The organism is Comamonas sp. Z1, assembly GCF_008121555.1.
Lineage (GTDB): Bacteria > Pseudomonadota > Gammaproteobacteria > Burkholderiales > Burkholderiaceae_C > Comamonas > Comamonas thiooxydans.
Map to the genome: position 1 here is coordinate 1 of NZ_VOQT01000014.1, position 56,577 is coordinate 56,577.

50 protein-coding genes, 1 pseudogene and 1 riboswitch (1 of these 52 only partly in view) are annotated in these 56,577 nt (G+C 63.2%); of the genes and pseudogenes, 28 read left to right on the forward strand and 23 right to left on the reverse strand.

Features of this window, described 5'->3' with window-relative positions:
* The 3 genes and pseudogenes from FSY45_RS20555 to FSY45_RS20565 form a co-directional block, all read right to left on the reverse strand.
* A pseudogene (locus FSY45_RS20555) lies at positions 1–187 on the reverse strand (electron transfer flavoprotein subunit beta/FixA family protein); the annotation flags it as partial.
* Between the two features lie 401 nt (positions 188–588).
* Entirely contained in the window at positions 589–1,365 is a 777-nt protein-coding gene (locus FSY45_RS20560; RefSeq protein WP_046460869.1) for an enoyl-CoA hydratase, read from the reverse strand.
* A 21-nt stretch (positions 1,366–1,386) separates the two neighbouring features.
* Complete coding sequence (locus FSY45_RS20565) at positions 1,387–2,346, reverse strand: histone deacetylase family protein (RefSeq protein ID WP_046460870.1); 960 nt, start codon at positions 2,344–2,346, stop codon at positions 1,387–1,389.
* A 36-nt stretch (positions 2,347–2,382) separates the two neighbouring features.
* Between FSY45_RS20565 and FSY45_RS20570 the strand changes: the two genes are divergently transcribed.
* The 4 genes from FSY45_RS20570 to mltB are packed head-to-tail and all read left to right on the forward strand — an operon-like array spanning position 2,383 to position 7,643.
* Positions 2,383–3,303, forward strand: coding sequence for a MoxR family ATPase (locus FSY45_RS20570; RefSeq protein WP_148748369.1), 921 nt, complete (start codon positions 2,383–2,385; stop codon positions 3,301–3,303).
* A gap of 34 nt (positions 3,304–3,337) precedes the next feature.
* Positions 3,338–4,399, forward strand: a complete 1,062-nt coding sequence (locus FSY45_RS20575; RefSeq protein WP_046460872.1) for a DUF58 domain-containing protein — start codon at positions 3,338–3,340, stop codon at positions 4,397–4,399.
* Entirely contained in the window at positions 4,396–6,504 is a 2,109-nt protein-coding gene (locus FSY45_RS20580; protein ID WP_052951061.1) for a DUF3488 and transglutaminase-like domain-containing protein, read from the forward strand. Before FSY45_RS20575 ends, FSY45_RS20580 begins: the two co-directional genes overlap by 4 nt.
* Entirely contained in the window at positions 6,501–7,643 is a 1,143-nt protein-coding gene (gene mltB / locus FSY45_RS20585; protein ID WP_046460874.1) for a lytic murein transglycosylase B, read from the forward strand. Before FSY45_RS20580 ends, mltB begins: the two co-directional genes overlap by 4 nt.
* Before the next feature lie 68 nt (positions 7,644–7,711).
* Here the strand turns inward: mltB and FSY45_RS20590 are convergent, their stop codons facing one another.
* Entirely contained in the window at positions 7,712–9,004 is a 1,293-nt protein-coding gene (locus FSY45_RS20590) for a branched-chain amino acid ABC transporter substrate-binding protein (protein WP_003069437.1), read from the reverse strand.
* A 91-nt stretch (positions 9,005–9,095) separates the two neighbouring features.
* Here FSY45_RS20590 and FSY45_RS20595 point away from each other — a divergent pair, with 91 nt between their 5' ends.
* Together FSY45_RS20595 and wrbA are read left to right on the forward strand one after the other, a co-directional pair.
* On the forward strand, positions 9,096–9,479 hold the full coding sequence (locus FSY45_RS20595; protein WP_003069435.1) for an Hsp20/alpha crystallin family protein: 384 nt from the start codon (positions 9,096–9,098) through the stop codon (positions 9,477–9,479).
* 277 nt (positions 9,480–9,756) lie between these two features.
* Entirely contained in the window at positions 9,757–10,359 is a 603-nt protein-coding gene (wrbA, locus tag FSY45_RS20600; RefSeq protein ID WP_003069434.1) for an NAD(P)H:quinone oxidoreductase, read from the forward strand.
* Between the two features lie 55 nt (positions 10,360–10,414).
* On the opposite strand, the gene tsaD is transcribed toward wrbA, so the two are convergent.
* The 3 genes from tsaD to FSY45_RS20615 form a co-directional block, all read right to left on the reverse strand.
* Positions 10,415–11,455, reverse strand: a complete 1,041-nt coding sequence (gene tsaD / locus FSY45_RS20605; protein ID WP_046460875.1) for a tRNA (adenosine(37)-N6)-threonylcarbamoyltransferase complex transferase subunit TsaD — start codon at positions 11,453–11,455, stop codon at positions 10,415–10,417.
* An 86-nt stretch (positions 11,456–11,541) separates the two neighbouring features.
* Positions 11,542–11,997 carry a CBS domain-containing protein gene (locus FSY45_RS20610; RefSeq protein ID WP_003079039.1) on the reverse strand — a complete coding sequence of 152 codons (456 nt, stop codon included), beginning with the start codon at positions 11,995–11,997 and terminating at the stop codon, positions 11,542–11,544.
* Positions 11,998–12,150: 153 nt separating this feature from the next.
* Entirely contained in the window at positions 12,151–12,861 is a 711-nt protein-coding gene (locus FSY45_RS20615; protein WP_046460876.1) for a DUF937 domain-containing protein, read from the reverse strand.
* Positions 12,862–12,994: 133 nt separating this feature from the next.
* Here FSY45_RS20615 and FSY45_RS20620 point away from each other — a divergent pair, with 133 nt between their 5' ends.
* From FSY45_RS20620 to cobA, 3 genes are read left to right on the forward strand one after another with little or no spacing between them, the layout of a single operon-like run.
* Positions 12,995–13,402 (forward strand): LysR substrate-binding domain-containing protein, encoded by a 408-nt coding sequence (locus FSY45_RS20620; RefSeq protein ID WP_223305647.1) that lies wholly within the window; start codon positions 12,995–12,997, stop codon positions 13,400–13,402.
* A gap of 58 nt (positions 13,403–13,460) precedes the next feature.
* Positions 13,461–14,480 (forward strand): DNA-binding protein YbiB, encoded by a 1,020-nt coding sequence (gene ybiB / locus FSY45_RS20625; protein WP_046460878.1) that lies wholly within the window; start codon positions 13,461–13,463, stop codon positions 14,478–14,480.
* A gap of 9 nt (positions 14,481–14,489) precedes the next feature.
* Positions 14,490–15,290 carry a uroporphyrinogen-III C-methyltransferase gene (cobA, locus tag FSY45_RS20630; RefSeq protein WP_046460879.1) on the forward strand — a complete coding sequence of 267 codons (801 nt, stop codon included), beginning with the start codon at positions 14,490–14,492 and terminating at the stop codon, positions 15,288–15,290.
* Positions 15,291–15,348: 58 nt separating this feature from the next.
* On the opposite strand, the gene FSY45_RS20635 is transcribed toward cobA, so the two are convergent.
* Complete coding sequence (locus FSY45_RS20635; protein ID WP_003053005.1) at positions 15,349–15,828, reverse strand: acyl-CoA thioesterase; 480 nt, start codon at positions 15,826–15,828, stop codon at positions 15,349–15,351.
* Positions 15,829–15,953: 125 nt separating this feature from the next.
* Here FSY45_RS20635 and FSY45_RS20640 point away from each other — a divergent pair, with 125 nt between their 5' ends.
* Together FSY45_RS20640 and FSY45_RS20645 are read left to right on the forward strand one after the other, a co-directional pair.
* Positions 15,954–16,556, forward strand: a complete 603-nt coding sequence (locus tag FSY45_RS20640) for an SMI1/KNR4 family protein (protein WP_046460880.1) — start codon at positions 15,954–15,956, stop codon at positions 16,554–16,556.
* Positions 16,557–16,606: 50 nt separating this feature from the next.
* Positions 16,607–17,881 carry an NAD(P)/FAD-dependent oxidoreductase gene (locus FSY45_RS20645; protein ID WP_046460881.1) on the forward strand — a complete coding sequence of 425 codons (1,275 nt, stop codon included), beginning with the start codon at positions 16,607–16,609 and terminating at the stop codon, positions 17,879–17,881.
* 89 nt (positions 17,882–17,970) lie between these two features.
* Here FSY45_RS20645 and FSY45_RS20650 read toward each other — a convergent pair whose 3' ends face one another.
* The gene (locus tag FSY45_RS20650; RefSeq protein ID WP_223305644.1) at positions 17,971–19,020 is read right to left on the reverse strand and encodes a BMP family protein; all 1,050 of its coding nucleotides are present in this window, start codon (positions 19,018–19,020) and stop codon (positions 17,971–17,973) included.
* A 500-nt stretch (positions 19,021–19,520) separates the two neighbouring features.
* Here FSY45_RS20650 and rpsU point away from each other — a divergent pair, with 500 nt between their 5' ends.
* On the forward strand, positions 19,521–19,733 hold the full coding sequence (rpsU, locus tag FSY45_RS20655) for a 30S ribosomal protein S21 (protein WP_003052999.1): 213 nt from the start codon (positions 19,521–19,523) through the stop codon (positions 19,731–19,733).
* A 164-nt stretch (positions 19,734–19,897) separates the two neighbouring features.
* Positions 19,898–20,344 (forward strand): GatB/YqeY domain-containing protein, encoded by a 447-nt coding sequence (locus FSY45_RS20660; RefSeq protein WP_012839308.1) that lies wholly within the window; start codon positions 19,898–19,900, stop codon positions 20,342–20,344.
* 107 nt (positions 20,345–20,451) lie between these two features.
* Here the strand turns inward: FSY45_RS20660 and FSY45_RS20665 are convergent, their stop codons facing one another.
* Positions 20,452–21,387 (reverse strand): LysR substrate-binding domain-containing protein, encoded by a 936-nt coding sequence (locus FSY45_RS20665; protein WP_046460928.1) that lies wholly within the window; start codon positions 21,385–21,387, stop codon positions 20,452–20,454.
* Positions 21,388–21,515: 128 nt separating this feature from the next.
* Here FSY45_RS20665 and FSY45_RS20670 point away from each other — a divergent pair, with 128 nt between their 5' ends.
* Entirely contained in the window at positions 21,516–22,604 is a 1,089-nt protein-coding gene (locus FSY45_RS20670) for a tartrate dehydrogenase (protein WP_046460883.1), read from the forward strand.
* Between the two features lie 111 nt (positions 22,605–22,715).
* On the opposite strand, the gene FSY45_RS20675 is transcribed toward FSY45_RS20670, so the two are convergent.
* On the reverse strand, positions 22,716–23,183 hold the full coding sequence (locus FSY45_RS20675; RefSeq protein ID WP_046460884.1) for a DUF1801 domain-containing protein: 468 nt from the start codon (positions 23,181–23,183) through the stop codon (positions 22,716–22,718).
* A 139-nt stretch (positions 23,184–23,322) separates the two neighbouring features.
* Positions 23,323–24,258: a LysR substrate-binding domain-containing protein gene (locus FSY45_RS20680; protein ID WP_148748370.1), complete on the reverse strand. Its 936-nt coding sequence runs from the start codon at positions 24,256–24,258 to the stop codon at positions 23,323–23,325.
* Positions 24,259–24,369: 111 nt separating this feature from the next.
* On the opposite strand from FSY45_RS20680, the gene FSY45_RS20685 reads away from it, so the two are divergent.
* The 4 genes from FSY45_RS20685 (at position 24,370) to hpaI (ending at position 29,422) form a co-directional block, all read left to right on the forward strand.
* Entirely contained in the window at positions 24,370–25,353 is a 984-nt protein-coding gene (locus FSY45_RS20685; RefSeq protein ID WP_046460886.1) for a tripartite tricarboxylate transporter substrate binding protein, read from the forward strand.
* Between the two features lie 58 nt (positions 25,354–25,411).
* On the forward strand, positions 25,412–26,941 hold the full coding sequence (locus tag FSY45_RS20690; RefSeq protein WP_003069384.1) for a UxaA family hydrolase: 1,530 nt from the start codon (positions 25,412–25,414) through the stop codon (positions 26,939–26,941).
* A 62-nt stretch (positions 26,942–27,003) separates the two neighbouring features.
* Positions 27,004–28,485, forward strand: a complete 1,482-nt coding sequence (locus FSY45_RS20695) for an NAD-dependent succinate-semialdehyde dehydrogenase (RefSeq protein WP_046460887.1) — start codon at positions 27,004–27,006, stop codon at positions 28,483–28,485.
* Between the two features lie 133 nt (positions 28,486–28,618).
* Positions 28,619–29,422, forward strand: a complete 804-nt coding sequence (gene hpaI, locus FSY45_RS20700; RefSeq protein ID WP_046460888.1) for a 4-hydroxy-2-oxoheptanedioate aldolase — start codon at positions 28,619–28,621, stop codon at positions 29,420–29,422.
* Positions 29,423–29,592: 170 nt separating this feature from the next.
* Here the strand turns inward: hpaI and FSY45_RS20705 are convergent, their stop codons facing one another.
* The 3 genes from FSY45_RS20705 to FSY45_RS20715 form a co-directional block, all read right to left on the reverse strand.
* A complete protein-coding gene (locus FSY45_RS20705; RefSeq protein WP_046460929.1) occupies positions 29,593–32,199 on the reverse strand; it encodes an EAL domain-containing protein in 2,607 nt (868 codons plus the stop codon).
* A gap of 259 nt (positions 32,200–32,458) precedes the next feature.
* On the reverse strand, positions 32,459–33,373 hold the full coding sequence (locus FSY45_RS20710; protein ID WP_046460889.1) for an EamA family transporter: 915 nt from the start codon (positions 33,371–33,373) through the stop codon (positions 32,459–32,461).
* Between the two features lie 112 nt (positions 33,374–33,485).
* Positions 33,486–34,040, reverse strand: a complete 555-nt coding sequence (locus tag FSY45_RS20715; RefSeq protein ID WP_003069368.1) for a hypothetical protein — start codon at positions 34,038–34,040, stop codon at positions 33,486–33,488.
* A gap of 94 nt (positions 34,041–34,134) precedes the next feature.
* Here FSY45_RS20715 and FSY45_RS20720 point away from each other — a divergent pair, with 94 nt between their 5' ends.
* Positions 34,135–34,488, forward strand: coding sequence for a hypothetical protein (locus FSY45_RS20720; protein ID WP_003069365.1), 354 nt, complete (start codon positions 34,135–34,137; stop codon positions 34,486–34,488).
* A gap of 58 nt (positions 34,489–34,546) precedes the next feature.
* Here FSY45_RS20720 and pmbA read toward each other — a convergent pair whose 3' ends face one another.
* A complete protein-coding gene (gene pmbA, locus FSY45_RS20725) occupies positions 34,547–35,968 on the reverse strand; it encodes a metalloprotease PmbA (protein WP_046460890.1) in 1,422 nt (473 codons plus the stop codon).
* 65 nt (positions 35,969–36,033) lie between these two features.
* On the opposite strand from pmbA, the gene yjgA reads away from it, so the two are divergent.
* The 3 genes from yjgA to FSY45_RS20740 all read left to right on the forward strand — a co-directional run bounded on the left by yjgA (position 36,034) and on the right by FSY45_RS20740 (position 38,898).
* Entirely contained in the window at positions 36,034–36,717 is a 684-nt protein-coding gene (yjgA, locus tag FSY45_RS20730; RefSeq protein ID WP_034409367.1) for a ribosome biogenesis factor YjgA, read from the forward strand.
* Positions 36,710–37,327 (forward strand): molybdopterin adenylyltransferase, encoded by a 618-nt coding sequence (gene mog, locus FSY45_RS20735; RefSeq protein ID WP_046460930.1) that lies wholly within the window; start codon positions 36,710–36,712, stop codon positions 37,325–37,327. The genes yjgA and mog overlap by 8 nt, the downstream gene beginning before the upstream one ends.
* A 362-nt stretch (positions 37,328–37,689) precedes the next feature.
* Positions 37,690–38,898, forward strand: coding sequence for an ABC transporter substrate-binding protein (locus FSY45_RS20740; protein WP_046460891.1), 1,209 nt, complete (start codon positions 37,690–37,692; stop codon positions 38,896–38,898).
* Positions 38,899–39,202: 304 nt separating this feature from the next.
* Here FSY45_RS20740 and thiC read toward each other — a convergent pair whose 3' ends face one another.
* Both thiC and FSY45_RS20750 read right to left on the reverse strand, forming a co-directional pair.
* A complete protein-coding gene (thiC, locus tag FSY45_RS20745) occupies positions 39,203–41,146 on the reverse strand; it encodes a phosphomethylpyrimidine synthase ThiC (RefSeq protein WP_046460892.1) in 1,944 nt (647 codons plus the stop codon).
* Between the two features lie 258 nt (positions 41,147–41,404).
* Positions 41,405–41,522: riboswitch (TPP riboswitch) on the reverse strand.
* An 81-nt stretch (positions 41,523–41,603) separates the two neighbouring features.
* Entirely contained in the window at positions 41,604–42,263 is a 660-nt protein-coding gene (locus tag FSY45_RS20750; protein WP_046460893.1) for a nitroreductase, read from the reverse strand.
* A 184-nt stretch (positions 42,264–42,447) separates the two neighbouring features.
* Here FSY45_RS20750 and FSY45_RS20755 point away from each other — a divergent pair, with 184 nt between their 5' ends.
* Positions 42,448–43,668: an ABC transporter substrate-binding protein gene (locus FSY45_RS20755; RefSeq protein WP_034363015.1), complete on the forward strand. Its 1,221-nt coding sequence runs from the start codon at positions 42,448–42,450 to the stop codon at positions 43,666–43,668.
* Between the two features lie 131 nt (positions 43,669–43,799).
* Here the strand turns inward: FSY45_RS20755 and FSY45_RS20760 are convergent, their stop codons facing one another.
* The 3 genes from FSY45_RS20760 to FSY45_RS20770 all read right to left on the reverse strand — a co-directional run bounded on the left by FSY45_RS20760 (position 43,800) and on the right by FSY45_RS20770 (position 46,300).
* Positions 43,800–44,459, reverse strand: coding sequence for a nitroreductase (locus FSY45_RS20760; RefSeq protein WP_046460931.1), 660 nt, complete (start codon positions 44,457–44,459; stop codon positions 43,800–43,802).
* 167 nt (positions 44,460–44,626) lie between these two features.
* A complete protein-coding gene (cysE, locus tag FSY45_RS20765) occupies positions 44,627–45,463 on the reverse strand; it encodes a serine O-acetyltransferase (protein WP_012839329.1) in 837 nt (278 codons plus the stop codon).
* Positions 45,464–45,499: 36 nt separating this feature from the next.
* Positions 45,500–46,300 (reverse strand): RNA methyltransferase, encoded by an 801-nt coding sequence (locus FSY45_RS20770; RefSeq protein WP_046460894.1) that lies wholly within the window; start codon positions 46,298–46,300, stop codon positions 45,500–45,502.
* 257 nt (positions 46,301–46,557) lie between these two features.
* Between FSY45_RS20770 and FSY45_RS20775 the strand changes: the two genes are divergently transcribed.
* The 3 genes from FSY45_RS20775 (at position 46,558) to mutS (ending at position 51,531) form a co-directional block, all read left to right on the forward strand.
* Positions 46,558–47,478 carry an inositol monophosphatase family protein gene (locus FSY45_RS20775; protein WP_003069344.1) on the forward strand — a complete coding sequence of 307 codons (921 nt, stop codon included), beginning with the start codon at positions 46,558–46,560 and terminating at the stop codon, positions 47,476–47,478.
* Between the two features lie 206 nt (positions 47,479–47,684).
* Positions 47,685–48,758 carry a sterol desaturase family protein gene (locus FSY45_RS20780; protein ID WP_080944416.1) on the forward strand — a complete coding sequence of 358 codons (1,074 nt, stop codon included), beginning with the start codon at positions 47,685–47,687 and terminating at the stop codon, positions 48,756–48,758.
* Between the two features lie 154 nt (positions 48,759–48,912).
* Positions 48,913–51,531 (forward strand): DNA mismatch repair protein MutS, encoded by a 2,619-nt coding sequence (gene mutS, locus FSY45_RS20785; RefSeq protein WP_370512845.1) that lies wholly within the window; start codon positions 48,913–48,915, stop codon positions 51,529–51,531.
* Between the two features lie 60 nt (positions 51,532–51,591).
* Here mutS and FSY45_RS20790 read toward each other — a convergent pair whose 3' ends face one another.
* Positions 51,592–53,523: a methyl-accepting chemotaxis protein gene (locus FSY45_RS20790; RefSeq protein WP_046460896.1), complete on the reverse strand. Its 1,932-nt coding sequence runs from the start codon at positions 53,521–53,523 to the stop codon at positions 51,592–51,594.
* A gap of 273 nt (positions 53,524–53,796) precedes the next feature.
* Between FSY45_RS20790 and FSY45_RS20795 the strand changes: the two genes are divergently transcribed.
* The gene (locus FSY45_RS20795; protein WP_046460897.1) at positions 53,797–54,780 is read left to right on the forward strand and encodes a proteasome-type protease; all 984 of its coding nucleotides are present in this window, start codon (positions 53,797–53,799) and stop codon (positions 54,778–54,780) included.
* Between the two features lie 57 nt (positions 54,781–54,837).
* Positions 54,838–55,713, forward strand: a complete 876-nt coding sequence (locus FSY45_RS20800; RefSeq protein ID WP_046460898.1) for an alpha/beta hydrolase — start codon at positions 54,838–54,840, stop codon at positions 55,711–55,713.
* A 135-nt stretch (positions 55,714–55,848) separates the two neighbouring features.
* Here FSY45_RS20800 and FSY45_RS20805 read toward each other — a convergent pair whose 3' ends face one another.
* Positions 55,849–56,577, reverse strand: the 3' portion of a protein-coding gene (locus FSY45_RS20805; RefSeq protein WP_034409450.1) for an undecaprenyl-diphosphate phosphatase. The gene runs 96 nt beyond the window's last position; 729 of the gene's 825 nt are visible here — the last part of the coding sequence; the start codon falls outside the window, past its right edge; its stop codon occupies positions 55,849–55,851.

The following is a 56,577-nucleotide window of genomic DNA, read 5'->3' on the forward strand; positions in this document are numbered from 1 at the left end:
AGGAGACGGCGATGACTTCGGTCACCACGCCTTTTTCCTTCAGGCGCACGGCTTCTTCGACGGCGATTTCGTCAAAGGGGTTCATGCTCATCTTGACGTTGGCGATGTCCACACCCGTGCCGTCCGATTTCACGCGGACCTTGACGTTGTAGTCCACCACGCGCTTGACAGGGACCAATACCTTCATTGCTGCGGCTCCTTAATGATTACTGCATTGACGTTTACGTAAACTGGATTCATTTTATGCGGCACCGCAACACTCTCTGCACAATTTTCCGGACAATCTGCCCGGAGATCTGTGCAGCAGCCTTCGCAGGTGGAATGGCATAAAAAAGAACGACCGTTCAATTTTATGCACAAGCCTTGCGAAATCATGGGTCTCAGATGGGTCAAATCAGGGTAAAACCTAGGAATTGAGTCCATCAGTGCCATGCCTGCATCCAGATAGGCCTCACGGTAACACTGCCAGAAAGCGGCCTCGTCGTTCAAATGGACGGGCCGAAAACACAAGACTCCGCGCTGCGAACGACGCCATCCACGCAGCTCTGCCTGCCCAACAACGAAGGCCGGGGAGTGCAAATCCAGGGTTTAGCGCCAGCGAGGCCTGCGCTTTTGCGCAAAAGCCTGAGCGCCTTCCTGCGCGTCGGCATCCAGCATATTGGTAGCCATGGTCTGACCCGCCAGCTGATAAGCCGACTCCAGGCCCATTTCACGCTGGCGATAGACCAGCTCCTTGCCCATTGTGATGGCCACCCGAGGCTTGCTCACGATGGCAGACACCAGCTCTTCCACGGCAGCATCGAGTCGCTCCGGCTCGACCACGCGATTGAGCAGACCGTAGTGCAGAGCCGTCTGCGCATCGATGAACTCCCCCGTCAGCAGCATTTCCATGGACTGTTTGATCGGCATGTTGCGCACCAGGGGCACGCTGGGCGTGGAGCAGAACAAGCCGTATTGAATGCCGCTGGTGGCAAAGCGAGCCTCGCTGCTGGCCACGGCCAGATCACACTGCGCCACCAACTGGCAACCTGCCGCTGTTGCGATGCCCTGTACTCTTGCAATGACCGGAACGGGCAGCTTCTGAATCGAGAGCATCATGCGGCTGCACTGGGCAAACAGCTGCTGGTAATAAGCCAGCTCCGTATGGGCCGCCATGTCCTTGAGGTTATGCCCGGCGCAAAAGGCCTTGCCTTGGGCGGCCAGCACCACTACCCGCGCCTGCTCATTCTCGGCCACGGCATCCAGCGCCGACTGCAGGGCCATGAGCATTTCACTGCTCAAGGCGTTGAAACGCTGCGCGTCGCTCAGCGTGATGCGTGCCACGCCGCGCTCGTCCTGACTCAGTTGCACCAAGGAATCGCTCATTGCTGTCACCCTGCTTTCGGACTAGATATCGGCCAATACGCGCAGATGTGCTTCCACGCTGCGCGCCAGCGGGTCCATCACGTAACCGCCTTCGAGACAGGAAACAATGCGGCTCTTGGAAAAACGCCGTGCGATGTCCTTGATGCGAGCAGTGATCCAGGCAAAGTCGTTTTCAGTCATGCCGAGCTGGCCCATATCGTCTTCGCGATGCGCATCAAAGCCGGCGCTGATGAAGATCATCTCGGGCTTGAATGCTTCGAGGCGCGGAATCCACATCATCTCGATGATCTCTCGAATGTCCATGCCTTTTGTATAAGCAGCCACGGGCACGTTGAGCATATTGGAGGCCGGGTCCTTGTCGCCGCTGAACGGGTAGAAGGGATGCTGAAAGATGCCGCACATCAGCACGCGCGGATCACCGGCCAGGATGTCTTCCGTGCCGTTGCCGTGATGTACATCAAAGTCGATCACGGCCACGCGCTTGAGATGGTGGCGCTCCAGCGCATACTTGACGCCCACGGCCACATTGTTGAAAAAGCAAAAACCCATGGCCTGGTTGCGCGTGGCATGGTGACCGGGCGGGCGCACGTTGCAAAAGGCGTTTTCCAGTTCGCCGGCCAGCACGGCATCGGTAGCCGCCAGTGTGGCCCCCGCAGCGCGCAGTGCGGCCTTGAAGGTGTGGCGGTTGATGGAGGTATCGGTATCGAGCTGCTTGTACTCGGGCCCGCCGGCAGCCAGCTCCTGCTCCAGCCTGTCGGTCAGCCCCTGCAGGGCGGCAATATGCATGGGATCGTGCGCCAGCTCGATCTCGGCCAATGATGCCAGCGGCACATTGCAGCGCTCCAGCGCATCGCCCACGCCGCTGACCAGCAGCCTGTCTTCTATCGCGTCCAGCCGCGCCGGGCATTCAGGGTGGCCCGGCCCCATCTCATGCAACCAGCAATCCCGGTGGGTGAAATAACCTGTCTTGCCCACAGTCATGTCTCCGCTATCGCTTATTTAGGATATGTTTCTGCCATGCATGCACAGAACACAATTAATGCGCTTTTGAGTCAGCTTAACACGGTGATGGAGGGCAAGCCGGATCAGGTCAGAGACGGTGTCGCCTGTTTGCTGGCAGGCGGTCACTTGCTGATCGAAGACGTTCCCGGTGTAGGCAAGACCACCCTGGCCCATGCGTTGGCACGCAGTTTCGGCCTGCAGTTCTCACGTGTGCAGTTCACCGCCGACCTCATGCCCAGCGACCTCACGGGGGTCTCCATCTACGATCGCGGCCAAGAGGCTTTTGTGTTCCACCCCGGGCCGGTGTTTGCCCAGGTATTGCTGGCCGACGAAATCAACCGTGCCAGCCCCAAGACCCAGAGTGCGCTGCTCGAAGCCATGGAGGAGCGCCAGGTCACGACCGAAGGCAAGACCCACAGCCTGCCCACCCCCTTCTTTGTGATTGCCACCCAGAACCCTCTGGAGCAGCTGGGCACCTTCCCGTTGCCCGAAAGCCAGCTGGACCGTTTTCTCATGCGCATCAGCCTGGGCTATCCCTCGCGCGATGCCGAGCGCAAGCTGCTCGCGGGCAACGGCCGCCGCGCCGCTGCCGATGCACTGCTGCCCGTCATCTCCCAGCAGCAGCTGCAGCAACTGCAGGCCGCTGCCCTGGCCGTGCATGCCAGCGACGCCCTGCTCGACTATGTGCAGGACCTGATTGCCGCCACACGCAACGGCCAGTGGTTTGCCCAGGGCCTGTCACCACGCGCAGGCATCGCGCTGCTGCGTGCGGCCAAGACCATCGCACTGATGGAAGGCCGCGACTATGTGGCGCCCGACGATGTGCAAGCCATACTGCCCCAGGTGATTGCCCACCGCCTGGTTCCCGTGGGCCATGCAGGCCGTGGTGCCGTGGAGCAGGTGCGCGCCATGATGCAAGCCGTACCGCTATCTTGATGCTGCCGATGTATTTCGTCATGAATTTCATAGCATGAAGCGCTCGGCATCAAAGGGCGAGCAGCCAGAGACTTCCAATATCTTCCAGCGGCTCTCACCCCGCGCCAGGGTGCGCGAGTGGATGTTTGCACGTCTGCCGCGCAGCGACCAGCTCACGCTGACTCAGGGCAATGTCTACATCCTGCCCTCGCGCGCGGGCTGGGCCATGCTGGCCACGCTGATCGTGCTGTTGATTGCTGCCATCAACTACCAGCTCAACCTGGGCTACCTGCTCACGTTCCTGCTGGCAGGCAGCGCGGCCGCCAGCATGGTTGTAGGCCATGGCAATCTGCGCGGTCTGCAGCTGAGTCTCGGTGGCGCAGGTACGCAAGGCAGCACATCGGGCGGCTGCTTTGCCCATGCGCCCTGCCCCATGCATATCAGCCTGCACAATGCCCGCCGCTCGCGCCGCTGGGGCATAGGCCTCGCATTCCACAAGACCCGGCACAACACCGATCACTCTGATGCCTGGACCTGGGTCGATATCCCCGAGCAGGGCAGCACCTCCGTGCAGCTGAGCTTCATGCCCACGCGCCGCGGCCGGCAGGAGCTGCCCGCCATCTCCATACTCACGCGCTACCCGCTGGGCGCATTTCGCGTCTGGGCTCTGTGGCGGCCCCAAACCCTGGTCTGGGTCTATCCCGCACCTGAAATCCATGCCCCGCCGCTGCCAGCCGCCAGCCCCGAAGCCGGCGGCCGCAGCAGCGCCCAAGTACGCAGCGGTGAAGAATTCGATGGCGTGCGCAGCTATCAGACTGGCGACCCGCTCAAGCTGGTGGTGTGGAAGAAAGCGGCTCAGTCCTTTGCCGCAGGCAGCCACCACCTGGTCAGCCGCGACCGGCCCATGGCCCACCATCACCGTCTCTGGCTCGATGCGCGCCATACCGGCCTGGCCGACCATGAGGCGCGGTTGTCGCGCCTTGCCGCCTGGGTGCTGATGGCTCAGCAGCAAGGCCGTACCTGGGGCCTGCGCCTGCCCGGAGGCCAGGAAATCGCACCGGCCAGCGGTGTACAGCACACCACGCGCTGCCTCGAAGCATTGGCCGCCTGTCCATGAAAGCAACCGCCTCTTCCCCCGGCGGCAACTGGCTGCAGCGCCTGACTGCCCTGCCGCGCGATGCACGGGACACGCTGTTTCTGCTCGCCGTCATCGCCTGGATCATGCTGCCTCAGGTTCAGCACACACCTTGGTGGACCAGCGCCTTTGCCGCAGCCCTGTTGCTGTGGCGCGCACGCCTGGCACTGACCGGCGCCCCCCTGCCCGGCCGCTGGGTGCTGGCTGGCGTACTGGCCATCGCCATTGGAGCAACCTGGGCCACGCACAAAACGATTGTGGGCCGCGATGCCGGCGTGACCCTGGTCGTCATGCTTCTGGCGCTCAAAACACTGGAGCTGCGCGCGCGGCGCGATGCCATGGTGGTGTTCTTTCTGGGTTTTTTTGTACTGCTCAGCAACTTTTTCTATTCGCAGTCCCTTCCCACAGCCATGGCCATGGTGCTCGGGCTGATGGGCCTGCTCACCGCCCTGGTCAACGCCCATATGACGGCCGGAAAGCCTCCATTGACACAGGCTCTGCGCACTGCGGGCTGGCTCGCGCTCTGGGGCGCGCCCGTGATGGTGTCGCTGTTTCTGTTCTTTCCGCGCATGGCACCGCTGTGGGGCGTGCCATCCGACGATATGGCCGGCCGCTCGGGCCTGTCCGAGAACATGCGCGTGGGCGAAGTCGCCGCACTGGCACTCGACGATAGCGTGGCCCTGCGGATCCGCTTCGATACTTCCGGGGGCCAGGAGCCACCCGCCAACACCCTGTACTTTCGCGGCCCCGTGCTCAGCCAGTTCGATGGCCGCAACTGGCAAGCCGACCCTGTGCTTGACGCTATGGCCGTGCCTCAGCTGCGCGTGAGCGGTGAACCCATTCGCTACCAGATGCTGATCGAACCCAGCAAGCGCCGCTGGCTGACCCTGCTGGATGCCGCCAAGACCGAACCGCAGATTCCGCCGGGCGCCTCGGTAGGCAGACTGCGCATGAGCTCCAGCCTCCAGTGGCTGAGCTGGCGCCCGATTACCGATGTGCTGCGTGTCGATGCCCAAAGCCATCTCGACTTCAGTCATGGACCGCTGCAGCTCACTCCAGAGCTCAAGCGCTATCTGCAGCTGCCGGCCGGCAGCAACCCGCGCACACGGGCTTTGGGCGAACATTTGCAGGCCGAATTGCGCGCCCAGCCGGGCGCCGGCGCGGATACGGACAGGCTGATCGCCTCCGCCCTGCAGCACCTGAAAACCGGCGGCTACACCTACACACTGGAGCCCGGCGTGGTGGACAGCGTCCACACCGCCGATGACTTCTGGTTTGACAGCAAGCAAGGCTTTTGCGAGCACATCGCCTCCGCCTTTGCCGTGCTCATGCGCAGCATGGGAGTGCCCGCGCGCATCGTGACCGGCTACCAGGGCGGCGACCGCAACAGCGTGGACAATTACTGGACCGTGCGCAACAGCGATGCCCATGCCTGGACCGAGGTCTGGATTGCCGGCCGGGGCTGGGTCCGTGTGGACCCCACGGGCGCTGTCGCACCCAGCCGGGTCGGCCAGTTCCAGCGCCTGAGTGCTCCCCCCGGCGCCTTTGCCAGCGCCGTTGGCAACTTCGTCGATACCGGCACGCTGGAGAAGCTGCGCGCTGTCTGGGAGGCCGTCAACAACCGCTGGAACCAGTGGGTGATCAACTACACGCAAAGCCGTCAGCTCAATCTGCTGCAGAGCCTGGGCTTCGAATCGCCAAGCTGGACGGATCTGCTGCGCCTGCTGGCGTGCAGCTTGAGCGCTCTGGCGCTGCTGTGGCTGATCTGGGCCCGCGCCACACGTCCGCAGCGCGACGGCTGGAGCCAGCTCATGCACGCTGCCAGACTGCGGCTGCAGCGCGCAGGCATAGCGAGCGGTGCCAGCGACTCCACGCGCAGCCTGTCGCGCCTCGTGCAGGAGAGCTGGGCCAAGGAGTATGCATCCGCGCCCCTGGCTGCGGCCTTATCCGACTGGCTGCTGGACATGGAAAGGCTACGCTATGCGCCATCCTCCAATACCGAAGCCACCGAATTGAAGTCCTTGCGCCGACGCTGGCTGTCCATCCGGAAGCAACGCTGGCCCTATCCCTCAAGAAATAAAACATGAGCATCACCCTCAATAACAGCAAGCACCTCAAAGCTAAAGCACTGAGTACTCTGGCCCTGTGCCTGCTGACTGCGAGCGTCATCGCCGCACCGGCCAAAAAAGCCGTCCGCAAGGCAGCACCGGCTGCCGTAGCCACGGCTGCAGCCGCCACGGCCGTGGCCTATGCCGGTCGGGGCGACGCCATGCAACTGGCCGAAGAAATCGCAGTCCGCCGCGACCTGCCTGTCGACTGGGTGCGTACGCAGTTGAGCGAAGCGCGCAACCTGCCTGTGGTCACACGCCTGATGACGCCGGCCGGCAAGACCTTTGTGAAGAACTGGACCGTGTACCGCAGCCGCTTTATCGACCCCGTGCGCATACGCGCCGGCGTGAAGTTCTGGCAGGCCAACCACCAGGCGCTCGCGCGTGCCGAGCAGCAGTTCGGCGTGCCCGCAGAGATCATCGTCGGCATCATCGGCGTGGAAACCATTTACGGCCGCAACATGGGCAACTTTCGCGTGATGGATGCTCTGGCCACGCTGGCACTGGACTTTCCGCAATCCCACCCCCGCGCCCAGGCCCGCACCGACTACTTCCGTGGCGAGCTCGAGCAGGTGCTGGTCACGGCCAGCCGCACGGGCAGCGACCCGTTTGCGCTACGCGGCAGCTATGCCGGCGCCATGGGCCTTGGTCAGTTCATGCCCACCAGCTGGGACAAGTACGCTGTCGACTTTGACGGCGACGGTCGCATAGACCTGTTCAACAGCGCTACCGACGCCATCGGCTCGGTCGCCAACTACTTCGTCGGCCATGGCTGGAAGCCGGGCCTGCCCACGGCCTTTACCGTGGACATGCGCGCCCAGGGTGAGAATCTGGCAACCCTGCTCGCACCCGATATCAACCCCACATTCACTGCCGCGCAGATGGCAGAACGCGAAGTACAGGTGCTGGGCGCCGACAGCTATGAGCGTCCGCTGGCACTGATCGAGCTGAAAAACGGCAGCTCCGGCCCCACGGAGTACATCGCGGGTACCGAGAACTTCTACGCCATCACACGCTACAACTGGTCAGCGTTCTATGCGCTGTCGGTGATCGAGCTGGGGCGCGAGGTACATGAAGCCTATCTGGCCAGCCAGACCGTCTCTGCCACACGCAACTAGATTCATTCGAGCTGCAGCGCATTTCCAACAAGCGCTGGCAGCTATTGATTTGATAGTTCTCCAGCCACTCAAAAGCGCTTCATCTGGCACTGACCAGGCATCTCTGCCCTGGCCGCAGCAATCTCGCGCACTACCTTGAAGCCGTAGCCCGAGCCTTCCACATCGAAGTCCACGCCTGCGCTGCCTCTTTTTTCCATCATGCCGACCACCAGCGATTGCTGAAACTGGTGGTCTGCCGCCCGCATGCTGCCCGAGCGGCCCGCCATCTGGACCCTGGCATGCTCCATGGCGTGGGCCACGGCGACGGTGTCCGTGCTGCCGGCTTTTTCGAGGCTCTGCGCAAGAGCCTCGATCATGAGCTGCATGCGCATATGCACATAGTCGTCCTGCGGCCTGGGATAGCGCTGACGGAAGGACTGGTAGAAGGCGCGGCTCTCGGCCGTTGACACATTGGGCAGCCAGTCGGCCACTGCCAGCACCTTGCCCACGCCTGCATCGCCCAAGGCCGCCGGCGCGCCCAGTGCATTGCCGTAGAAGGTGTAGAAACGCCCTTCATAGCCTGCCTCGCGCGCAGCCTTGACGAGCAGCATCAGATCATTGCCCCAGTTGCCGGTGATCACGGCCTGGGCACCGCTTTGCTTGATCTTGACCGCATAGGGCGCAAAGTCCTTGACGCGGCCCACGGGGTGCAACTCGTCGCCCACGATGCGCACATCGGGCCGTTGCACGCCAAGCTGGCGCCTTGCTTCGCGCAGCACGGCCTGGCCAAAGCTGTAGTCCTGCCCGATCAGATAAGCGCTATGCACAGCCCGGTCTTCCTTGATGACCTCCATCAGCGCAGCCATGCGCATATCGGCATGGGCATCGAAGCGGAAATGCCAGAAGCTGCAGCGCTCGTTGGTCAGCGCCGGGTCCACGGCCGAATAGTTCAGATACAGCACGCGGCGCGAAGGGTCCCGGCTGTTGTGCTTGTCGATGGCGTCGAGAAGCGCCGCCGCTGTGGCCGACGAGTTGCCCTGCATGATGATGCGCGCACCGCTGTCTATGGCCGCGCGCAGCGCCGACAGCGCCTCTTCGTTCTGCCCCTTGCTGTCATAGCGCTCTATCACCAGTTCATGCGGACCGTCGGCCAGGCGCACGCCGCCGCGCGCGTTCACCCGCTCGGTCGCCCACAGCAGATTGCGGAACACGGCCTCGCCCGTGTTTGCAAACGGGCCCGAAAGACTCTCCACCAGTGCCAGCTTGATGGGTTGCGCAAGCTTGGCATTGGCTGCAGCCACAGCAGCGCCAGCAATGCCGAACGGCGCGCACAGTAGTGGCAACTGCAGGTATTTCAAGACATCACGGCGCAATTTATTCATCAAAAAAACCTCTTGAAATGCGCCTGCCACCACCTACCTATGAATCAAGCGGCAACAACGCAAGCCGCGCAGTTTAAAGGAGTTAAACACCATGTTCTTCGCCCCTGTGATGAGCCGTAATACCTTTGTATCCCCTCGCGCCGCCGACTTGGCCCTGCAACGCTTTCTGCAGGAAACCCTGGGCGCTGCAAGCCCCGTACAACGCCAGGTTCAAGTCAGCCGCGATGACCAATTCACGACCCTGACCCTGGATGTGCCAGGCCTGGCACGCGAGCAGCTCAAACTCTCGCTGGAAGGCTCTGTCGCCAAGCTCGAAAGCGTGGAAGGCGCAGCCCGCCAAGTCAGATACACCTGGGATCTGGGTCATGAAATCGATGCTGCCAACAGCAAGGCCAAACTCGAGCATGGAGTGCTCACGCTGAGCCTGGCCAAGCTCGAGCCCCAGAGCAAAGCCGTGACGCTGAGCATCGAATAAGCGCTGTTTACGCCGACCGGCCAGCCTCATCCTTTCTTCCATCTCCTCTTAGCAAGAGGTCGGCCGGAAAGCACAAAGCCCGCAATGCCTTGGCGTTGCGGGCTTTTTTCATGCCAATGCCATGGCCGATTCCGGGAGTTGAGCTGATTCGGCGCCTTGGCCTACAGGCGCAGACTGCCGATGCGTGTCGCGCTGCCATCTTGAATTCCTACACTGTGAGTTCAGTCGGGTGCACCATTGCTGCACCGCTTTCCAACCCCGTTTGAGGAATTCACCCATGGCGAAAGTGCTGGTTCTCTACTACTCCATGTACGGTCATATCGAAACCATGGCGCAGGCCGTGGCCGAAGGCGCCCGCAGCGTCAGCGGTGCCGAGGTCACCGTCAAGCGCGTGCCCGAAACCATGCCCGAGGATGTCTTCAAGAACGCAGGCGGCAAGGCCAATCAGAGCGCAGAGGTCGCCAGCCCAGCCGAACTGGCCGGCTACGATGCCATCCTGTTTGGCGTGCCCACGCGCTTTGGCAATATGCCGGGCCAGATGCGCAGCTTTCTCGACCAGACCGGCGGTCTCTGGGTCAAAGGGGCCTTGATCAACAAGATCGGCAGTGTCTTCACCTCGACCGGCACTGGCGGCGGCCAGGAAATGACGGCCACTACCACCTGGGCGACGCTGGCCCATCACGGCATGATCATCGTGCCGCTGGGCTATCCGTTGCCCGAACAGACCAATCTGAGCGCGGTCAAGGGCGGCAATTCGCCCTATGGGGCCTCGACGATTGCGGGCGCCGACGGTTCGCGCCAGCCTCATCCCGACGAGCTGAGCATTGCCCGCTACCAGGGCCAGAACGTAGCGAAACTGGCCGTAAAGCTTGCCCGATAAGCGCAGGCAGCCATGAAAAAAGCAGCCACCTGGGCTGCTTTTTTGCTGCACAAACTCACCTGAGCGAATCCAGCGGCCAGCGCGGCTTCACATCAAACGCGTATTCATGCAGGGCCTGCTCGCGTCCCGCCTGTATCCGCATGGCAGCAGCCATGGCAATCATGGCGCCGTTGTCGGTGCACAGATGCAGCTCGGGGTAATGCACGCGAATCTTGTGCTTGGCGCAGGCTTCATTGAGCTGCTCGCGCAGCTGCTTGTTGGCCCCCACACCTCCCGCCACCACCACGCGCTTCATGCCGGTCTGCTTGAGTGCGGTCATGGTTTTCTTGACCAGCACGTCCACAATCGCGGCCTGGGTGCTGGCGGCCAGATCGGCCTTGCGCGCTTCCAGCTCGTCACCCAGCTTCTTGGCCTGGGTCAGCACAGCCGTCTTGAGGCCGGCAAACGAGAAGTCCAGGTCACCCGAATGCAGCAGGGGGCGAGGCAGCTTGAAGGCCAGAGGATCGCCGCCCTCCGCCAGCTTCGAGAGCACGGGACCGCCCGGATAGGGCAAGCCCATGAGCTTGGCCGATTTGTCGAAAGCCTCGCCTGCCGCATCGTCGATGGTTTCACCGAGGATTTCGTATTCGCCCACACCGTCCACACGCATGAGCTGGGTGTGCCCCCCCGAGACCAGCAGGGCCACAAACGGGAACTCCGGCGGGTCGGCACTCAGGAAAGGCGAGAGCAGATGGCCTTCGAGGTGGTGCACGCCCAGCACAGGCTTGTCCAGCGCGGCTGCCATGGCGCAGGCTGCACCGGAGCCGACCAGCAAAGCCCCGGCAAGGCCGGGCCCGCGCGTAAAGGCAATCACATCGACATTGTCAAGCTGCACCCCGGATTCGGCCAACACCTTCTCGGTCAGCGGCAGCACACGGCGAATATGGTCGCGGCTGGCCAGCTCGGGCACCACGCCGCCATAGGCGCGGTGCATTTCAATCTGGCTGTGCAGCGCATGACTCAGCAAGGTGGGCACACCTTGGCCGTCCGGCATGCGCACCAGGGCCACACCGGTTTCATCACAAGAGGATTCGATTCCCAGGATCAGCAAACTCATGGCCGCAAGTGTAGGACTTGCGCCCTCCAGATGCAGAAAAGGCGGACATTAGCCCTGCCCGCCTTCGCTATTCAATTAATAGCAACCTACGGTTGATTCACATTGGGTGTCCCGGAAATATAGTGTTCCAGCTGATGAATCGTGAACTGCTGGGCCGAGATGATTTCCTTGACGATGTCGCCAATCGAAATCAGCCCCTGCAGCTCGCGGGTCTCGCTGATCACGGGCAGATGGCGCATGCGATTGCTGGTCATCAGCGACATGCACTCCTCGCTGGTCTGGCGCGGCAGCACGCAATGCACCTTGCGCGTCATGACCTCGTCCACGCGGGTGCTGGCCGAGCTTCGGCCCTGCAGCGCGATCTTGCGCGCGTAGTCGCGCTCGGTCACGATACCGGCGATCTCGCCACCTTCCAGCACCAGCAGCGCGCCAATGCTTTTTTCCGCCATGAGCTGGAGCGCAGCCAGCATGGTGTCGGAGGGAGAAACGCTGTAGATAGTGCTGTTGCCCTTGGCGCGCAGAATTTCGGCGACGGTCGTCATCTGGCTCTCCTTTCTGGATCGGCCTGTCATGCAAAACGCATGACGACATGACCAGTGTGAGAATCCTGCTGCATTGCGGCAATCAGGCTATGCCCGTATACAAAAACAAAAAAGGCAGCCAAAGCTGCCTTGATACTGTCACTCAATCCGGGCTCAGCGCCGACCGCCCAGCAGTCCCGCGCCCAGCTTGAACAGATCTCCGGCATCAAGCTTGCCGTCGCCATTCTGATCGAGCAGGCTGCCGAGGATGCCTCCTGCCGCACCGCCTTGCGACTGGATCTGGCCGCGCTCCTGATCCAGGGCATTGCCCAGGTCGCCGGCCCCCATGCCCTGCGACTGGACTCGGTTGGCCAGGAAGGACATCACCAGCGGAGCCAGCAGGGCCAGCAACTGACCTGCATTGCCACCCAGGCCCGTGGCCTGACCCAGCCGGGACTCGGCCTGCTGCTGCTGACCGCCAAAGATATTGCCCAGGATGGCGCCTGCATCCAGCTGCGAGCTTCCGGCACCGGAGCCGCCTCCCAGCACCGAGCCCAGAATGCTGCCCAGCCCACCCAGGCCGCCAGCCGCACCGGCGCCACCGCCCGCTGCGCCCAGCAGGCCGCCGAGCCCGCCCAGCAGACCGCCCATATCCATCGCGCCATTGGCACTGCTGTGATCGCGCTGCAGCGCACCGAACAGATCGGCAGCTCCCTGAGGCTGGGCCGTGTTCTGGCCCAGCGCACCAAACAGCATGGGCAGCGCCACGCCCACGGCCTGCTCGGCCTGCACGGAGTCAATGCCCAGTTGCTGGGCCAGACCCTGCATGGGAGCGCCCTGCAACTGGCCCATGAGTTCGTCGGTCAAAGATGCGTTAGCGGTCATTTCAACACTCCTCAAAAACAGCGCACATATTACGCGCGCCCTGTGTCCCGAAATGTGATCAATGTTCATTCACTACGCAAGCCCCTCCCGGGCTATAGACCATTGAGGCGGCCTGCGCCCTGGACAGGGCCTCCTGCAGGCCGCTGCGTCCTGTGACGGCTTCGCTCATTGTGGGCTTCACCCGCATCAGGACACCGACTACTTCGACCCCACGGTCGCGCTGTGCGCCGAGGCCGGCTTCACTCCGCTGATACGCCACGAAGCCGGTCAGCTGGTGAATGTGCTGGCGCTCGTGGCCTGCGGTCTGGGCGTGGCCATCGTGCCTGCATCCTTCGCGATGTTCCACCGCGAGCAGATCGTGTTCCGGCCGCTTCGGGCTTCGCGTCAGGTCAGCCGGCTCGCCGTCCTGGCGTCTGCCGATGCGCTCAAGAGCAACCCCATGCTGGACCTTGTCGCCCAGCTCGCGCAATCGCAGCTGCAGGCCCTGGCTGCACAGCTGGCGCAACAGGGAGCGACGGAGTCTCGAGCACAGCCGGTTTGATTTATATAACCAAATCGTCTGACAACTCATGGTTTTTATAGCGACAATTACGTTAATCATGAGCATCAGCCACTACATCAAGGAAATCGGTCGCGGCACCAAGGGCGCGCGCTCTCTTTCGCGGACCCAGGCCTGCGATCTGATGGGGCAGGTGCTGGACGGCAAGGTCAGCGATCTGGAGCTCGGCGGCTTTTGCATTGCCATGCGCTTCAAGGGCGAAAGCGCCGAAGAGCTGGCAGGCTTTCTCGACGCGACCCAGCAACGTTTGCCCGTGTGGCCGCAGGCCCATAAGGCCCGGCCCGTGGTGGTCATCCCCAGCTACAACGGCTCGCGCAAGCTGGCCAACCTCACACCGCTGCTGGCTGGTCTGCTGGCGCAGAAAGGACTGCCGGTGCTGGTACACGGCAGCCATACCGAGGACAAGCGCCTGGGCACGGCCGAGGTATGGCGGCAACTGGGCTGGACGGTCATAGAGCGTCCCATCGCTCTGGAGCCTGGTGACAAGGTCTGGATGCAGACCCGTCACCTGCTGGCGCCGCTGGATCGGCTGCTGCAGATTCGCCGCCAGATGGGCCTGCGCAACCCCGCGCACAGCATCGTCAAACTGCTGGACCCTATCTATGGCAGCAGCACCGCGCAATCCGGGCTGCTGCTGGCCAGCTATACCCACCCGGCCTATGCCCAGCCCATGCTCCAGACGCTGGCCATGCGCGCGACCAGTGCGCTGCTGGTGCGCGGCACGGAAGGCGAGGCCGTGGCCGCCCCCCACCGCGAACCCGTGAGCACGGGTGTGATTGCCGGAGAAATCTGCTTTGAGCGCTCTTCCCTGCACAGCAGCCAGCTCGCATCCGGCAACGAGATCAGTGCCCCGGAACAAGATTTGAATGCCGAGCAGACAGCCCGGCTGACGCTGGACATTCTGAACGGCCAGTTGCCTGTGCCGGCGCCGATCGCGCAACAATTGGAACAGATACAAGCCCTGCACCAGGCCATGCAGGTCACCGATGCCGACGCTGCCGCCAGCCGCGCCGCACTGCAAGCCTATAACCGCAGCCCCGACTGCCGCAGCCCCGACTGAGACTCCACAATGACTGCCATTTCCCACAACCCCGATCAGCGCGGCTCCTGCACCCTGGTGGGTGCCGGCCCCGGCGACCCCGAGCTGCTGACCATCAAGGCCGCCAAGGCCATTGCCGCAGCCAGCGTGCTGTTTGTCGACGATCTGGTCAGCGATGATGTGATGAGCCACGCCTCGCCCAGTGCGCGCGTGGTCTATGTGGGCAAGCGCGGCGGCTGCAAGAGCACCCCCCAGGCCTTTATCGAAAAGCTCATGATTGCGGCCGTGCAGGACGGCGAACGCGTGGTGCGCCTCAAGGGCGGCGACCCCTTCATCTTTGGCCGTGGCGGCGAAGAGGTCGAACATCTGCGTGAGGCCGGCATCGAGGTGGATGTCATCAACGGTATCACCTCCGGCCTCGCAGGCCTGACCAGCCTGGGCGCCCCACTGACCCACCGCGACCGCGCGCATGGCGTGCTTTTCATGACCGGCCATGCCAAGCCCGGCGACAGCGGCCCCGACTGGCGCCAGATCGCCGCCACGGCCCATGCTGCCAAGCTGACGCTGGTGATCTATATGGGAGTGAGCAGCGTCGAGCGCATCAGCGACGAACTGCTCAGCGGCCTGCCCGGCAGCACGCCCGTGGCCGTGATCCAGCATGCCAGCCTGCCGCAGCAGCGCCATGCGCTGACTTTTCTCAAGGATTTGCCGCAGAGCATTGCCGACCATCAGCTGGGCAGCCCCAGCATCATCGTCGTCGGCGATGTGGTCCAGGGCATCGCCGCCTGGCAGAACCAGCCTCAGGCCTTGCAGCAATCAGCGGCGGCCTGAGCCAGGACCGTCACCGGGCTGTCCTGCAGCCCGGGCGGGCCGCAAGCGCCGCCTCGACTCAGGGAGTACGAGTCTCGGCGAAGCGCTCGGCCAGCTCCTTGCGCAGTTCCTTGCGAACGATGGCGGCGTCCCAGCGACGCTTTTCCTCGTCGGTCTCAAGCTGCAGCGGGGGCACGGGGGCAGGCTTTTTGTCATCGTCCACGGCCACCATGGTGAAGAAGCAGCTGTTCACATGGCGCACCACCTGGCTGCGAATCTCCTCGGCAATCACCTTGATGCCGATTTCCATGGACGACTTGCCGGTGTGGTTCACGCTGGCCAGAAAAGTCACCAGCTCACCGACGTGGATAGGCTGCAGAAACATCACCTGATCCACGCTCAGCGTCACGACATAGCGGCCCGCATAGCGGCTGGCGCAGGCATAGGCAACCTGATCCAGCAATTTCAAGATGGCGCCCCCGTGCACATTGCCGGAGAAGTTGGCCATGTCAGGCGACATGAGCACGGTCATGCTCAGCTGGTGGGATGGTGTATTCATGGGGCGCGATTCTAGAAGTGATCCAGGACGCACGCTGAGCCCTTGCGCATACCCCAATGGGACAACGGGCTGCAGGTATAAACAAGTATCCACTTGCACCATGATGCCAGTTTCAGGAGTGCGCCTTGCAAGTTCTGTTTCCCAACCCCTTCGGCCAGCCCGCAGCCAGCGCACAGGAAGTAGCAGCGCTGCAGGCGCACATTGGCTTCTCAGATGCCTATGCGCAGTTTCTGATCACGCAGAACGGCTTTTCCATGTATGCGCTGGAGCAAGCGTCAGACCACGCCAGCTATCTTCATGACAGCACCGAGATTGCCAGCGAAAGCCACGCCAACTTTGCCGGCCTCTTCAGCTTTGGCGCGCAACAGCATCAGGAAGACCTGAAAACCGTGCAATCCGAATTTCTGCTGGCCCGCTGGTTCGTAGTCATTGGCCACGACCAGGGTGGCAACCCATTTGTGGAAGTTCTGCATGGTCGGCACAAAGGAAAGATCGGCAGTCTGGACCACGACCTTTTTCTGGGAGCCAGCGATCTGCAGGAGTTCTTCGGCAATATGGAGCTGGATCATATTGCGACACTCAGCCTCGCCGATCAGGCCGACGCACTGTGCGACTCCAAGCTGGGCCTGATCTGGCTTCACGCCCGTGACCTGAATCACTTTACGGTCCGCTGCATTCACTGCGACGACGATTTCTGGGGCTTTGTGGTGGACGATCCCAAAATCTGAGGCATCTGGGACAATCGCGGCCTTGTTCCTGCTCCATCGCCCTGCCCGCCGTGTCCTCCACCTCACAGGTCCCCTTCCAGATTTTTGACGCCATCATCATCGGCGCCGGTGCCGCCGGCCTGTTCTGCGCGGCCCAGGCCGGCCAGCAGGACCTGAAAGTGCTGCTGATCGATCATGCGCCCAAGGTGGCCGAGAAGATCCGCATCTCGGGCGGCGGGCGCTGCAACTTCACCAACCGAGATCTGGACGTGCGTGCGCCGCACAAGCATTTTGTGGGGCAGAACCCTCAGTTCTGCCGCTCGGCCCTCTCGCGCTTCACGCCTGCCGACTTCATCACGTTGATGGACAGACACGGCATTGCCCACCACGAAAAGCACAAGGGCCAGTTGTTTGCCGACCATTCGGCCGAAGACATCATCGCCATGCTGCTGGCCGAGTGCAGCGCGGGCGGCGTGCAGCGCTGGCAGCCTTGCCAGGTCAAGAAAGTAGTGCTTTCGCCGTCAAACCAAGACACAGAATGCGATTTCAGCTATCAGATTGAAACCGATCGTGGCCTGGTACAGGCCGCCAACCTGGTCATTGCCACCGGCGGCCTGAGCATTCCCAAGATAGGCGCCACCGACTTCGGCTACCGTCTGGCCCAGCAGTTCGATCTGCCGCTGATCGAGCGCACGCCCGGCCTGGTGCCCATGACCTTCGACGGCGAAGGCTGGCAACCCTACGCGGGCCTGGCCGGTCTGGCCCTGCCCGTGGAAATCAGCACCGGCAGCAAAAAGGAGCGCATGAGCTTCCACGAGGATTTGCTGTTCACCCACCGCGGCCTCTCGGGTCCCGCCGTGTTGCAGATCTCCAGCTACTGGAAGCCCGGCACCCCGCTGCAGATCAATCTGCTGCCTGGTGTGGATCTGGCCGAGGTGCTGGCCCAGGCCAAGCTCCACTCGCGCAAGCTGGTGGCCAACGAGCTGGCCGCCCATCTGCCCGCGCGCCTGGCCGATGCCTGGGTCGGCCGCATGCCCGAGTTGCAGCGCCCCATCAACGAGGCCGGCGACAAAGCCCTGGCCAGACTGGCCGAGCAGCTGTCGCGCTGGGAGATCACTCCCACGGGCACCGAGGGCTATAAAAAAGCCGAGGTCACGCTGGGCGGCGTGGACACCAAGGTGCTGTCCCAGCAAACCATGGAATGCAAGACCCGGCCGGGCCTGTACTTTATCGGCGAGGTGGTGGACATCACCGGCTGGCTGGGCGGCTACAACTTCCAGTGGGCCTGGGCCAGTGCCGCCGCCTGCGCCCAGGCCATGGCGGAAAAGCAGTCAGTCATGGTTTGAGCGACTGGAACCGAAGCGCCTGCCGCCATGAAAAAAAGGATGGCTGAGCCATCCTTTTTTGCTGCCTGCACCTTCGGCGCACCATCCGGTCAGGCAGAAAACTCCTTGCCTTCATAGTGTTCAGGAACCTTGAGCTGCCCCGAGGCGATGGCAGCCGACGCCTTGGCCACGCGCTCGCGCACAGCGCCGGCCACGCCCTGGCTCATGGTCAGGCGTACGGCGGCCGGGTCGCTCAAACCGATCTTGCGAATGCCCGGGCCGGGCGCACCGCGCTCCTGCATATCCTTGACGGCCAAAAACGCGCCAATGCCCACATCGGCCCAGGCGGAAGCGACAAACACCTGCGGGTCCACCGTAGTCCAGTCGATCACATTGCCGATCTGGCGCGTGCCCGCCTCGCGGCAGGCCTGGGTCACGCCATCGCGGCCGGAGTTGAGCATGGTGAAGATCACATCGGCACCGGCAGCCATCTGGGCCTTGGCAATGCGGTGCGACAAAGCGTTGTCGTCCTGATCGCCAGAGAAGTTTGTCAGCAGCTTGACCCTGGGGTCGGTATCGCGCACGCCGGCCGCATAGGCAGCACGCCCCTTGAGTCCCGGGGGCACGCGAATGCCCGACATATGGCCGACCACCCCGGTTTTGGTGGTCAGCGCCGCCAGCACGCCGGCCAGATAGGCCGACTCCTCCTGCAGCACGTCATAGCTGCAGAGATTGCTTCCCTGTACCGCGCCCTGGGTCACGACGAACTGGGTCCTGGGAAAGCGCGCCGCAACTTCGGCTGCGGCCTGATTGTTCTGCCCGCCATGGGCAATCACCAGCTGCGCACCCTGCTCCGCAAGCTGTGCAAGAGCCGGCACCAGCAACTCCTTCCTGGGCGCCATGCCGTCGAGAAAGCGGGTCTGCACGCCCAGCTCCTGGCGCGCTTTTTCCAGGCCGCGCCAGCCAGCCTCCATAAAGCCCTTGTCGCTGCGCGAGCCCGCAAACAGACCACCCACCACCAGGGAACCGCCAGATGCGGCAGGCCCGGAAACTCCGGCCCTGCCGGCACAGGCCGTCAATGCCAGCAAGCCCGGCACGGCTACGGCCGAAGCCATCCATTGGCGACGCGAAATAAATGAGGAATGAGAAGCGCTGGACAAGATGGAAGCTCCTTGAACACAGAAAAACAGCGACGCGCACAAGCACGAAACCCACTTATTCCTTGACCTCGGTCATGAAATAAAGCCTCCAAACTGTATGCAATTTTCGTGCACACGATACTCCCAAGAAACCCCAGAGCCGAGCTCGGCTGTCCTGGCGCCTGGGCAGCACCGTGCTCTTGCATTGCGCATCCGGCCTCGCTCCACAACACACGCGACTTGAACGCGCCGATAGTCCAAAAGGCACAATGGCGGCGCCTGGATCTGGTCTGCGACAACGCCCTGCCTGTTGCCGCAAAATCATGCGCGCGCGACCGACGCCGGATTGCTTCACGCCCCATTGAAGACGCAGCCCAAGTCTTGGTCTATAATGCTCGACTTTGCTGGCATTACCCCGTCGGCCATACTAGTTAAAAAGTGGCGGGGAAACCGCTGTTCATGGCTCTCAGGCCCGATCTTCCCGAGAACCCTCTGTCAGCACAGATATATCTGGAAATTAAATGACTACCATTCGCGTCAAAGAAAACGAGCCCTATGAAGTTGCCCTGCGCCGCTTCAAGCGCACCATCGAAAAGCTGGGTCTGCTGACCGATCTGCGTGCTCGCGAGTTCTACGAAAAGCCCACAGCCGAGCGCAAGCGCAAGAAGGCTGCTGCCGTGAAGCGTCACTACAAGCGCGTTCGCAGCATGCAACTGCCTAAGAAGCTGTACTAATCGTTGATTAGGACCAGTCGGCCTTAAAACAGCCGCAAACCCGCGCTCGGGACGCCAGGCGCGGGTTTTTTGTTTTCTGGCCACTGCCAAGCCTGCCCGGCCGCGCAGTGACCTCCCAGCGCATGGACAGTCAGCGTCCGTTCGCCCACCCCAAGGAGAAAGCCATGAGCCTGAAAGCCCAGATTACCGAAGACATGAAGACCGCCATGCGTGCCAAGGACAGCGCGCGCCTGGGCACCATCCGCCTGCTGCAGGCCGCGATGAAGCAAAAGGAAGTGGACGAGCGCATCGAGCTCGACGACGCCGCCGTCATCGCCATCGTCGACAAGCTGATCAAGCAGCGCAAGGACTCCATCGCCGCCTTCGAAGCCGCCAACCGCGCCGATCTGGCCGATGTGGAAAAGGCCGAAATGGAAGTGCTCAAGGTCTATCTGCCCGAACGCATGGGAGAAGCCGAGATCACCGCAGCCGTGCAGGCCATCGTGGCCGAACTGGGTGCCTCCGGCCCTGGCGACATGGGCAAGGTGATGGGCGCCGTCAAGGCCCAGCTGGCCGGCAAGGCCGATATGGGCCTGGTGTCCGCTGCCGTGAAGGCCGCGCTGACAAAGTAATTGGCCACCGGCCTGAGCCGCCACGCGGCATCAGGCTCAAAAACAGAAGCTGCTTGCGCTTGCCGTACATATCTTTCAGATTCAAAAGACTCTGAAATTCATGTATATCATTCGATAGCAGCTTCTTTTTTAATAGCATTCCGAAGTCCCGTGGGAGCCTGTTTGCTAAAGAACTCCTGCAGAAACTCGACGCAGACCCGCACCTTGGCCGAGCGCTCCAGCCGCGTCGGATAAACGGCCCAGATATTCGCCTGCTGCTGCCACTCGGGCAGCAACTGCAGCAGGCTGCCGGCCTGCAGATCGGCCGCCACATCCCAGAGCGAGCGCAGCACGATGCCATGGCCGTCGCGCGCCCATTGCACGGCCATCTCGCCATGATTGGTGGACAGCGGCCCGGTCACTTTCACGCTGCGCTCCTGACTGCCCGAGCGCAGTTTCCAGACACCGAAGGGATGGTCACGTTCCTTGATGACCAGGCAGTCATGCGCAGCCAGCTCGTCGAGCGTGCGCGGACTGCCGCGCCGCTGAATATAGGCCGGGGCCGCGCACAGCACGCGGTGGTTGTCGGCCAGATGCCGGGCAATCAGGTGCGGGGCGATCTCGTCGCCCACGCGTACGTCTAGATCGAAGCCCTCGGCCGCAACATCGACGATGCGGTCAAACACTTCCAGGCGCAGCTGCAACGCCGGATATTGCGCAATCAGCTGCGACAGCGCGGGCGCCACCACATTGCGGCCAAAGCCGAAGCTGGTGGACACCCGCAGCAGGCCGCGCGGCTGGCGCCGCGTCACGTCCACCTCCTGCAGCAGATGCTCGACCTCGTCCAGAATGCGCTGCGCCCAGTGGTAGACGCGCTCGCCCTGCTCCGTGACAGCGACCCGCCGTGTGGTGCGATGCAGCAGCTTTACGCCCAACTCCTGCTCCAGCAGGCGGATGCGCTTGCTGACAAAGGCCGGCGAAGCATTGTGCGCGGCCGCAGCTTCGGCAAAGCTGGCTTTGCGCACCACGGTGGTGAAGACACGCAGGTCTTCGGGCGAGGGCATTTTCTGCACGATCTGTAAACAATCAGGCCACGATCAGTCAATTGTATTCAGTTATGCAAGGTGCAGAATACCGCCAGGCACGGGCTGAGCCGCTGCCTCGCCACCCAACACATTCACGAGAGAGCACCATGTCCACTCCCAAAAAGATTGCAGTCATCGCCGGCGACGGCATCGGCAAGGAAGTCATGCCCGAAGGCCTGCGCGCGCTGGAAGCCGCAGCCAAGCGCTTCGACCTGCCGCTGGAGTTCCACCATTTCGACTGGGCTCACTGCGACTACTACGCCGAACACGGCCAGATGATGCCCGACGACTGGAAGGCCCAGCTATCGGACATGGATGCCATCTTCTTCGGCGCCGTGGGCTGGCCCGCCACCGTGCCCGACCATGTCTCGCTGTGGGGGTCCCTCCTCAAGTTCCGCCGCGAATTCGACCAGTACATCAACCTGCGCCCGGTGCGCCTGTTCGAAGGCGTGCCCTGCCCCCTGGCCGGCCGCAAGCCCGGCGACATCGACTACTACGTGGTGCGCGAAAACACCGAAGGCGAATACACCTCGCTGGGCGGCGTGATGTTCGAAGGCACGGACCGCGAGATCTGCATCCAGGAATCGGTCTACTCGCGCAAGGGCGCCGATCGCCTGCTCAAGTACGCCTTCGATCTGGCCCAGAGCCGCGCCAAGAAGCACGTGACCCTGGCCACCAAGAGCAACGGCATCGCCATCAGCATGCCCTGGTGGGACAAGCGCGCCGACGATGTGGCCAAGGACTACCCCGAAGTCACGCTGGACAAGCAGCACATCGACATCCTGACAGCCCGCTTCGTGCTGCAACCCGGCCGCTTCGATGTGGTGGCCGCCACCAATCTGTTTGGCGACATCCTGTCCGACCTGGGCCCTGCCACCACGGGCACCATCGGCCTGGCACCATCGGCCAACCTCAACCCCGACCGCACCTTCCCCTCGCTGTTCGAGCCCGTGCACGGCTCAGCGCCCGACATCTACGGCAAGAACATCGCCAACCCCATTGCCATGGTCTGGTCGGGCGCGCTGATGCTGGACTTCCTGGGCCGTAGCGAAGGTGCCTGGCGCCAGGCCCACGACACCATCGTGGCCGCCATCGAGCACACGATCAAGGCCGGTCCGCTGACGCCCGATCTGGGCGGCAAGGCCAACACCACCGAGGTGGGCGAAGCCATCGCCGCGGCCATCGCCAAGGCCTGATGACTCCGGGCTGGCCGCAGCCGGCCCGATTCAAGACGCACCACGCGCAGGCTGAGCCTGCACCGGGTGCTTTTGCACGCCTGCACGCCCAGGGCCACCGGCTGCGGCGAGCTAGGCTGCAGGCCGCGGTTTGGCTTTGGCTTGCGAAGCCGGTTTTCTGGCCGACTGGGCCTGGGCATTGCGCTGCGCAGCGGCCTGCACCAGTGCCTGGAACGCTGCGGCGTCAAGCGCATCGCCCAGATGCAGGTCTATGGCCCGGCGCGTGGCGCCTTCAAGACTGGCATTGAACAGGCCGGCCGGATCGGCCAGGGCCGCGCCATGCGCGAAGGTCAGCTTGACCACGGCCTTGTAGGTCTCGCCCGTGCACAGGAAGCCGTCCTGCGACCATACGGGCGTTCCGCGCCATTTGAGCTCTTCCACCACGGCGGGCAAGGCCTCGTGGATCAGCGCGCGCACGCGAGCCAGCATGGCGCCGCGCCAGTCGTCCAGGCCGGCAATCCTGGCATCGATCAGAGCCGAGGCCTCGGGGCCGCTGACAGGCTCGGCCGAAGGTGCGGGCATGGGTGGCAAGGCGGTCATAGATGGGTCTCCATGGTTGGACCAAGAATCATGCCCGGCACAAGGCTCAAGACATGGGACAAGGATTGCACCACGGTAGCACGCCAGAGCAGAGCGGCTCCAGAGGGCCAGCCCGCCCTATATCAGGCTCATTCCAGGCTCAGCCCAGCTCCCCTGCAACCTCGCGCAGGCATTCGACCAGCAAGCCCGTGGTCGGCGTCAGCGGCTGGCCGCGCAAGGTGATCAGGCCGACGGGCGGCAGATCGATGGGCACGCCCAGATCCAGCATGGCCAGCGTACCCAGGGCAGCATGGCAGCGGGCCACGCCACGCGCCATGAAGGCCACGGCGCCGCGCTGGTGCACAAAGGTCAGCTGCGAGAGAAAGGATGCGGTCTCCACGATGTCGGCTGGCGGGTGCAGGCCGTGGGCATAGAACTGCTGCTCCAGCTTCACGCGCAGCGAGGCCCAGGGCGGCGGCAGCACGCAGGGCTGGCCCGCCAGGGCCTGCCAGCTGGCCGCACCCGGCGCCAGCAGCGCATGACCGGGCCGCACCACGGCCACCATGGGATCGTCGTACAGCGCCTCGGTCTCCAGGTCGGGCGCGGCATAGCCGGGCTCCAGCCGTCCCACGAACAGATCCAGCTCGCCCAGGCGCAGCTTGGGCAGCAAGCGCGTCAGGTCCCCCTCCTCCACCATCACCGTGGTCTGGTCCGAACGCGCTTTCAACCGCTCCACGGCGCGCGCCAGCAGCACCGGCGTGGCCACCACCATGGCGCCCACACTGGCGCGCCCGCGGGCACCGCTGGCCTCGGCAACCATCTCGTCGCGCGTGCGTTCGAAACCGGCCAGCACCGAGCGCGCAAACCGCACCATGCTGACACCAGCTGCCGTGGGCTCGGTCCCGCGCGTGGAGCGCTCGAACAGCACCATGTCCAGCATGCGTTCGACCTCGGCCAGGGTCTTGGAGACGGCGGGCTGGGTCACTGCCAGAAACTCGGCCGCACGGCCCAGGTGACGGAACTGGTCCAGCGCCACCAGCAACTGCAGATGGCGCAGCTTGAGGTTGGAGCGCAGCACACGATCGATCTTGCTCATGGGGCTTTATTACCTAATAGTTATGAAGAGAGTCTATCTTTTCATTGGATTGTCATGGAGCAGTTTTGAACAATCGGGGCTGGCAGTTCAAATAACGACAGGAGACAAGCGATGATCCCCCCACGCGACAGCCGACGCAGTTTTGTGCTCGGCGCCCTCGGCGCAGCCACGCTCGGCAGTTCCACCCGCCTGCTGGCCCAGACCTGGCCCGAGCGCCCCATCACCTTCATCTGCCCCTGGCCTGCCGGCGGCACGGCCGACCAGTCTATGCGCGCGCTGTGCACCGTGGCCAGCCGCATCCTGGGCCAGGCGATTGCGGTGGAAAACCGAGCCGGAGCCTCCGGCATGATCGGCTCCAAGGCCCTGGCCTCGGCCAAACCCGACGGCTACACCATCGGCCAGATCCCGATCTCGGTCACGCGCTTCTCCCAGCTTGGCACGCTGCAGGCCGATCCGCGCAAGGACTACACCTATATCGCGCGTACCTCGGGCCAGACCTTCGGCATCGCCGTACCGGCCAACTCGCGCTTCAAGACCCTGCAGGACTTCGTCGCCGCTGCCAAGGCCAAGCCCGGCAGCATCACCTACGCCCACGCCGGCGTTGGCGGCGCCACCCATGTGGGCATGGAGGAGTTTGCGGCTGCAGCCGGCATCCAGCTCAGCCATGTTCCCTACAAGGGCGGCGCCGAGGCGCTGCAGGGCGTGCTGGGCGGCCATGTGGATGCGCTGGCCGACTCCAGCTCCTGGGCTCCGCATGTGGAAGCCGGCAAGCTGCGCCTGCTGGCCACCTGGGGCGAGCAGCGCACGCCGCGCTTCAAGGAGGTGCCCACGCTCAAGGACCTGGGCTACAACGTGGTCGTCGATGCGCCCAACGGCATCGGCGCGCCCAAGGGCCTGCCGCCCGCCGTCGAAGCCAAGCTGCGCGATGCCTTCCGCCAGGCCGTGGCCAGCCCCGAGTTCAAGTCCGTGGCCGACAGGCTGGACGCGCCCTTGCTCTACCTGGACGGCCCCGACTACGCCAAATATGTGAACACGATCTACCAGAAGGAAACCGTGCTCATCGACAAACTCAAGCTACGCGACCTGATGCGCTGACGCGCCGCGTCCCCACCGCATCCTCACCGCCGCAAGCCCGCCATCCCCGGACTCCAAGATGCTCTCCTCCTCTTCTTCCCTGCTGCACCTGCACCCCAACGACAATGTGCTGGTGGCCAAGACCGCCCTGGCCCTGGGCCAGGACATTCCCGAGCTGGGAGTGCGCACGCGCGCCCAGGTGCCGGCCGGTCACAAGATCGCGGCACGCCGCATCGCCGAGGGCGAGCAGGTCAAGAAGTACGACACGGTGATCGGCGTCGCCACACGCGACCTGGAGCCTGGCGACTATGTGCACAGCCACAACCTCAAGCTGGTGGACTACTACCGCGACCCCTCGTTCGGTGCCGACGTACGGCCCGTGGACTACGTGCCCGAAGAACAGCGCGCCACTTTCCAGGGGTTTGAGCGAGCGGGCGGCGGCGTGGGCACGCGCAACTTCATCGGCATCCTGTCCTCGGTCAACTGCTCGGCCACCGTGATCAAGCGCATCGCCGCCCACTTCACGCCCGAGCGGCTGGCAGCCTTTCCCAATGTGGATGGCGTGGCCGCCTTTGCCCAGAACAGCGGCTGTGGCATGTCCTCGCCCAGCGAGCACTTCGACGTGCTGCGCCGTACCCTGGCCGGCTATGCGCGCCACCCCAACCTGGCGGGCGTGCTCATCGTGGGTCTGGGCTGCGAACGCAACCAGGTCGATGCATTGGTGGATTCGCAAGGCCTCAAGGAAGGTCAGTTGCTGCGCACCCTGGTGATGCAGGAAGTGGGCGGCACGCGCGCCACCATAGCGGCCGGTATTGCCGCCATCGAAGAAATGCTGCCCATCGCCAACCAGGCCCAGCGCAGCACCGTCGCTGCCAGCCACCTCAAGATCGGCCTGGAATGCGGCGGCTCGGACGGTTTTTCGGGCATCACGGCCAACCCCGGCCTGGGCGCGGCCATGGACATTCTGGTGCGCCACGGCGGCACGGCCATTCTGTCCGAGACGCCCGAGATCCACGGCGTGGAGTTCATGCTCACGCGCCGCGCCATCAGTCCCGAAGTCGGCCAGAAGCTGCTGGACCGCCTGGCCTGGTGGGAACGCTATGCAGCCGGCCAGAACGCCCAGTTTAACGGCGTGGTCGGCCATGGCAACCAGGCCGGCGGCCTGGCCAACATCTTTGAAAAATCCCTGGGCAGCGCCATGAAGGGCGGCACCACGCCGCTGCGCGCCGTCTATGAATACGCCGAGCCCATCACCGAGCACGGCTTCGTCTTCATGGACTCGCCTGGCTACGACCCCGTGGCCTCCACGGGCCAGATCGCCAGCGGCGCCCAATTGATCTGCTTCACCACGGGCCGCGGCTCCATGTTCGGCAGCAAGCCTGCACCCACCATCAAGCTGGCCAGCAACACGCCCATGTACCAGCGCCTGCAGGAAGACATGGACATCAACTGCGGCGTGGTCGTCGACGGAGAGCTGAGCGTGCCCGAGCTGGGCCAGCAGATCTTCGAGCAGATCCTGCGCCATGCCAGCGGCGAACCAACCAAGAGCGAAGCCTTGGGACTGGGCGACCACGAATTCGTGCCCTGGCATCTGGGCATCGTGAGCTGAAGAAAACGCATCTTCCAGAGCTTTGCGCCCTTATCCGACCTTCACTTTCTGCGATTTTCACCATGAACGCCACGCCACTCAGACTGCAACGCACCGAACTGCAGCGCAGCGCCAACTTCATCGCCGGCGCCTGGACGCCTGCTGCCAGCGGCGCCAGCTTTGCCGTGACCGATCCGGCCACGAGCAACACCATCACCAGCGTGCCAGATTCCGGTGCGGCCGATGCGCGCGCCGCCGTGGACGCCGCCCAGGCGGCCCTGCCTGCCTGGCGCAAGCTGCCGGCCAAGCAGCGCGCTGCCATCATCAAGCGCTGGAACGATCTGGTGCTGGCCCATCAGGACGATCTGGGCACGCTGATCTCGCTGGAGCAGGGCAAGCCCCTGGCCGAAGGCAAGGGCGAAGTCGCCTATGCCGCCAGCTATATCGAATGGTTCGGCGAGGCCGCCACGCGCATGAATGGCGAAGTCATTCCCGCGCCCGTGCCGGGCCGGCGCATGTTCGCCCTGCTCGAACCCGTGGGCGTGGTCGCCGCCATCACGCCCTGGAATTTCCCGGCCGCCATGATTGCGCGCAAGATCGCGCCGGCCCTGGCTGCGGGCTGCACCGTGGTCTGCAAGCCGGCCGAGGACACACCGCTGACCTCGCTGGCCCTGGTGCTGCTGGCACATGAAGCCGGCGTGCCTGCCGGCGTGCTCAATATCGTCACGGCCTCGCGCGAGCGCACGCCCGAGGTGGTCGATCAATGGCTGGATGACAGCCGCGTGCGCAAGATCACCTTCACCGGCTCCACGCCCGTGGGCAAGCACTTGGCGCGCCGCAGCGCCGACACCCTCAAAAAGCTCTCGCTCGAACTGGGCGGCAATGCGCCCTTCATCGTTTTCGAGGACGCCGATGTGGCAGCCGCCGTGGACGGCTTCATGGCCGCCAAGTTCCGCAACGGCGGCCAGACCTGCGTCTGCCCCAACCGCGTCTTTGTGCACCGCTCGGTGCACGAGGCCTTTGCCCAGCAACTCAGCGCCCGTGTGGCGGCCCTGCACGTGGGCCCGGCCAGCGACCCGGCCTCGCAGATCGGCCCCATGATCAACGACCGCTCGGTCGAGAAAATCACCCGCCATGTGGAGGACGCGGTGGCCAAGGGCGCCAAGGTGCTCACGGGCGGCCGTCGCCTGCCCGAGCTGGGTCCCACCTACTACGCCCCCACCGTGCTCTCGGGTGCCACTGCGGCCATGGCCTGCGCCTGCGAAGAGACCTTCGGCCCCGTGGCCCCGCTGACCATGTTCGACGACGAGGCCGAGGTCATCGCCGCAGCCAACGACACGCCGTTCGGTCTGGCCGCCTATTTCTACAGCCAGGACCTACGCCGCATCTGGCGCGTCGCCGATGCCCTGGAATCGGGCATCGTGGGGATCAACGAAGGCGCACTGGCCGCCGAGGCCGCCCCCTTTGGCGGTGTCAAGGAGTCAGGCTACGGCCGCGAAGGCTCGACCCACGGGCTCGACGATTACCTGCACATCAAATACGTCTGCCAAGGTGGGTTGGATTGAATGCAGGACACCACCCTGAAGAGCTGCGCGGCCAGCCCTGGCTCTTGCTTGGCGTCTCTGGCTTGGGCCGCGCCAGTTACAGGCGCCGCGCCTATTCACCTGCACTCAGCCCTTTCACTGAATCGAGACCCCCATGCCCGCACTGAATCCCTTCAAGACCGCCATCGCCGCACGCCAGCCCCAGATCGGGCTGTGGCTGTCCATGGCCGCCCCCTACCTGGCCGAAGCTGCCGCCACCACAGGCTATGACTGGCTGCTGATCGACGGCGAGCATGCGCCCAACGATCTGCGCAGCACCCTGGCCGCACTGCAGGCCGTGGCCCCGCACCCGGCTCAGCCGGTGGTGCGAGTCGTGGAAGGCAGCACAGCCCTGATCAAGCAGATGCTGGATATCGGCGTCAAGACGCTGCTCGTGCCCATGGTGGACACGGCAGACCAGGCCCAGGCCATCGTGGCCGCCACGCAATACCCGCCCCTTGGCGTGCGCGGCGTCGGCAGTGCCGTGGGACGAGCCTCTCAGTGGAGCAGCCGCGCCGACTATCTGAATGTGGCCGACGACGAGGTCTGTCTGCTGGTGCAGGCCGAGACCACCACGGCCCTGAAAAATCTCGAAGCCATCTGCGCCGTGGACGGCGTGCATGGCGTCTTCATAGGTCCTGCCGACCTGGCAGCCTCCATGGGCCACCGCGGCAACCCCGGCCACCCCGAGGTGCAGGCCGCCATCGAGGCAGCGATGCAGACCATTGTTGCCAGCGGCAAGGCTGCAGGTACGCTGACCTCGGACCCCGCGCTGGCACAGCGCTACCTTCAACTCGGCTGCAGCTTTGTGGCCGTGGGTGTGGATGTGTTGATGTTCGTGAATGCCGCGCGCAAGCTGCGTACCCAGTTTGCCGGCGCCACGGTGGCGGCCCCGGCACTGCCAGGAGCCGCCTACTGAAGCCTTGAGGCACAACGTTGAAGTTGCAACCATGCTCGCATATCCTGACGAAGATGCCGAACAGCCGCCAAAGCCAGGGCAGCATGACAATGCGCGTGGCCTCTCAGCCACATCTGCACATCACTTCATCGCTGCCGGAGCGATCTGTGCCGAACCTCCGCACGACAAGTTCATGCAGCGACGGCGCCTGGCGCGGTCGACACCGGAGAAGCCGGGTTGGCAGCCAGCCAATGCTCAAACTCCTTCGGTGCCAGCGGCCGGGCGAACAGAAAGCCTTGCGCCACCGGGTAGCCCTGCTCGCACAGCATCACGCTCTGCGTTGACGTCTCCACCCCTTCCGCCACCACGGTCAGGTGCAGACTCTTGCCAATGCCCAAAATAGCACTGCTCAACGCCCGAGCCGCCTCGTCATGTTCAAGATCGGCCACGAAGCTGCGATCCAGCTTGAGTTCGCTGACCGGCAGCCGGCGCAGATAGCTGAGGCTGGAGTAGCCGGTGCCAAAATCATCCATGGACAGGCGCACTCCATGCGCATGCACCTCGTTGATGGTCTTCATGGTGCTGGGGTTGGTGTCCAGCAAAATGCTTTCCGTCAGCTCCAGGGTCAGGTCCTGCGGCACCAGATCGTTTCGGTCCAGCGTGTCGGCGATCATTCGTGGCAAATCCAGATTGTGAAAGCTCGATGGCGACAGATTGACCGACACCGCGGGGACTTCCATCCCTTTGGCGCGCCACTGCGAGAGCTGGCGACAGGCCTCTTCCAATGCCCAGCTGCCCAGGTCGGCAATCAGCCCGCACTCTTCGGCCAGCGGGATGAAGCGGGCTGGCGAAATCTCGCCCAGCTCGGCATGGGTCCAGCGCGCCAGGGCCTCCACGCCATACAGACGGCCGGTGGCCATTTCGATCTGAGGCTGATAGTGCAGGCGCAGGCCGCCGCTTTTGAGCGCCTTGCGCAGTGCAGTCTCCAATGCCAGGCGCTCCTGGGCCAAGCGGTTCATTTCGCTGCTGAAGAAACAGAAACGGCCGCGCCCCTTGCTCTTGGCCTGGTACATGGCCATGTCGGCGCGGTGCACCAGGGTCTCCATATCCCGGCCGTCCATGGGAAACATTGCAATGCCCACGCTGGCGGATATGGACAGCGAGGTGTCGGCAATATTCAGGGGCTCTGCCAGCAGCTCCTGCAGGCGTTCGATGGTATTGGCCACATGCTCCGCATCGCATTGCGGCAGCACGGCAACAAACTCGTCACCCGACAAACGCCCGGCAATATCGGAGCTGCGCAGCACGCGCTGTAATCGCGTCGCGACATTGCGCAGCAATTCATCCCCCACAGGATGACCCAGAGAATCATTGACCTGCTTGAACCGGTCCAGGTCGATGAACAGCACCGCCAACTGCTCGTCATTGCCGGCAGCTGATGCAATCGCCTGATCGGCCTTGGCCTGCAGCAGGCTTCGATTGGGCAATCCGGTCAGTCCGTCGTAGAAAGCCAGCTGACGAATGCGCGCGCGCGACAGCTCACGCTCCAGCGCCAGGGCGCATAGATGGATGCAGGCATCCACCAGTTGCTGGTGAAAAGCCGAGGCATCCCCGGTCAGCTGCTCCCGGTAATAGAACGCGAAAGTACCGATCGGCTTGCCGCCGCTGTTGCAGATGGGAGTGGACCAGCAGGCTTTGAACCCCAGCGGCAGGATCAGGTGCTTGAAATCCGTCCACAACGGATCATGTGCAATATCGTCCACCAGCACCGGCGCGTTGCGCCAGGCCGCCGTTCCGCAGGAGCCCACATTCGGCCCTATGGCCACCCCGTCTAGCAGCGCTGAATAAGAATGCGGCAGGCTTGGTCCGGCCAGCGGGTGAAGCAGCCCCTGGGCATCCACCTCGAGAATCGATGCCGTCACCTCCGGAGCAATCCTCTCGACCTCCTGGCACACCATCTCCAGCACCTCCACCAGCGGCCGCTCGCGCGCCATGGCTTCCAGCACTCGGTGCTGCAAGGCCTCATGCATCTTGGAGCGCGTGATATCGGTCAGCATCGAAACCGTGTATTGCCAGCGCCCGTCCGCGTCGAGGATGGGGTTGCTGATGACCTTGGCCCAGTAGCGCTGTCCATGCTTGCCGACCACGATTTCCTCACGCCCCACAGGCTGGCCGGCGCGCAATTCTGCGCGATAGTGGTCCACAAAGGCCTCGGACGCCTGAGGAGCCAGCAAGGCAATCGGCATGCGCCCCGCGACCTCCTCGGTGCGCCAGCCGAACATGCGCGTAAAGCCGCCGTTGACATGCACGATGCGTGAGCTTCCATCACTGATGACCACTGCCGTGTCGGAGGCATCGGCCACCAGGGACAAGCGACGCAAGTGCTCCTGCTGCGCCTGCTCCCGGGCTCGCCGCTGCGTGACGTCGGTAGCGATCTTCAGAATATGCATCACCCGGCCCTGGGCATCCATCACCGGTGAATAGGTAGCCTCCAGCCAGCAACTGCTGCCATCGCTGCGTAGTCGCTCCACCACTCCGGAGTAGGCATTGCCTGCGCACAGATGCGTCCAGATTTCCCGATACCTGGCACTGTCGGCCAGACGCGCAGAGCAAAAGCTGCGATGTGGGCGGCCCAGAGACTGCTCACGCGTAAAGCCCATAAGCTGCAGATAGTTGTCATTGGCACGGTGCAACGACCCATCCAGGCCAAATTCAGCCATGGCCATGACCCTGTCCAAGGCCTGCAGCTGGGCCAGCTGCAGCTCAGGAGGCATCGCGCCAATATCTCCCTCTCGCATCATTATTCCTTTGCATATTCGCATCCCAGGCCGGCTCGAATCCGGAATGGAAAAGTCATGCTTTTATCTGGATGCAGGCAATAATAATGACGAAAACGAGATTCAATATTCGTGATTCAGTCCAAGTGTTCAAAAAAACTTTGATCGACAACAGCTATTGACTTGCGAGCCCGTGCTGCGCTGGCAAAGTACTCTGCCAGGCAGTCACCAGCCGCTGCGGCAGAGCAGCGGTGTGCCCGGCTATCAGCCAGCCGGTGTCTCAGCGTCGCCATTTGCCGCCAAATTGGTTGACCACCATGCCCAGCAGAACGCCCAGCGTGCCCAGCCATTGCAGGCCATTGGGAGCTTCTCCCAGCAGCAGCATGGCCGACAGCAGACCGATCACCGGCACCAGCAGCGACAAAGGGGCCACGGTGCTGGCTGCATAGCGCTGCAGCAACCGCGTCCACAGACCATAGCCCAGCAAGGTGGACAGAAAAGCCAGATAGGCGATCACCCCAAGCTCGCTCCAGCCTATGGACTGCAGCTGCGAAGCCACCGAATCCGCGCCATCCACCCACAGGGACAGCAACAGCAGCGGCATCATGGGGAAGACGCTGGTCCAGACGATGAAGGACACCGGCTCATACGAGCCTTGCTTGGCCGCCATCCGCGTCAGCAGATTCGAGCCGGCCCACATGGCTGCGGCGCCCACGGTCAGCACAAAACCGATCAGCGTCATATCCGATGTCCCCTCGCCATGGGCTGCACCGATCAGCAGCAGTCCTGCCAGTGCGATGAGCAGGCCCAGCCATTGCCAGCGCTGCGGTTTCTCGTGCAAGAACGCAGCCGCCAGCAGCATGGTGATAAAGGCCTGGGTCTGAAGCACCACGGATGCCATGCCGGCAGGCATGCCCAGCTTCATGCCGGTGAACAGCAGGCCGAACTGCCCGACCCCTTGCACCAGGCCGTAGGCGGCCAGCAGACCCCAGGAAAGATTTTTGGGCGGACGCACGAACAGCAGAAACGGCAACGATGCCGCGGCAAAGCGCAGCGCGCACAGCAGCAGGGGCGAGAGCTTGGCCAGCCCCCACTTCATGACCACGAAATTAAGACCCCAGACCACGATGACGATGATGGCGCTGAGCCAGTCCGGACGGCTCATGCCGGAGGTGGGTGAGGATGCAGAACTCATGACACTGACAACTGATATTGGATTTTCTAGATCAAGCCCCCTAGTATGACTTGCCATCAGTCATGACTGGCTGCGAAAGCGGTCAAATCGAGTACCGGGACTGCAAACGGTCTTACTTGAGCAGATACCGGTCCACTTTGATCGGCAGCATGAGCAAGGCCTTGAATACATACAGGACGATCAAAGTGCCGCTGAAGTCGCCCAGAATCATCACCAGAAGCTGGTCCATCTGAAAACCATCCCCTATGACCACGGACCAGGCCTGGTGCAGCAAAGCATTGCTCAGTCCGTAAATGACACTGAGCCACAGCAGGCGACGCGGCGTGAGATCACTGAGAGATCGCCCGAGCCCCATCCATTTGCGAGCTGCGCAATAGGTGCCATAAGGGGCAAGCGTGGCCATGATGCCGCCCGCAAATGCCCGCAGCCAGTCATCCGGGAAAAAGTAGAAGTTGCAGACCAGCCATGACACGACGAAAAGCCCGGCCACGCCCGCCTCCGCAAAAAGCAGAGTACAAAGCAGACGAGCGCCTGCAGGCAGGTAAATCCAGTTGACGCCCCTGACAAATTCCAGTTCGGAGAAAATCCACTGATTAAGAGCCAGCATCGCCAGGAACAGCAAAGCCGTGATAACCGCCACCGAAAATTGCGTCCAAATGTTCTTCATGCGCTGCCGCCGAGCTTGTTCACTGTCTGCACAGTATTATGAGTGCCGTTTATTCGCTCTTCGTTAGCGGCGCGTCGTCTGTTTTTGCCTTCTCATGCCAAAGTCCCTGTCTGCCGATATCTATTTACGCTTTTTGCACCTGGCAGCGACCATCCGCAACCTGCCAGTGCTGCCCGCACTGGATCCACTGGAGGAACGCCTGCTGGAGCAAATTGCCAATGCCGGCACGCGCCAGGAGCGTCTTTGCGTCCGGGATCTGATGGCCCAGCGTGAACTCGGGTCTCCGGCCACGATTCACACCCGTCTGAAGTCCATGCGCCAGAAAGGCTGGATCCTGCTGGCCGATACCGAGGATGCCAGACGCAAGCAGATCGAGCTCAGTGCCGATGCCCACAAGCATTTCGAGAAACTCTCGCACTGCATAGTTCAGGCCGCAGCCGAGAGCTGATGCAGAAATGAAAAAAGCAGCCGCCGGGCTGCTTTTTTCATGGAGCGACGAACAGCGATCAGCTGCCGGCCACCTTCATGCGATTGATCAGCATGGAGCCCACGGTCTTGGCACCGTAGTTGTAGGCATCGGCTCCGATGGCCTCAATGCCCTTGAACATGGTCTTGAGGTTGCCCGCGATCGTGATTTCGTCCACGGGGAAAGCGATCTCGCCGTTCTCCACCCAGAAGCCGCTGGCGCCGCGCGAATAGTCGCCGGTCACATAGTTCACGCCCTGCCCCATCAGCTCGACCACAAACAGGCCCGTGCCCAGCTTCTTGAGCATGGCATCCAGATCGTCACCCGCCTTGGTGCGGCGCGAAGTCATGACCAGATTGTGCGAGCCGCCGGCATTGCCCGTGGTCTTCATGCCCAGCTTGCGCGCCGAGTAGCTGGACAGGAAATAGCCTTCCACGCGGCCGGCATCGACCACCTTGCGAGCCTGCACGCGCACGCCCTCTTCGTCAAAGGGCGAGCTGCCCTTGCCGCCCAGGACAAAGGGGTCTTCCTCGACATCGATGTGCTTGGGGAAGATGGGCTTGCCCATGGAGTCGAGCAAGAACGTGCTCTTGCGATAGAGGGCGCTGCCGCTGACGGCCTGCACAAAGCTGCCCAGCAGGCCGGCGGCCAGCGGAGACTCGAACAGCACCGGGCATTCGGTGGTCGGGATCTTGCGGCTGCCCAGACGGCTCAGCGTGCGCTCTGCGGCGTAGCGGCCCACGGCTTCTGGCGAGGCCAGATCTGCAGCATTGCGCATGGAGCTGTACCAGTAGTCGCGCTGCATCTCGCCATTCTTGCCGGGCAACTTGGCGATGGGCGCCACCGACATGCTGTGGCGCGAGCTGGCGTAGCCGCCGCGAAAACCGTTGGTATGGGCCGTGAAGAAATGGCTTTGCTGGGCCGAGACGCCCGCACCTTCGCTGTTGCTCACGCGACGGTGGGTCTTGAAGGCGGCCTCCTCGCAGCGCAGCGCCATCTCCGCAGCGGCTTCGCTGGTGATATCCCAGGGATGGAACAGATCCAGATCGCGATGCGTGCCGGGCAGCGCGATATCTGCGCTGTCGGGCAGGCGGGCAAACGGGTCTTCTGCGGTGAAGCGCGCGATGTCATAGGCGGCCTGCACGGTCTGCTTGATGGCGGCTTCGGAGAAGTCCGAGGTGCTGGCATTGCCCCGGTGCTGACCCAGATAGACGGTCACGCCCAGCGACTTGTCGCGGTTGCGCTCCACGGTCTCCAGCTGGCCCTTGCGCACGCTGACCGACAGGCCGCAGCCCTCGGAAGCCTCGGCGCCGGCGTCCGTCGCACCCAGCTTTTTGGCATGCTGCAAAGCCTGGTCCACCAGCCCCTCGAAAAAGGCTTGGCTGAAGCTGAAACCGGCTTGCGGTGCGGATTGGGCCTGTGCACTGGAAGTGCTTGTATTGCTGGAGCGAGGTTTTTTCATAGCGGCGGATATGATAGCCGCCACTGCGGCGCCCTCTGCGCTGCCACCGATATTGCCCCCTTACCATGTCACGCAAACCCACCAAAGGCTATTTTGTTCGCGGAAAGTTCGTTGCCGAAGGCAGCGAGCTGGACCTTGAGCTGAAGGCCGAACTCAAAGGCACTTACGATTCCACCAAGACCGACCTCAAGCGCGAAAGTGATGCGCTGCAGGATCTGGGCAAGGAGCTGATGACGCTGCGCAGCGACCTCTTCAAGCGTCTGCAGCTGTCCGACCAACTGATCGACGCGCTGGCCGAAGCCAAGCGCATCACCAACTTCGAAGGCAAGCGCCGCCAGATGCAATATGTCGGCAAGCTCATGCGCAAGCTGACGCCGGAACAGGTCGCAGCCGTGAAGCAGGCGCTGGACGAGCAGCGCAATGGCTCGGCCAGCGAAAAAATGTCGCTGCAGGTGGCCGAGCAATGGCGCGACCGCCTGATCGTCGAGGAAGCGGCCCTGTCCATCTGGCTGGAGCATTTCCCCGGCACCGATGTGCAGCAGCTGCGCTCGCTGATCCGCCAGTCGCGCAAGGACATCGACAAGGCCAAGGAGCAAGCCGCCGCAGCGGCCGCTGCCGCCGGCCCCGATGCCGAACCCAAGGAAGTCAGCAAGGGCCGCGCCTACCGCGACCTGTTCCAACTGGTGCGCGAGCAACTGGCCAGCGCCGGCAAGGCCGGTGCGAGCGCCGAGGATGACGGCGATGAGTGATGCGCCCGTATCCGTATATCTTCACGATGCCGTGAAGATCGGCATCGTCTCCATCAGCGACCGCGCCAGCAGCGGCGTCTATGAAGACAAGGGCCTGCCCGCGCTGCAGGAATGGCTGAGCCGCGCGCTCAAGAACCCCATCCAGTTCGAGCCGCGCCTGATTCCCGACGAGCAGGCCGGCATCAGCGCGGCGCTGATCGAGCTGGTCGATGCAGGCTGCAGCCTGGTGCTGACCACCGGCGGTACCGGCCCCGCGCTGCGCGATGTGACGCCCGAGGCCACTTTGGCCGTGGCCCACAAGGAAATGCCGGGCTTTGGCGAGCAGATGCGCCAGATCAGCCTGGCTTTTGTGCCCACGGCCATACTCTCGCGCCAGGTGGCGGTGATACGCGGCAGCAGCCTGATCATCAATCTGCCGGGACAGCCCAAGGCGATTGCCGAGACGCTGGAAGGCCTCAAGGACGCCGACGGCAAATCCAAGGTCAACGGCATCTTTGCTGCCGTGCCCTACTGCATCGACCTGATCGGCGGCCCCTATCTCGAGACCCATGACGAGATCTGCAAGGCCTTTCGCCCCAAGACCGCGATTCGCGCGCCGCGCACTGCATAGCCTGCAGCGCCAGGTGCAATCCCTGCCAAAACATCCACCAAAGCAGCCTGCGGGCTGCTTTTTTCATGGTGCTCACGTGGCATGGCTGCTGCGGGTATCTCGCTGCAATCGCTATCAGAATAAAAGCAATTTGCGCCTTTCATCCATGGACTTCAGCAATAAATCCATCTGAAACCTATGAACAAAAAGCGCTAGCAGCTATCAAAGATGGTGTATCCCTTGGGATTTCCCGCAAGTGCTTGCCCCGATGCCAGACGCAATCGCCACCCCTAGCATGTTTGCTGCGATGCAGCGACGGCGGCCACCCGCCAACCGGACGCTGCACGCTCTCTCCACATTTCTCATAATTTTCAGGAGACTCCATGCATCGCTTGTCCCAGTCTGCGCCCACTGCTTCCCTGCTGGCTCTCGCCCTGACGGCGGCCTTCGCGGCTCCCGCCATGGCACAGGAAAAAGTCAAGATCGGCTTCATCACCGACATGTCCAGCCTCTATGCCGATGTGGAAGGCAAAAACGGTGCCGTTGCCATACAGATGGCGATTGACGACTTTGGCGGCAAGGTACTGGGCAAGCCCATCGAGCTGCTGACAGCCGACCACCAGAACAAGGCAGATATCGCGGCCAGCAAGGCCCGCGAATGGATAGACACCCAGGGCATCAGCTTGGTGTTCGGCGGCACCAACTCCGCCACGGCCCTTGCCATGGCCAAGGTCGCACAGGAGAAAAAGCGCGTCTTTATCGACAATGGCGCGGGCAGCTCGGCTCTGACCAACGAGCAATGCAGCCCCTATACCGTGCACTACGCCTTCGATACCGTGGCCCTGGCCAAGGGCACGGGCGGTGCCGTGGTGGACACGGGCGGTAAGAGCTGGTTCTTTGTGACGGCCGACTATGCCTTCGGCCACGCCCTGGAAGCCGACACCAGCAAGATCATCGAAGCACGTGGCGGCAAGGTGCTGGGCTCGGTCAAGACGCCGCTCAACGCCAGCGACTTCTCTAGCTTCATGCTGCAGGCCCAGAACAGCAAGGCGCAGATTCTGGGCCTGGCCAATGCCGGCGGAGACACCATCAACTCCATCAAGGCGGCCAAGGAATTCGGCGTCACCAAGAACATGAAGCTGGCCGGCCTGCTGGTCTTCTTCAGCGACATCCACAGCCTGGGCCTGAAGAACACCGAAGGCATGCAGTTCACCGCCCCCTGGTACTGGGACATGAACGATGGCTCGCGCAAGTTTGCCGACGCCTTCATGACCAAGACCCAGCGCCGCCCCAGCGAGATCCAGGCTGCCGACTACTCGGCCACCATGAACTACCTCAAGGCCGTGGAAAAAGCCGGCACGCTCGATGCCGACAAGGTCATGGCCACCTTGAAAAGCACCAAGATCGACGACTTCTTCGGCCAGGGCTATATCCGTGAAGACGGCCGCTATGTGCACGATATGTACCTGATGCAGGTCAAGTCGCCGGCCGAATCCAAGGGCACCTGGGACTATTACAAGATCATCAAGAAGCTGCCAGCCGAGCAGATCTGGACCACCAAGGCGGAAAGCAAATGCCAGTACTGGCGGTGACCTGAACCCGCGAGGCATACGCCCCGCATCGGCACAACGGACAGCAAGCCGCGGCAGCTGTCCGTTTTTTCATGGCAGCAGTTCCAGCAGCTCCAAGCGTCAATCCGCAACAAACTTACATCGCGATATTTGCGCCTTATCGAGATGGACCTGACGGGCCGCGTCCCCAGCGCCCCTTTCCAAGCCGAACGCCGCAGCCCTGCGGCATCACTCGGCAAAAAGGCAGGCCCTGCGGCCTGCATTTTTCATGGCGACGGGCAAAAGCGCTTGATGCACAAGTGCCGCAGCCCGGCTTCAGCTCAGGTCAACGTGCCGTGGTGTCGGTCGAGGCATTGACGATGGGAATGTAGAAATCGCCGCCCGCCTGATTGAACTCCGCCGCCTTGGCCTGCATGCCCACGGCAATGCTGTTCTCGGCGCTCACGCCTTGCTGCTTGGCAAAGTCGCGCACTTCCTGGGTGATCTTCATGGAGCAGAACTTGGGTCCGCACATGGAGCAGAAATGGGCCACCTTGGCGCTGTCCTTGGGCAGGGTTTCGTCGTGGTAGGCCTGGGCCGTGTCGGGATCCAGTCCCAGGTTGAACTGGTCCTGCCAGCGGAAGTCGAAGCGCGCCAGGGAGAGCGCATCGTCACGCGAACGCGCGCCCGGATGGCCCTTGGCGACATCCGCGGCATGGGCCGCAATCTTGTAGGCGATGATGCCCTGCTTGACGTCGTCTCGGTCGGGCAGACCCAGATGCTCCTTGGGCGTGACATAGCACAGCATGGCCGTGCCGAACCAGCCGATCATGGCCGCGCCGATGGCGCTGGCGATGTGGTCGTAGCCGGGGGCGATGTCTATGGTCAGCGGGCCCAGGGTGTAGAACGGGGCCTCGTGGCAGTGCTTGAGCTGCTCGGTCATGTTCTGCTGGATCATGTGCATGGGCACATGGCCAGGGCCTTCGATCATGGTCTGCACATCGTGCTTCCAGGCGATCTGCGTCAGCTCGCCCAGCGTGGCCAGCTCGGCAAACTGGGCATCGTCGTTGGCATCCGACGCGCAGCCGGGACGCAGGCCATCGCCCAGCGAGAAGCTCACGTCATACTGCTTCATGATGTCGCAGATGTCCTCGAAATGTTCGTAGAGGAAGCTCTCGCGGTGATGAGCCATGCACCACTTGGCCATGATGGAGCCGCCGCGCGAGACGATGCCGGTGCGGCGCTGGGCCGTGAGGTGGATGTAGGCCAGGCGCACGCCGGCGTGGATGGTGAAGTAGTCCACGCCCTGCTCGGCCTGCTCGACCAGCGTGTCGCGAAAGATCTCCCAGGTCAGATCCTCGGCAATGCCGCCGACCTTTTCCAGCGCCTGATAGATGGGCACGGTGCCGATGGGCACGGGCGAGTTGCGCACAATCCAGTCGCGCGTGGTGTGGATGTTCTTGCCGGTGGACAGGTCCATGACATTGTCCGCGCCCCAGCGAATGGCCCAGACCAGCTTTTCCACCTCTTCCTCGATGCTGGAAGTCACGGCCGAATTGCCGATGTTGGCGTTGATCTTGACCTTGAAATTGCGGCCGATGGCCATGGGCTCGATTTCAGGGTGGTTGATATTGGCCGGAATGATGGCGCGGCCGCGCGCCACTTCGTCGCGCACGAATTCGGGTGTGATGATCTTCGGGATCGCCGCGCCCAGGCTGTTGCCGGCCAGGCGCAGCTCGCGCGCCGCGTCCTGCTGGTACTGCGCCATCCATTCACGGCGACCGTTTTCACGCAGGGCCACATACTCCATCTCGGGCGTGATGATGCCGCGCTTGGCATAGTGCATCTGGGTCACGTTCTGGCCTGATTTGGCACGGCGCGGCTGGCGCTGCAGCGCGGCCGCCTCGGCGCGCAGCTGGGCCACGCGCGCATCTTCCTCGCCGCGCTTGCCGCCGTCGTCCAGCGCCACACGCAGGCGACCCACGTAGTATTCGCTGTCGCCGCGCGCTTCGATCCAGGCACCTCGCACGCTGGGCAAGCCCTGGCGCACGTCGATCTGTACGGCGGGATCGGTATAGGGGCCCGAGGTGTCGTAGACGCTGACCTGCTCTCCATTGGTGAGCGCAATATCGCGCACCGGCACACGCAGCTGCGGATGCAGCGCGCCACTCAGATAGCTCTTGGTCGATGCGGGAAACGGCTGGCGCGACTGAGCCAGCAGCTCGGCAAAACGGGCGGCATCGGGGGCATGACCTGCAGCAGGCGTAAAAATGGAATCAGGGGCGTTCATCGCAGTCTCCTCAAAGCGGTTGAAGTGCATCAAACGCTCCGTGGAGTGCGGCCCTGCTCTGATCTTGCCCTGCACTGGCCCGGCCCGCTATGGGTATCCGGCCTGTGCCGCCGAAATTCTGCAATTTCGGCCTGGTTCTTCACGCACCGGCTGTCCAGAAAAGACAAAACCCCAGTGCGCGAGGCGCCTGGGGTTTGCTGTGCCTATGACTTTCAGGGCTGGCACTCGTGCCAGTTGCCCTGTCAATCCATCGGCCCTGCGTCAGGGTCCCGCTCTTCTTCCGCCGGTATGAACCGGATCAAGTTCGTCGGGTTCGCCTGCACTGTTTTCACAGTGACTGGCATCTCAGCGCTTTCGCACACCCCGGAGCTGCACGCAGTATAGGCTGGTTTTGCCACAATTTGCGCACTCTTGAAGCTGTTTAACTATCCTGACCCTCAAGCGTCTAATCCGCCGTTCAATCCAGCCCCTGCAGCGCCAGCCATTCATTGCTGGCAGCACGGCTTGCGCGCCACTGGTTGATGGGCGCGCTGACATCCTCGTGGCCCAGGGCAATGCCAAAGGCAATCTGGTAGCCATCCGGCAATGCCAGCTGTTCGATCAGCATGTCGTTGTACATGCGCCAGAAGCCCTGGGCACAGGTGGCCAGACCTTTCTCCACCGCCAGCAGCATGAAGGACTGCAGATAGATGCCCAGATCCACCCATTGCGCATAGCCCATGCGCTCCTCCACGGCCACGAAAATACCCACTGGCGCACCGAACATCTGGCCGTTCTTGGCCAGCTGGGCCAGACGTGCTGCCTTGTCCTCGCGACCGATATTGAGTGAGCGATACAGATCTTCGCCGTTTTCAAAGCGGCGACTGCGGTAGGGCTCCCACAAACCGGGTGGATAGGACAGGCCGGGGCGCTGCACGGCCTCGGTCTCCCTGGCCCTGGCGCACAGATCCTTGAGCGCCTGTCCGCCCACTGCGGTCACACGCCAGGGCTGCATATTGCCGCCGGACGGCGCCTGCGCTGCGGTCTCCAGCAAGTCCCGCACCGTGGCAGCAGCCACGGCCTGCGGCAGAAAAGCGCGCACCGAACGACGCTGCTGCAATGCTTGACGAATATCCATCTCTTCTACTTTCCTAAATCACTGGTGTGCAGTGTAGGAGCTTGCGGCATTTTCCCGAGTCGCCGTGGATACCTTGTCGCAGCCGCCCCGGTGCTTGCCCTGATGGCGCGCCCTGCTCCAACTGCGACCATGCTGGCTGCCCGTCGCAGTGACCGGGTACTCACCACCTCAGGAGATGACTCTGATGAAGCCTCGCTCTGTTTGCTCCGCTACCGTTTTTTCCCCAAGAACATTGACGCTGGCACTGGGATGCCTGCTGACCGCTGCAGGCGCTCAGGCGCAGGACAAGATTCGCATCGGCTTCATCACCGATATGTCGGGCCTCTATGCCGATGTGGACGGCAAGGGTGGTGCTCTGGCCGTGCAGATGGCTGTGGACGACTTTGGCGGCAAGCTGCTGGGCAAGCCCATCGAAGTATTGACGGCCGACCACCAAAACAAGGCCGATATCGCGGCCAGCAAGGCACGCGAGTGGTTCGACACCCAGGGCATGAACATGCTAATCGGCGGCACCACCTCCAGTGCCGGCCTGGCCATGGGCAAGGTGGCCGACGAGAAGAAAAAGGTCTACATCATCAACGGCGCGGGCACTTCGGCACTGACCAACGATCAGTGCAGTCCCTATTTCGTGCACTATGCTTATGACACCGTGGCGCTGGCCAAGGGCACGGGCAAGGCAGTGGTGGAGCTGGGCGGCAAGAGCTGGTTCTTTCTGACGGCCGACTATGCCTTTGGCCAGGCGCTGGAGGCCGACACCACCCGCGTGGTCAATGCCGCTGGCGGCAAGGTACTGGGCAACGTCAGGCACCCGCTGAACACAGCCGACTTCTCTTCCTTCCTGCTGCAGGCTCAGAACTCCAAGGCCCAGATTCTGGGCCTGGCCAATGCAGGCGGCGACACCATCAATGCCATCAAGTCGGCACGCGAGTTCGGCCTGACCAAGACCATGAAGCTGGCCGGCCTGCTGCTGTTCAGCTCCGACATCCACAGCCTGGGCCTCAAAGCCACGGAAGGCCTGATGTTCACCGACAGCTGGCATTGGGACCTGAATCCCGAAAGCCGCAAGTTCTCGGATCGCTTCTTTGCCAAGTTCAAGAAGATGCCCACCTCGCTGCAGGCAGCCAACTACTCGGCCGCCATGCAGTATCTGAAGCTGGCCGAGAAGCTGGGCACGACGGACGCCGACAAGATCATGGCCGGCTTCAAGGCCACGCCGCTGTCGGACTTCTATGCCAAGGGCGTGATCCGCCCCGACGGCCGCTACGCTCACGACATGTATCTGCTGCAGGTCAAGACGCCGGCCGAATCGAAGAAGGCCTGGGATTACTTCAAGGTGCTCAAGACCCTGCCCGGCGACCAGGTCTTCACCACCAAGGAAGAGAGCAAGTGCGCTCTGTGGAAGTAGCCGGTCGGCATTGAAGAAGCAGCCGGGCTGCCTGCATGGCACCCGGCTTGATGCCCTGCGCTTCGTCCTCGCCTTCTTGCCACGCAAGAAGAAGCGTCAAGCGACTGCCCGCACCGGCATCAAGACAAGGCTCATTCGAACCCGCGCATCTCGCACCATTCCCCGGGCTCTGCCCTGGTGGAGCGCCACTGGTTGATGGGTGCCGCGCTGTCCTCATAGCCCAGAGCCATGCCAAAAGCGATCTGGTAGCCCTGCGGCAGCGCCAGATGCCGGCTCACAAAATCGCTGTAATTGCGCCAGAAGCCCTGGGCGCAGGTGGCCAACCCCTTTCCGGTCGCCAGCAGCATCAGCGATTGCAGATAGATGCCCAGATCCACCCACTGCGCATGCAGCATGCGGCTCTCGACCGCGACGAATACGCCTACAGGTGCGCCAAACATATGGGTGTTCCGGGCTAGCTGCAGCAACCGCCCACTCCTGTCCTCACGCCCCATGCCTATGGAACGATAGAGATCCTCGCCATTGTCAAAGCGGCGGCTGCGATAGGGCTCCCACAGCTGAGGTGGATAGACCAGGGCAGGATCAGAGTTGGGGGTCGCCGCAGGCATGGCCTGGCGCAAGGCCTGAAGGCTGTCCCCCGTCAGCGCTATCACGCGCCAGGGCTGGAGGTTGCCGCCTGAAGCCGCTAGTCCGGCCTGCGCCAGCAAATCCCTGACCAGCGCCGCATCCACCCTCCTTGGCAAAAAAGCACGCACCGAATGGCGCTGCTGCATGGCCTGTTCCACATTCATCATTGCTCGCCTTGGGTTTGAGTTGGCAAGCAGTCTCGGCCGGACAGGCAGGGCTTTCGCCCCTCAAATCGACTACGGGCAAGCACCATGAAAAAAGCCAACGACAGGCATTGGCTTTCACTGGCAGAGCAGAAGCATCAAGCGATCCATGGACAAGCGCCTGGGGTTTACTTGCCCAGAATCTGATCAATCTTGTCCTTCTGGAATGCCTCGGGTCGTTCGGACTCGCAGGGCACACAGTCCTTTACATGGCCTTGAATCGAGAGCTTCTCAATGGCGGCCCACAGCAGTGCAATCTGCTTTTCATGGCCGGCAGCGCCTTCGGACAGAGAGCGCATGGCCTGGGCCACGGGGTCGACTTCGGCCGTCACGCCATAGGCGGTGAAGCCGCTCTTGCCGCAATCCTCGTCAATCACGACAGCCGTTTGCGCCTTGGCCTCGACCTTGGGTGCCGACTCATGCTCGGTCACATCGGCGCTATGCCCAGTCTTGCTGGGAATGATGCGCGCCGGAATGCCCACGGCAGTCGCACCTGCAGGCACGGGCTTGATGACCACGGCATTGCTGCCTATCTTGGCACCATCGCCTACCTCGAAGCCGCCCAGCACCTTGGCGCCGGCACTGACCACCACATTCTTGCCCAGCGTAGGGTGGCGCTTGGCGCCCTTGTAGAGCGAGGTACCGCCCAAGGTGACACCGTGATAGATGGTGCAGCCATCGCCCACCACGGCGGTTTCGCCGATCACGACACCCATGCCGTGATCGATGAAGACCTCGCGACCAATGACGGCACCGGGGTGGATTTCAATGCCGGTGAACCAGCGCCCCATGTGCGAGATGAAGCGCCCCAGCCATTTGAAGCCATGCGTCCAGCACCAGTGCGCAGGGCGCTGCAGCCAGATGGCGTGCAGCCCCGGATAACAGGTGATGACCTCCCAGGTGCTGCGGGCCGCGGGGTCGCGGTCAAGAATGCACTGGATGTCGGAGCGCAGGCGATCAAGCATCAAATAACAACGTGAGGAATGTTTAGCTTGTGAAGTCTAGCGGGTTGGTGGCTGGCTCTGCAGCATGGCTTTGGCAACACCGCGAAGAATATGGATTTCTTCCTGGGTCAGCTGCGCGCGGTTGAAAAGCTGGTTAAGCCGGGGCATGAGCTTCTTGGGCGCTGCCGGGTCCAGAAAGCCGATATGGGCCAAGGCCTGCTCCCAGTGGCCCAGCATGCCCTGCACCTGGGCCATGTCGGCGCGATGCGCCTCGGGCGTGTGCTCCACCACGGGAAATCCACCCAGTGCCACGCGCCAGTCATAGGCAACGACCTGAATGGCCGAGCCCAGATTGAGCGAGCCGAACTGCGGATTGGACGGAATCGACAGCGCCACATCGCAGCGGTAGACATCGTCGTTGCTCATGCCAAAGCGCTCGCAACCGAACAAAAAGGCCACGCCCTTCTGGTTGCAGGTCGCACCGGATGTGGGCAGGTTATCGGTCAGACCTGCGTCCACTTCAGACACAGAGCGCGTATCGAGTTCTCCTTTCAGGAGCAACTCGAAATGCTCGCGCGGAGTGCGTGTGGGCGGGCCGAAGTCGCGTGGCGTCATCGCCGTCGCGCACATATGGCTGATGCCGTCCAGGGCTTCCTCCAGGGTGTCGACCACGCGGGCCTTGTCCAGCACATCCAGTGCTCCGCTGGCACGCTGAATGGTTTCTTCCTTGCGCAGCACGTTCTTGTAGCGCGGGCGCACCAGCACCAGGTCGTCGAAGCCCATGGTCTTGAGCGCTCGGGCGGCCGCGCCCACATTGCCGGCATGGCTGGTTTCAATCAGTACGAATCGGGTTTTCATCAACGCAGAACAATGCAAAAGGCCCCACTTGTGGCCTTGATAAGACAGCAGACTACGCCACCTGTTCCCTCTCGCATCCGCAAGTGCCGCAGAGAAGACCCTCGAGTCGCCGGGACGAACAAGCAAAAAAAGTGCAGGCTGGGTAGAATTGCGCCCATTGTCGCCGCCCCGCATCGCCGGTCGCGGCTTTTACGTTCTTACCCGCGTAGTTCAGCCCAGTTTTGCTCCGGGCTGCATCGCCAACGCACTCACAATTTATGTCGAACTCCCTGCACCCCATGCTCAACGTGGCCATCAAGGCTGCTCGCGCCGCTGGCGCCCTCATCAACCGTGCCGCACTGGATGTGGAATCGGTGCGCGTTGCGCAAAAGCAGGTGAACGACTTTGTGACCGAGGTAGACCAGGCTGCCGAGCGCATCATCATTGAGACGCTGCTCAACGCCTACCCCCAGCATTCCATCCTGGCCGAAGAATCGGGCAGCGAGCATGGTGCCAAGAACTCCGACCATGTCTGGATCATCGACCCCCTGGACGGCACCACCAACTTCATCCACGGCTTCCCCGTGTACTGCGTGAGCATTGCCCTGGCCTACAAGGGCAAGATCGAACACGCCGTGATCTATGACCCCAGCCGCAACGACCTGTTCACGGCCACCAAGGGCCGTGGAGCCTATCTGAACGAGCGCCGCATCCGCGTCTCCAAGCGCACCCAGCTGCGTGATTGCCTGATCTCCACGGGCTTCCCCTTCCGCCGTGGCGACAACTTCAAGCAATACATGCTGATGCTGGGCGAAGTCATGCAGCGCACGGCCGGCGTGCGTCGCCCCGGCTCCGCCGCCCTGGACCTGGCCTATGTGGCTGCCGGCTTTGCCGACGGCTTCTTTGAGTCCGGCCTGTCCATCTGGGACGTGGCTGCCGGTTCTCTGCTGGTCAGCGAAGCCGGTGGTCTGGTGGGCAACTTCACGGGTGAAGCCGACTTCCTGGAACAACGCGAAATCCTGGCCGCCAACCCACGCATCTATGGTTCGCTGATTCCCGTGCTGGGCAAGTTCAGCAAGTTCGCCACCGCTGGCGAAAAAGCGGCTGTGCGTCAGGCTGTCAAGACTGGCGAATTCGAAGCCCCCGCCGAAGAAGGTGCAGAGGCGGTGGCCGAAGAAGGCCAGAAGAACGCAGAATAAAAAAGGCGGTCGCCCCACGACTGCGGAAAGGGCCTGGTCCGGTGGACCGGGCCCTTTTTTTATGCCGCCAGGCCGCCCCCAGGCAATAAACACTCCTTGGGGGCCGAGTCCACAAGCAGTGGACAAGCGCTGGAGGTGTACGTCTCTCCACAGAATCCACAAACTCCCGGTCCAGAATCTGCCCGACGACAAATGGGCAGAACAATATGATGGACTTCTTCAGCCAGCATTGGGCGCTGGCCATTGACTGGGTTTCCGTGCATGCGGTGACTCCCGTGGTCAACGCACTCCATATTGCAGAGGCAGCAGGCGATCCGCGCGAGATAGCCGCCGGCATCCTGATCGCGCTGCTGCAGCTGTTTCTGATCGGCTGTATGATGCGGCCGCTGGAGAGTCTGCTTCCCGCCGAACGCTGGGCCGACCGCCGCCACACCACGGTGGACCGCAACTACACCCTGCTCATGCTGCTGGGCCTGTTTCCGCTGTTCAGCTTTTTGATCCTCATGCCGGTCGCCCATATGCTGGGCGGCGGGCCTGCCACCGAGGAGGCCAGCGGCCTCAAGGCCTGGCTGCCCTGGTTTGAAGGCCACCCCTATATATTGTTTGCCGTGTACTACGTGGTCTACGACTTCACGTATTACTGGATGCACCGCGCCCAGCACGTCATTCCCTGGTGGTGGGCCATGCACAGCATGCACCACAGCCAGCGCCAGATGAGCTGCTGGAGCAATGATCGCAGCAACTATCTGGACGGCATGCTGCAAAGCTTTGTGCTGGCCAGCGTAGGTCTGGCCATGGGCGTGGAGCCCTCCGAGTTCGCCATGCTGGGCTTGCTCAGCGAGCTGGTGCAGAACTTCTCCCATGCCAACGTAGCGCTGCGTCTGGGCTGGCTGGGCCAAATGGGCGAGCGCCTGCTGGTCGGCCCACGCTTTCACCGCAACCACCATATGCTGCGCGATGCCGAGCGCCCCGAGCGCCACAACTGCAACTTCGGCCAGGTTCTGCCCTGGTGGGATCAGTTGTTCGGCACCGCCCTCTATCACGACGAGGAACTACGCCCCACGGGCGTGAGCGACCCCGAGGTCGATGCCGACAACGAGCGCGGCCTGATCGCCATGCAGTGGTACACCTTGAAGCGCTTCTGGGGAGCCTTCAGTTGCCGCGCGGGCTGGAGGCTTGGCGATGTGTCCTTCGGCCCGGGCTACCGCCCCATTCATGACGACGATCAAGGCTCTGGCTCTCAATCCGAGCAAGGCGTGCAGACGGCCTCTGCCAAATAGCCAAAAAACAGCCATGTCCCCTGCTATTGGGCATCACGGATAATGCAGCATTCGGCGCCCGCCCAGCACCGGCGCGGCGCCCCCTGTTTTGCATACCGCTGAAGCGATGACCCAGACAAGCACAGAATCCCCGTCGCTGCCCTACTCCCCAGACATGACTGACCTCTCGGCGCATACGCCGATGATGCAGCAGTACTTCAAGCTCAAAGCCGACCACCCCGACACGCTGGTTTTCTACCGCATGGGAGACTTTTACGAGCTGTTCTTTGGCGATGCCGAAAAAGTCACGCGCCTGCTGGACATCACGCTGACCACGCGCGGCCAGACCGCAGGCCAGCCCATTCCCATGGCCGGCGTACCTTTCCACGCCCTGGAAAACTATCTGGGCCGCCTGATCAAGATGGGCGAGTCGGTGGCGATCTGCGAGCAGGTCGGCGAAATCGGCGTGGGCAAAGGTCCGGTGGAGCGCAAGGTCGTGCGCGTGGTCACGCCCGGCACACTGACGGACAGCGAGCTGCTTTCCGACAAGAGCGAAGCCATTCTGCTGGCCCTGCACACCGCCGGCCGCCAGCGCGTGGGACTGGCCTGGATGGCCATGACCCAGGGTCGCATTCACATGGCCGAATGCGCGGCCGATGAACTGGGCGCCTGGCTGTCGCGCATCTCACCCAGCGAAGTGATCTACAGCGCCGGAGTCACCGAGCGCTTCGAGCAAGCCCTGTTTGCCGTCAAGCACAGCGGCGCCATCAGTTGCCCTCTGTCACCCCGCCCTGACTGGCAGTTTGACTCGGGCCTCGGCGAGCGCAAGCTGCTGGAGCTGCTGGGCGCGGCCAGCCTCAAGGCCTGGGAGGCCGAAGGTCTGCCGCTGGCCCATGGTGCCGGTGCCGCCCTGCTGTCCTATGCCGAACATACCCAGGGCCGCAATCTCACCCATATCCACGCCATCCAGGTACAGCGTGACGACGAGCTGATTGCCCTGCCGCTGGCCACGCGCCGCAATCTGGAGCTGGTCAAGACGCTGCGCGGCGAAGATGCGCCCACGCTGTTTTCGCTGCTGGACAGCTGCATGACCGGCATGGGCAGCCGCCTGCTCAAGACCTGGCTGCTGGAGCCCGAACGCAATCGCAAGGCAGCCATGCAGCGCCTGGAAGCCATTGGCGTGCTGCGCGGCACCGGGGCAGGCATGGCCCCCTGGCAAGCCCTGCGCGCCGAGCTCAAGGGCGTGAGCGATGTGGAGCGCATTACCGCCCGCATCGCCCTGCGCCAGGTGCGCCCGCGCGAGCTGGTGGGCCTGTCCAAAACACTGGAAAAAGCGAAGCTGCTGGCGCAGTCCGGACAGGCTCCGTCGGCCTATCTGACGCAGATCTTCAGCGACCTGATTCCGCCCGAAGGCTGTGCCGAGCTGCTGGCGCGCGCTATTCATGAAGAGCCCGCAGCGCTGGTGCGTGACGGCGGCGTGATCGCCACGGGCTTTGACGCCGAACTCGACGAGCTGCGCGCCATCCAGAACAACTGCGACGAGTTTCTGCTGGAGCTGGAGGCCAAGGAAAAGCTGCTCACCGGCATTCCCAACCTGCGCGTGCAGTTCAACAAGGTGCATGGCTTCTATATCGAGGTCACCAACAGCTACAAGGATGCGGTACCCGAGCGTTTTCGCCGCCGCCAGACGCTCAAGAACGCCGAGCGTTACATCACGCCCGAGCTCAAGGCTTTCGAGGACAAGGCCTTGTCGGCCCAGGAGCGAGCGCTGCAGCGCGAGAAGTTCCTGTTCGAGCAGCTGCTCGACCAGCTTCAGCCCCATGTGCCCCAGCTCACGCGCGTGGCCCAGGCGATTGCCGCACTGGACGTTCTGTGCACGCTGGCCGAGCGCTCGCTGACGCTGAACTGGGCCGAGCCTCAGTTCGTCAGCCAGCCCTGCATAGAGATCGAGGCTGGCCGCCACCCCGTGGTGGAAGCACGCATGGCAGAGACCTCCAGCGGCAGCTTCATCGCCAACCAAACGCGCATGAATCTCAACACGCGCATGCAGATCATCACCGGTCCGAACATGGGCGGTAAATCGACCTATATGCGCCAGGTGGCCTTGATCGTGCTGCTGGCCAGCATGGGCAGCTATGTGCCCGCCGGCGCCTGCCGTCTGGGGCCCATCGATGCCATCCACACGCGTATCGGCGCCGCCGACGATCTGGCCAATGCCCAGTCCACCTTCATGATGGAGATGACCGAGGCAGCGCAGATTCTGCATTCGGCTACGCCCCACTCCCTGGTGCTGATGGACGAGATCGGCCGCGGCACCAGCACCTTCGACGGACTGGCCCTGGCCAGCGGCATTGCCAGCCAGCTGCACGACAAGACCAAGGCGTTCACGCTGTTTGCCACGCACTACTTCGAGCTGACCGAGCTGCCCGCCAAGGCCAAGGCCGCCGTCAACGTGCATGTCAGCGCAGCGGAGTCGGGCAGCGACATCGTGTTTCTGCACGAGATTCAGGCCGGCCCCGCCAGTCGCAGCTACGGTATCCAGGTCGCCAAGCTGGCCGGTATGCCCGCAGGCGTTCTCAACCATGCACGCCATGCGCTGGAGGCACTCGAATCCCAGGCCGGCGAGAACGAGCTGCAGGTCAATCTGTTCGATGCGCCGGAGCTGGTGGACGCAAGCGCCGCGCCCAGCCCGCTGGATCAGGCCATGGCCGACGTCAACCCCGATGCGCTGAGCCCGCGCGAAGCGCTGGAAGTGCTCTACCAGCTCAAGAAACTGAGCGCCGGCACCGCCTAAGAACACACTCCAAGCCTTGCGGACTCAAGCCCGGGCCTGATCCCTTCAGGCCCGGCCTGTTCAGGCCTCCAGCAGTTGCGGCTGCTGCTCCTGCTCCTGCACGGACAGGCTGCGCTGCGGTACTTCGCCCAGCTTGAAGGCAGACACCTCACCCATCAGACGTGCGGCCTGCTCGCGCAGGCTGGTCGCGGCAGCTGCCGACTGCTCGACCAGGGCTGAGTTCTGCTGCGTGGCATCGTCCAGCCCGGCCACGGACTGGTTGATCTCGGCGATGCCGCGCCCCTGGGTCTGCGAAGCATCGCTGATCTCCTCGATGATTCGCGTCACCCTGGCCACGGCGTCCAGCAACTCCTGCATGGTGGCCCCCGCATGCGCCACCTGCTGCGATCCGCTGCCCACCTGGGTCACGGAGTCAGTGATGAGCTGGCGTACTTCCTTTGCAGCTTCGGCCGAGCGCTGGGCCAGGCTGCGCACCTCGGCCGCCACCACGGAAAAGCCGCGGCCCTGCTCGCCGGCACGCGCGGCCTCCACGGCTGCGTTCAGCGCCAGGATATTGGTCTGGAAAGCGATGGAGTCGATCACGCCGATGATGTCGGCAATCTTGCGCGACGAGTGGTTGATGCCCTCCATGGTCATCACCACCTGCTGGAAGGCCGTTCCGCCACGCTCGGCCACGCCGCGCGCCGACTGAGCCAGGTCACCTGCGCTGCGCGTGGCTTCGGTATTGGCCTGCACGCTGTCCGTCAGCACCGACAGCGATGCCGCCGTCTGCTGCAAGGCACTGGCCGCCTGTTCGGTGCGCTGGCTCAGGTCCTGGTTGCCCTGGGCCACTTCGGAGCTGGCCACGGAAATCGAATCGGCGGCCTGGCGTACGGCCCCCACCATGCGCTCCAGCGACGAGACAAAGCGGTTGAAGGCCGAGGCCAGCGCCCCCACCTCGTCATTGCTCTCCACCGGCATACGACGGCTCAGATCGCCATGGCCGTCGGCAATCTCCTCCAGCATGCGCGCCGCGCGCCCCACGGGCGCCGCAATCGCCCGGCTCACCAGCCAGATCACCAGCAGGCCGATGCCGCCGCCCACCAGGCCGGCCACGGCCGAGGTCAGCGCAATGGTTCGTCGCACGCCGCCCAGCACCTGAGCCTCGGGCAGCTCGGCAACCACGTACAGGTCCAGCTCGGGCACATAGGAGGAAGCAATCAATTGGCGGCCCGAGGGCGCCTCGTACATGGCATGGGCAAAGCGCTCGCGGTTCAACAGCGCAGCGCTGAGCTCGGCGCTGAAACCGGGCCGGTCCTTGAGCCAGTGCTTGCCATCCACCAGCGCCGGGTCGCGGTGCACGAGAATGCTGCCGTTGCCGCGCACCAGGGAGACCGAGCCGGACTCGCCCACCTGGTAGGCGCGCACGGCCTGCGCCAGCTCATCCACCGACAGGCCCAGGCCCGCAATGCCCTGCCTGCCCTGGCCGGCATCGAAACGGACATTGATGAACAGCATATAGGCGTTGGAGCTCACGTCCTTGTCGATCTCCAGCACCTGCGACTTGTCCCCGGCCAGCAGCTCATAGAACCATTGGTCACCCTGGCCCTTGGGCGCCAGCTTGCGCATCGGTCCCTGCTCGCCGAAATACTGGCCCGTGCTGCCCGACACCCAGAACACCGATGAGGCCCCGGCCTGCTGCTTGACGGCCTGGGCATACCTTGCCCAGGCCGCATTGCCATCCTCGGGCTCGCCCGCGGCTTCCCAGTCCAGCACAAAGCTGTTGCCGGCCACCGACCTGGCCATGGCCAGTGGCGTACCGATCTGGCGCAGGATGTCGTTGCGGATCTCACCCACCACGGCCGGCAGCTCCTGACCTACCACACGCTCGCGCAGGCTGGCGCCCGTCAGCACAAAGCCCAGCGCCGTGGAAATCGCCACGAACAGCAGCAGGCAGCTCACCATGCTGGACATGAGCTTGGTCCGTATCGACAGGTTGCGAAATGCGTGCATTGGAGTCCCTCTTCTAACCAGCTGTAAGCAAGTGTTCCATCAAGGGGCGGCATCTTCTCACGCATACAGGCGGCGCAGCTCAGGGACTTCCTCAGCCCGTTCCCGCACCCAGGCATGGGCGCGGTACCGGCAGCAGTTACAGAGCCATAACCGGCATTATTAAAACCCTTCTAGAATCGCGTAGCAGCCTGTGTTTGAAGCTATACATTTAGAAGCACTCAGCGCTTGCTGCGCCTGACATTCATACGTTTTTCATTATTGCCTCTATCACCCATGACATACTGCGTCGCCCTCAAGCTCAACGCCGGCCTGGTGTTTCTGTCCGACTCCCGCACCAATGCCGGACTCGACCAGATCAGCACCTTCCGCAAGGTCATGCTGTACGAGCAACCGGGCGAGCGCTTCATGGTGCTGCAATCGGCCGGCAATCTGTCCATCACCCAGTCGGTGCGCGAGCTGCTGGAGAGCTTTCAGCTGCACGACACGACCACAGACGAGATGCTGACCATCTGGAATGTGCGCAGCATGTTCGATGCCGCGCGCGTGTTGGGTGCGGCCGTGCGCCATGTGCATGAGCGCGAAGCCACGGCCCTGCAGCGCGCCGGGGTGGACTTCAATGTCTCCATGATTTTCGGCGGCCAGATCCAGGGCGAGCGCATGCGCCTGTTCCAGGTCTATTCGGCGGGCAACTTCATCGAGGCCACGGGCGAGACGCCCTACTTCCAGATCGGCGAATCCAAGTACGGCAAGCCCGTGCTGGACCGCGTCATCACCTCCGAGACCCCGCTGGACGAGGCCGCCAAGTGCGCTCTGGTGTCCATGGACAGCACGCTCAAGTCCAACCTCTCGGTAGGCCTGCCGCTGGATCTGATCGTCTACGAGAACAACCGCTTCGCCACGGACCGCATTGTCTGCCTGGATGCCGACAACCCCTATCTGCGCATGCTGCACGACAGCTGGGGCGAGCGCCTGCGCCATGTCTTCGACAGCATCGACGATCCGGCCTGGGACGGCGGCCAGACCGACACGCCGATTCGCATTCACAGCCCGCGTGCGCACCCGCTGGTCAAGGTCGGAGCACCGGCCGCCTCGCGCTCGGCCCATGGACTGGGTGCGGGCAACTGCCCGCCCGCCGCGCTGCGCCAGCCCGTGGTGCCGGCTCAGGCGGGCCTGAGCATGGCCGATGAATACCAGCGCCTGCAGACGGCAGAGGAGCAGGCACGCATGCAAAGACAGGCAGGCCTTTCAAGGCGCTAAACTGATCGACGCTCCGACGCCCCTTTGGGGGCGTTTTTCATATCCAGCCCGCCTCTCATGTCCCAGCCCACTGCAACAACCGGCAAGCCCAACACCCTGCCCGTGGTCTTCGCGCACGCCAACAGCTTTCCCATCGGAACCTATCGCCTGTTGTTTTCTCTGCTGCGCCAGCGCGGCATCGAAGCCGGCGGCGTGCAGCGCTTCGGCCATGATCCCAAGCGCCCCGTCACCAACCACTGGCCGCATCTGGTGGACGAGCTGATCGAATACATAGAGCAGCAGGTCGAGCGGCACGGCCAGCCGGTCTATCTGGTGGGCCACTCGCTGGGCGGCATTCTGAGTTTTCAGGCCGCCTCCAAACGCCCCGATCTGGCGCGCGGCGTGCTGCTCATCGACTCGCCCCTGCTGGGCGGCTGGAAGGCGAACGCCGTGGGCCTGGCCAAGCAAACGCAGATCGTGGCCTCGGTCTCTCCCGGCAAGATCAGCCAGCGCCGGCGCACCACCTGGGCCAGCAACGAGGAGGCGCTGGAGTATTTCCGTGGCAAGAAGGCCTTTGCCCAGTGGCACCCGCAGGTGCTGCAGGACTATGTGCAGCACGGCCTGGAGGACGACCAGGACAAGCGCAGCCTGCTGTTCAGGCGCGAGGTGGAGACCGCCATCTACAACACACTGCCCAGCAATCTCAACAACCAACTCAGGCGTCACCCCGTGCGCTGCCCGGTGGCCTTCATCGGCGGTCGTTCATCGGTGGAGATGCGCCAGGTGGGCATGGAGATGACGCAGCGCATCACGCGCGGGCGCATCACCATGCTGGACGGCGGCCATCTGTTTCCCATGGAGCGGCCCGAGGCCACTGCCGCCGCCATCGAGGCTTCGCTGCTCAATATGGAGCAGACTATTTTGCAGAAATCAGCTGGCAGTACTCACAAATAAGTAGCTTCTTGCGCTTTTCAGCTAACGATTTCAGCATCAAAACAACCTGTAATTCAATCAGAACAAGCGCTGCAAGCTATTAAAAAAGCCGCTTGCTATCACGCAAGCGGCTTTTTTGTGGGCAGCACCAAACGCTCAATGGTGCCAGTCCACGATGCCGGTATAGGCCGTCACCAGCACGATGATGCCGAAAACGATGCGGTACCAGGCAAACGGCACAAAGCTGTTGGTGGAGATAAAGCGCAGCAGCCAGCGCACGCACAGCCAGGCGCTGATGAAGGAAAAGATCAGGCCCACGGCAAACAGAGGCACATCCGCCATGGACAGCAGCGCGCGCTCCTTGTAGAGGCTGTAGACGCCCGCGCCGATCAGCGTGGGCATGGCCAGGAAGAACGAGAAGTCCGTGGCGGCCTTGCGCGACAGGCCCATGAGCATGCCGCCGATGATGGTGGAGCCGCTGCGGCTGGTGCCGGGCACCAGGGCAAAGCACTGCACCAGGCCGACCTTGAGCGCATCGAGAGCGGTCATATCGTCCACCGACTGCACGCGGGTGGCGGCGGCGGGCCGCTTCTCAGCCCAGAGAATCACAAAGCCGCCGAGGATGAAGGTGGTCGCCACGATGACTGGCGTGAACAGATGCTCCTGCACATATTTGCCGAACAGCAGCGCCAGCACCACGGCAGGCAAGAAGCCGATGATGACGTTGAGCGCAAACTTCTGCGCCTGGCGGCTGCTGGGCAGCTCCACCAGCGTGTCCCGGATCTTCTGCCAGTACACCAGCATCACGGCAAAGATGGCCCCGGTCTGGATCGCAATCTCAAACACCTTGGCCTTGCCGCCGACAAAACCCATCAGCGAACCCGC

Excerpts from the sequence above, each read along its gene's own strand:
- FSY45_RS20560 (WP_046460869.1), bottom strand. The coding sequence starts at position 1,365 with ATGAGCGATTCCTTGGTGCAACTGAGTCAGGACGAGCGCGGCGTGGCA.
- FSY45_RS20565 (WP_046460870.1), bottom strand. The coding sequence starts at position 2,346 with ATGACTGTGGGCAAGACAGGTTATTTCACCCACCGGGATTGCTGGTTG.
- FSY45_RS20570 (WP_148748369.1), top strand. The coding sequence starts at position 2,383 with ATGCATGCACAGAACACAATTAATGCGCTTTTGAGTCAGCTTAACACG.
- FSY45_RS20575 (WP_046460872.1), top strand. The coding sequence starts at position 3,338 with ATGAAGCGCTCGGCATCAAAGGGCGAGCAGCCAGAGACTTCCAATATC.
- FSY45_RS20580 (WP_052951061.1), top strand. The coding sequence starts at position 4,396 with ATGAAAGCAACCGCCTCTTCCCCCGGCGGCAACTGGCTGCAGCGCCTG.
- mltB (WP_046460874.1), top strand. The coding sequence starts at position 6,501 with ATGAGCATCACCCTCAATAACAGCAAGCACCTCAAAGCTAAAGCACTG.
- FSY45_RS20590 (WP_003069437.1), bottom strand. The coding sequence starts at position 9,004 with ATGAATAAATTGCGCCGTGATGTCTTGAAATACCTGCAGTTGCCACTA.
- FSY45_RS20595 (WP_003069435.1), top strand. The coding sequence starts at position 9,096 with ATGTTCTTCGCCCCTGTGATGAGCCGTAATACCTTTGTATCCCCTCGC.
- wrbA (WP_003069434.1), top strand. The coding sequence starts at position 9,757 with ATGGCGAAAGTGCTGGTTCTCTACTACTCCATGTACGGTCATATCGAA.
- tsaD (WP_046460875.1), bottom strand. The coding sequence starts at position 11,455 with ATGAGTTTGCTGATCCTGGGAATCGAATCCTCTTGTGATGAAACCGGT.
- FSY45_RS20610 (WP_003079039.1), bottom strand. The coding sequence starts at position 11,997 with ATGACGACCGTCGCCGAAATTCTGCGCGCCAAGGGCAACAGCACTATC.
- FSY45_RS20615 (WP_046460876.1), bottom strand. The coding sequence starts at position 12,861 with ATGACCGCTAACGCATCTTTGACCGACGAACTCATGGGCCAGTTGCAG.
- ybiB (WP_046460878.1), top strand. The coding sequence starts at position 13,461 with ATGAGCATCAGCCACTACATCAAGGAAATCGGTCGCGGCACCAAGGGC.
- cobA (WP_046460879.1), top strand. The coding sequence starts at position 14,490 with ATGACTGCCATTTCCCACAACCCCGATCAGCGCGGCTCCTGCACCCTG.
- FSY45_RS20635 (WP_003053005.1), bottom strand. The coding sequence starts at position 15,828 with ATGAATACACCATCCCACCAGCTGAGCATGACCGTGCTCATGTCGCCT.
- rpsU (WP_003052999.1), top strand. The coding sequence starts at position 19,521 with ATGACTACCATTCGCGTCAAAGAAAACGAGCCCTATGAAGTTGCCCTG.
- FSY45_RS20660 (WP_012839308.1), top strand. The coding sequence starts at position 19,898 with ATGAGCCTGAAAGCCCAGATTACCGAAGACATGAAGACCGCCATGCGT.
- FSY45_RS20665 (WP_046460928.1), bottom strand. The coding sequence starts at position 21,387 with ATGCCCTCGCCCGAAGACCTGCGTGTCTTCACCACCGTGGTGCGCAAA.
- FSY45_RS20670 (WP_046460883.1), top strand. The coding sequence starts at position 21,516 with ATGTCCACTCCCAAAAAGATTGCAGTCATCGCCGGCGACGGCATCGGC.
- FSY45_RS20675 (WP_046460884.1), bottom strand. The coding sequence starts at position 23,183 with ATGACCGCCTTGCCACCCATGCCCGCACCTTCGGCCGAGCCTGTCAGC.
- FSY45_RS20680 (WP_148748370.1), bottom strand. The coding sequence starts at position 24,258 with ATGAGCAAGATCGATCGTGTGCTGCGCTCCAACCTCAAGCTGCGCCAT.
- FSY45_RS20685 (WP_046460886.1), top strand. The coding sequence starts at position 24,370 with ATGATCCCCCCACGCGACAGCCGACGCAGTTTTGTGCTCGGCGCCCTC.
- FSY45_RS20690 (WP_003069384.1), top strand. The coding sequence starts at position 25,412 with ATGCTCTCCTCCTCTTCTTCCCTGCTGCACCTGCACCCCAACGACAAT.
- FSY45_RS20695 (WP_046460887.1), top strand. The coding sequence starts at position 27,004 with ATGAACGCCACGCCACTCAGACTGCAACGCACCGAACTGCAGCGCAGC.
- hpaI (WP_046460888.1), top strand. The coding sequence starts at position 28,619 with ATGCCCGCACTGAATCCCTTCAAGACCGCCATCGCCGCACGCCAGCCC.
- FSY45_RS20705 (WP_046460929.1), bottom strand. The coding sequence starts at position 32,199 with ATGCGAGAGGGAGATATTGGCGCGATGCCTCCTGAGCTGCAGCTGGCC.
- FSY45_RS20710 (WP_046460889.1), bottom strand. The coding sequence starts at position 33,373 with ATGAGTTCTGCATCCTCACCCACCTCCGGCATGAGCCGTCCGGACTGG.
- FSY45_RS20715 (WP_003069368.1), bottom strand. The coding sequence starts at position 34,040 with ATGAAGAACATTTGGACGCAATTTTCGGTGGCGGTTATCACGGCTTTG.
- FSY45_RS20720 (WP_003069365.1), top strand. The coding sequence starts at position 34,135 with ATGCCAAAGTCCCTGTCTGCCGATATCTATTTACGCTTTTTGCACCTG.
- pmbA (WP_046460890.1), bottom strand. The coding sequence starts at position 35,968 with ATGAAAAAACCTCGCTCCAGCAATACAAGCACTTCCAGTGCACAGGCC.
- yjgA (WP_034409367.1), top strand. The coding sequence starts at position 36,034 with ATGTCACGCAAACCCACCAAAGGCTATTTTGTTCGCGGAAAGTTCGTT.
- mog (WP_046460930.1), top strand. The coding sequence starts at position 36,710 with ATGAGTGATGCGCCCGTATCCGTATATCTTCACGATGCCGTGAAGATC.
- FSY45_RS20740 (WP_046460891.1), top strand. The coding sequence starts at position 37,690 with ATGCATCGCTTGTCCCAGTCTGCGCCCACTGCTTCCCTGCTGGCTCTC.
- thiC (WP_046460892.1), bottom strand. The coding sequence starts at position 41,146 with ATGAACGCCCCTGATTCCATTTTTACGCCTGCTGCAGGTCATGCCCCC.
- FSY45_RS20750 (WP_046460893.1), bottom strand. The coding sequence starts at position 42,263 with ATGGATATTCGTCAAGCATTGCAGCAGCGTCGTTCGGTGCGCGCTTTT.
- FSY45_RS20755 (WP_034363015.1), top strand. The coding sequence starts at position 42,448 with ATGAAGCCTCGCTCTGTTTGCTCCGCTACCGTTTTTTCCCCAAGAACA.
- FSY45_RS20760 (WP_046460931.1), bottom strand. The coding sequence starts at position 44,459 with ATGAATGTGGAACAGGCCATGCAGCAGCGCCATTCGGTGCGTGCTTTT.
- cysE (WP_012839329.1), bottom strand. The coding sequence starts at position 45,463 with ATGCTTGATCGCCTGCGCTCCGACATCCAGTGCATTCTTGACCGCGAC.
- FSY45_RS20770 (WP_046460894.1), bottom strand. The coding sequence starts at position 46,300 with ATGAAAACCCGATTCGTACTGATTGAAACCAGCCATGCCGGCAATGTG.
- FSY45_RS20775 (WP_003069344.1), top strand. The coding sequence starts at position 46,558 with ATGTCGAACTCCCTGCACCCCATGCTCAACGTGGCCATCAAGGCTGCT.
- FSY45_RS20780 (WP_080944416.1), top strand. The coding sequence starts at position 47,685 with ATGATGGACTTCTTCAGCCAGCATTGGGCGCTGGCCATTGACTGGGTT.
- mutS (WP_370512845.1), top strand. The coding sequence starts at position 48,913 with ATGACTGACCTCTCGGCGCATACGCCGATGATGCAGCAGTACTTCAAG.
- FSY45_RS20790 (WP_046460896.1), bottom strand. The coding sequence starts at position 53,523 with ATGCACGCATTTCGCAACCTGTCGATACGGACCAAGCTCATGTCCAGC.
- FSY45_RS20795 (WP_046460897.1), top strand. The coding sequence starts at position 53,797 with ATGACATACTGCGTCGCCCTCAAGCTCAACGCCGGCCTGGTGTTTCTG.
- FSY45_RS20800 (WP_046460898.1), top strand. The coding sequence starts at position 54,838 with ATGTCCCAGCCCACTGCAACAACCGGCAAGCCCAACACCCTGCCCGTG.